49 protein-coding genes and 2 pseudogenes (2 of these 51 running past the window's edge) are annotated in these 55782 nt (G+C 74.2%); 23 read left to right on the top strand and 28 right to left on the bottom strand.

The window, feature by feature from the left end:
* Both ABEB06_RS21925 and ABEB06_RS21920 read left to right on the top strand, forming a co-directional pair.
* Positions 1-133, top strand: partial view of a DUF4231 domain-containing protein gene (locus ABEB06_RS21925; protein ID WP_345698578.1) — the 3' end only. Its footprint begins 824 nt before the window's first position; 133 of the gene's 957 nt are visible here — the last part of the coding sequence; the start codon falls outside the window, past its left edge; its stop codon occupies positions 131-133.
* 22 nt (positions 134-155) lie between these two features.
* Positions 156-1025 (top strand): alpha/beta fold hydrolase, encoded by an 870-nt coding sequence (locus tag ABEB06_RS21920; RefSeq protein WP_345698577.1) that lies wholly within the window; start codon positions 156-158, stop codon positions 1023-1025.
* A gap of 7 nt (positions 1026-1032) precedes the next feature.
* Here the strand turns inward: ABEB06_RS21920 and ABEB06_RS21915 are convergent, their stop codons facing one another.
* The 7 genes from ABEB06_RS21915 to pdxH form a co-directional block, all read right to left on the bottom strand.
* On the bottom strand, positions 1033-1980 hold the full coding sequence (locus ABEB06_RS21915; protein ID WP_345698576.1) for a 2-hydroxyacid dehydrogenase: 948 nt from the start codon (positions 1978-1980) through the stop codon (positions 1033-1035).
* A 30-nt stretch (positions 1981-2010) separates the two neighbouring features.
* Positions 2011-6015: an FxSxx-COOH system tetratricopeptide repeat protein gene (gene fxsT / locus ABEB06_RS21910; RefSeq protein ID WP_345698575.1), complete on the bottom strand. Its 4005-nt coding sequence runs from the start codon at positions 6013-6015 to the stop codon at positions 2011-2013.
* Between the two features lie 40 nt (positions 6016-6055).
* Positions 6056-7300 (bottom strand): TIR-like protein FxsC, encoded by a 1245-nt coding sequence (locus ABEB06_RS21905; RefSeq protein WP_345698574.1) that lies wholly within the window; start codon positions 7298-7300, stop codon positions 6056-6058.
* Between the two features lie 96 nt (positions 7301-7396).
* Complete coding sequence (locus ABEB06_RS21900) at positions 7397-8203, bottom strand: AAC(3) family N-acetyltransferase (RefSeq protein WP_345698573.1); 807 nt, start codon at positions 8201-8203, stop codon at positions 7397-7399.
* Entirely contained in the window at positions 8203-10599 is a 2397-nt protein-coding gene (locus tag ABEB06_RS21895) for an FxsB family cyclophane-forming radical SAM/SPASM peptide maturase (RefSeq protein ID WP_345698572.1), read from the bottom strand. Before ABEB06_RS21895 ends, ABEB06_RS21900 begins: the two co-directional genes overlap by 1 nt.
* Positions 10600-10634: 35 nt before the next feature.
* Positions 10635-10817 carry an FxSxx-COOH cyclophane-containing RiPP peptide gene (gene fxsA, locus ABEB06_RS21890; RefSeq protein ID WP_345698571.1) on the bottom strand — a complete coding sequence of 61 codons (183 nt, stop codon included), beginning with the start codon at positions 10815-10817 and terminating at the stop codon, positions 10635-10637.
* A 204-nt stretch (positions 10818-11021) separates the two neighbouring features.
* A complete protein-coding gene (gene pdxH / locus ABEB06_RS21885; RefSeq protein ID WP_345701937.1) occupies positions 11022-11645 on the bottom strand; it encodes a pyridoxamine 5'-phosphate oxidase in 624 nt (207 codons plus the stop codon).
* A 396-nt stretch (positions 11646-12041) separates the two neighbouring features.
* On the opposite strand from pdxH, the gene ABEB06_RS21880 reads away from it, so the two are divergent.
* A complete protein-coding gene (locus ABEB06_RS21880; RefSeq protein ID WP_345698570.1) occupies positions 12042-13142 on the top strand; it encodes a citrate synthase 2 in 1101 nt (366 codons plus the stop codon).
* Positions 13143-13296: 154 nt separating this feature from the next.
* Positions 13297-14415 carry a phosphoserine transaminase gene (gene serC / locus ABEB06_RS21875; protein ID WP_345698569.1) on the top strand — a complete coding sequence of 373 codons (1119 nt, stop codon included), beginning with the start codon at positions 13297-13299 and terminating at the stop codon, positions 14413-14415.
* A 142-nt stretch (positions 14416-14557) separates the two neighbouring features.
* On the opposite strand, the gene ABEB06_RS21870 is transcribed toward serC, so the two are convergent.
* On the bottom strand, positions 14558-15469 hold the full coding sequence (locus tag ABEB06_RS21870; RefSeq protein WP_345698568.1) for an AraC family transcriptional regulator: 912 nt from the start codon (positions 15467-15469) through the stop codon (positions 14558-14560).
* Positions 15470-15567: 98 nt separating this feature from the next.
* On the opposite strand from ABEB06_RS21870, the gene ABEB06_RS21865 reads away from it, so the two are divergent.
* Positions 15568-17337, top strand: a complete 1770-nt coding sequence (locus ABEB06_RS21865) for a glycoside hydrolase family 35 protein (protein ID WP_345698567.1) — start codon at positions 15568-15570, stop codon at positions 17335-17337.
* A gap of 18 nt (positions 17338-17355) precedes the next feature.
* Here ABEB06_RS21865 and thpR read toward each other — a convergent pair whose 3' ends face one another.
* On the bottom strand, positions 17356-17946 hold the full coding sequence (gene thpR / locus ABEB06_RS21860; RefSeq protein WP_345698566.1) for an RNA 2',3'-cyclic phosphodiesterase: 591 nt from the start codon (positions 17944-17946) through the stop codon (positions 17356-17358).
* An 81-nt stretch (positions 17947-18027) separates the two neighbouring features.
* Between thpR and ABEB06_RS21855 the strand changes: the two genes are divergently transcribed.
* Entirely contained in the window at positions 18028-18537 is a 510-nt protein-coding gene (locus tag ABEB06_RS21855; RefSeq protein ID WP_345698565.1) for a GNAT family N-acetyltransferase, read from the top strand.
* 66 nt (positions 18538-18603) lie between these two features.
* Here ABEB06_RS21855 and ABEB06_RS21850 read toward each other — a convergent pair whose 3' ends face one another.
* From ABEB06_RS21850 to ABEB06_RS21840, 3 genes are all read right to left on the bottom strand, one after another.
* Complete coding sequence (locus ABEB06_RS21850; protein WP_425559793.1) at positions 18604-19977, bottom strand: MFS transporter; 1374 nt, start codon at positions 19975-19977, stop codon at positions 18604-18606.
* 179 nt (positions 19978-20156) lie between these two features.
* Positions 20157-20591 (bottom strand): MarR family winged helix-turn-helix transcriptional regulator, encoded by a 435-nt coding sequence (locus ABEB06_RS21845; RefSeq protein ID WP_345698563.1) that lies wholly within the window; start codon positions 20589-20591, stop codon positions 20157-20159.
* Between the two features lie 75 nt (positions 20592-20666).
* On the bottom strand, positions 20667-21212 hold the full coding sequence (locus ABEB06_RS21840; RefSeq protein ID WP_345698562.1) for an FHA domain-containing protein: 546 nt from the start codon (positions 21210-21212) through the stop codon (positions 20667-20669).
* Positions 21213-21388: 176 nt separating this feature from the next.
* On the opposite strand from ABEB06_RS21840, the gene ABEB06_RS21835 reads away from it, so the two are divergent.
* Positions 21389-21871, top strand: coding sequence for a hypothetical protein (locus ABEB06_RS21835; RefSeq protein WP_345698561.1), 483 nt, complete (start codon positions 21389-21391; stop codon positions 21869-21871).
* Between the two features lie 185 nt (positions 21872-22056).
* On the opposite strand, the gene ABEB06_RS21830 is transcribed toward ABEB06_RS21835, so the two are convergent.
* Complete coding sequence (locus tag ABEB06_RS21830; RefSeq protein ID WP_345701936.1) at positions 22057-23493, bottom strand: NCS2 family permease; 1437 nt, start codon at positions 23491-23493, stop codon at positions 22057-22059.
* 265 nt (positions 23494-23758) lie between these two features.
* Between ABEB06_RS21830 and ABEB06_RS21825 the strand changes: the two genes are divergently transcribed.
* A complete protein-coding gene (locus tag ABEB06_RS21825) occupies positions 23759-24034 on the top strand; it encodes a DUF2530 domain-containing protein (RefSeq protein ID WP_345698560.1) in 276 nt (91 codons plus the stop codon).
* Positions 24035-24094: 60 nt separating this feature from the next.
* A complete protein-coding gene (locus ABEB06_RS21820) occupies positions 24095-26632 on the top strand; it encodes an HAD-IC family P-type ATPase (RefSeq protein WP_345698559.1) in 2538 nt (845 codons plus the stop codon).
* 43 nt (positions 26633-26675) lie between these two features.
* Here the strand turns inward: ABEB06_RS21820 and ABEB06_RS21815 are convergent, their stop codons facing one another.
* Both ABEB06_RS21815 and ABEB06_RS21810 read right to left on the bottom strand, forming a co-directional pair.
* Positions 26676-29984 carry a sacsin N-terminal ATP-binding-like domain-containing protein gene (locus ABEB06_RS21815; protein WP_345698558.1) on the bottom strand — a complete coding sequence of 1103 codons (3309 nt, stop codon included), beginning with the start codon at positions 29982-29984 and terminating at the stop codon, positions 26676-26678.
* 198 nt (positions 29985-30182) lie between these two features.
* Positions 30183-31064, bottom strand: coding sequence for a DUF3027 domain-containing protein (locus ABEB06_RS21810; protein WP_345698557.1), 882 nt, complete (start codon positions 31062-31064; stop codon positions 30183-30185).
* 526 nt (positions 31065-31590) lie between these two features.
* Here ABEB06_RS21810 and ABEB06_RS21805 point away from each other — a divergent pair.
* The 4 genes from ABEB06_RS21805 to ABEB06_RS21790 are packed head-to-tail and all read left to right on the top strand — an operon-like array spanning position 31591 to position 35112.
* Positions 31591-32940, top strand: coding sequence for an MFS transporter (locus tag ABEB06_RS21805; RefSeq protein ID WP_425559792.1), 1350 nt, complete (start codon positions 31591-31593; stop codon positions 32938-32940).
* A gap of 60 nt (positions 32941-33000) precedes the next feature.
* Positions 33001-33519 (top strand): hypothetical protein, encoded by a 519-nt coding sequence (locus tag ABEB06_RS21800; RefSeq protein ID WP_345698556.1) that lies wholly within the window; start codon positions 33001-33003, stop codon positions 33517-33519.
* An 11-nt stretch (positions 33520-33530) separates the two neighbouring features.
* The gene (locus ABEB06_RS21795; RefSeq protein WP_345698555.1) at positions 33531-34274 is read left to right on the top strand and encodes a futalosine hydrolase; all 744 of its coding nucleotides are present in this window, start codon (positions 33531-33533) and stop codon (positions 34272-34274) included.
* Positions 34267-35112 (top strand): 1,4-dihydroxy-6-naphtoate synthase, encoded by an 846-nt coding sequence (locus tag ABEB06_RS21790; protein ID WP_345698554.1) that lies wholly within the window; start codon positions 34267-34269, stop codon positions 35110-35112. The genes ABEB06_RS21795 and ABEB06_RS21790 overlap by 8 nt, the downstream gene beginning before the upstream one ends.
* A gap of 7 nt (positions 35113-35119) precedes the next feature.
* Here ABEB06_RS21790 and ABEB06_RS21785 read toward each other — a convergent pair whose 3' ends face one another.
* Together ABEB06_RS21785 and ABEB06_RS21780 are read right to left on the bottom strand one after the other, a co-directional pair.
* Positions 35120-35503: a cold-shock protein gene (locus ABEB06_RS21785; RefSeq protein ID WP_345698553.1), complete on the bottom strand. Its 384-nt coding sequence runs from the start codon at positions 35501-35503 to the stop codon at positions 35120-35122.
* Between the two features lie 200 nt (positions 35504-35703).
* Entirely contained in the window at positions 35704-36822 is a 1119-nt protein-coding gene (locus ABEB06_RS21780; RefSeq protein WP_345698552.1) for an alpha/beta hydrolase, read from the bottom strand.
* Between the two features lie 137 nt (positions 36823-36959).
* Here ABEB06_RS21780 and ABEB06_RS21775 point away from each other — a divergent pair, with 137 nt between their 5' ends.
* Positions 36960-37199 carry a hypothetical protein gene (locus tag ABEB06_RS21775; RefSeq protein WP_345698551.1) on the top strand — a complete coding sequence of 80 codons (240 nt, stop codon included), beginning with the start codon at positions 36960-36962 and terminating at the stop codon, positions 37197-37199.
* Here the strand turns inward: ABEB06_RS21775 and ABEB06_RS21770 are convergent.
* A complete protein-coding gene (locus tag ABEB06_RS21770; protein ID WP_345698550.1) occupies positions 37187-37792 on the bottom strand; it encodes an HAD family hydrolase in 606 nt (201 codons plus the stop codon). The two genes, ABEB06_RS21775 and ABEB06_RS21770, sit on opposite strands and share 13 nt — an antisense overlap.
* Positions 37793-37883: 91 nt before the next feature.
* Here ABEB06_RS21770 and ABEB06_RS21765 point away from each other — a divergent pair, with 91 nt between their 5' ends.
* A complete protein-coding gene (locus tag ABEB06_RS21765) occupies positions 37884-38915 on the top strand; it encodes an ABC transporter substrate-binding protein (RefSeq protein WP_345698549.1) in 1032 nt (343 codons plus the stop codon).
* 34 nt (positions 38916-38949) lie between these two features.
* Here ABEB06_RS21765 and ABEB06_RS21760 read toward each other — a convergent pair whose 3' ends face one another.
* Together ABEB06_RS21760 and ABEB06_RS21755 are read right to left on the bottom strand one after the other, a co-directional pair.
* Positions 38950-39615, bottom strand: coding sequence for a DUF4097 family beta strand repeat-containing protein (locus ABEB06_RS21760; protein WP_345698548.1), 666 nt, complete (start codon positions 39613-39615; stop codon positions 38950-38952).
* A 182-nt stretch (positions 39616-39797) separates the two neighbouring features.
* Positions 39798-40541, bottom strand: coding sequence for a hypothetical protein (locus ABEB06_RS21755; protein WP_345698547.1), 744 nt, complete (start codon positions 40539-40541; stop codon positions 39798-39800).
* 188 nt (positions 40542-40729) lie between these two features.
* On the opposite strand from ABEB06_RS21755, the gene ABEB06_RS21750 reads away from it, so the two are divergent.
* Positions 40730-43267: a helicase-associated domain-containing protein gene (locus tag ABEB06_RS21750; RefSeq protein WP_345698546.1), complete on the top strand. Its 2538-nt coding sequence runs from the start codon at positions 40730-40732 to the stop codon at positions 43265-43267.
* Between the two features lie 17 nt (positions 43268-43284).
* Here the strand turns inward: ABEB06_RS21750 and ABEB06_RS21745 are convergent, their stop codons facing one another.
* Positions 43285-43560: a hypothetical protein gene (locus ABEB06_RS21745; RefSeq protein ID WP_345698545.1), complete on the bottom strand. Its 276-nt coding sequence runs from the start codon at positions 43558-43560 to the stop codon at positions 43285-43287.
* 121 nt (positions 43561-43681) lie between these two features.
* On the opposite strand from ABEB06_RS21745, the pseudogene ABEB06_RS21740 reads away from it, so the two are divergent.
* The 3 genes and pseudogenes from ABEB06_RS21740 to ABEB06_RS21730 form a co-directional block, all read left to right on the top strand.
* Positions 43682-43957 (top strand): annotated as a pseudogene (locus tag ABEB06_RS21740) (transposase); the annotation flags it as partial.
* A 543-nt stretch (positions 43958-44500) separates the two neighbouring features.
* Positions 44501-45034 (top strand): hypothetical protein, encoded by a 534-nt coding sequence (locus ABEB06_RS21735; protein ID WP_345698544.1) that lies wholly within the window; start codon positions 44501-44503, stop codon positions 45032-45034.
* Positions 45035-45124: 90 nt separating this feature from the next.
* On the top strand, positions 45125-46405 hold the full coding sequence (locus tag ABEB06_RS21730) for a VanZ family protein (protein WP_345698543.1): 1281 nt from the start codon (positions 45125-45127) through the stop codon (positions 46403-46405).
* 136 nt (positions 46406-46541) lie between these two features.
* Here ABEB06_RS21730 and ABEB06_RS21725 read toward each other — a convergent pair whose 3' ends face one another.
* Positions 46542-47312 carry a recombinase family protein gene (locus ABEB06_RS21725; protein WP_345701934.1) on the bottom strand — a complete coding sequence of 257 codons (771 nt, stop codon included), beginning with the start codon at positions 47310-47312 and terminating at the stop codon, positions 46542-46544.
* An 81-nt stretch (positions 47313-47393) separates the two neighbouring features.
* Positions 47394-47729, bottom strand: a pseudogene (locus ABEB06_RS21720) (recombinase family protein); the annotation flags it as partial.
* Positions 47730-47936: 207 nt separating this feature from the next.
* Here ABEB06_RS21720 and ABEB06_RS21715 point away from each other — a divergent pair.
* Positions 47937-49565, top strand: a complete 1629-nt coding sequence (locus ABEB06_RS21715) for a DNA repair helicase XPB (RefSeq protein ID WP_345698542.1) — start codon at positions 47937-47939, stop codon at positions 49563-49565.
* Between the two features lie 9 nt (positions 49566-49574).
* On the opposite strand, the gene ABEB06_RS21710 is transcribed toward ABEB06_RS21715, so the two are convergent.
* Positions 49575-49730, bottom strand: a complete 156-nt coding sequence (locus ABEB06_RS21710; protein WP_345698541.1) for a hypothetical protein — start codon at positions 49728-49730, stop codon at positions 49575-49577.
* Positions 49731-50011: 281 nt separating this feature from the next.
* On the opposite strand from ABEB06_RS21710, the gene ABEB06_RS21705 reads away from it, so the two are divergent.
* Positions 50012-52111, top strand: a complete 2100-nt coding sequence (locus ABEB06_RS21705) for a HelD family protein (protein WP_425559672.1) — start codon at positions 50012-50014, stop codon at positions 52109-52111.
* A gap of 21 nt (positions 52112-52132) precedes the next feature.
* Complete coding sequence (locus ABEB06_RS21700; protein ID WP_345698540.1) at positions 52133-52858, top strand: Type 1 glutamine amidotransferase-like domain-containing protein; 726 nt, start codon at positions 52133-52135, stop codon at positions 52856-52858.
* Positions 52859-52928: 70 nt separating this feature from the next.
* On the opposite strand, the gene ABEB06_RS21695 is transcribed toward ABEB06_RS21700, so the two are convergent.
* The 3 genes from ABEB06_RS21695 to ABEB06_RS21685 form a co-directional block, all read right to left on the bottom strand.
* Positions 52929-53603 carry a copper homeostasis protein CutC gene (locus ABEB06_RS21695; protein WP_425559671.1) on the bottom strand — a complete coding sequence of 225 codons (675 nt, stop codon included), beginning with the start codon at positions 53601-53603 and terminating at the stop codon, positions 52929-52931.
* A gap of 123 nt (positions 53604-53726) precedes the next feature.
* Entirely contained in the window at positions 53727-54695 is a 969-nt protein-coding gene (locus ABEB06_RS21690) for a hypothetical protein (protein ID WP_345698538.1), read from the bottom strand.
* Positions 54692-55048: a PadR family transcriptional regulator gene (locus ABEB06_RS21685; RefSeq protein WP_345698537.1), complete on the bottom strand. Its 357-nt coding sequence runs from the start codon at positions 55046-55048 to the stop codon at positions 54692-54694. Before ABEB06_RS21685 ends, ABEB06_RS21690 begins: the two co-directional genes overlap by 4 nt.
* Positions 55049-55108: 60 nt before the next feature.
* On the opposite strand from ABEB06_RS21685, the gene ABEB06_RS21680 reads away from it, so the two are divergent.
* Entirely contained in the window at positions 55109-55738 is a 630-nt protein-coding gene (locus tag ABEB06_RS21680) for an HD domain-containing protein (protein ID WP_345698536.1), read from the top strand.
* On the opposite strand, the gene ABEB06_RS21675 is transcribed toward ABEB06_RS21680, so the two are convergent.
* Positions 55719-55782, bottom strand: partial view of a DUF4031 domain-containing protein gene (locus ABEB06_RS21675; protein ID WP_345698535.1) — the end only. The gene runs 206 nt beyond the window's last position; 64 of the gene's 270 nt are visible here — the last part of the coding sequence; its start codon lies beyond the right edge, outside the window; its stop codon occupies positions 55719-55721. The genes ABEB06_RS21680 and ABEB06_RS21675 overlap by 20 nt on opposite strands.

The raw sequence follows: 55782 nt of genomic DNA, 5'->3' as shown, positions 1-55782 counted from the left end.
CACGCTGGACCTGGAGTCGGCGGACGCCGAGGAGAGCTGGGCGCGGCTGGCCCGGGACGCGGAGGACGCCATCTCGCGGGAGCACACCACCTGGCAGGCCCGCCGCGAGGTGCGCAGCCTGGACATCACCTGATGACCGACGGGGGGTTCGCGTGGTGACGACGCGGCTGGTGGAGGCGCCCGGCGGGCGGGTCCTGGCGGTGGAGACCGCCGGGGATCCGGGCGGCCGTCCGGTGTTCCTGCTGCACGGGACGCCGGGCAGCCGCGGCGGGCCGGCGCCGCGCAGCAGCGTGCTGTCCCGGATGCGGGTCCGGCTGGTCTCCTTCGACCGGCCGGGGTACGGCGACTCCGCGCGGCTGGCGGGCCGGACGGTGGCGGCGGCGGCCGAGGACGTGGAGGTGATCGCGGACGCGCTGGGGCTGGGCCGGTTCGCGGTGCTCGGCCGCTCCGGCGGCGGGCCGCACGCGCTGGCGTGCGCGGCGCTGCTGCCGGAGCGGGTGACCCGGCTGGCGGTGCTGGTGAGCCTCGCGCCCCGGCACGCGGAGGGCCTGGACTGGTACGAGGGCATGACGCCGTCCAACGTGCACGCCTACCGGCAGGCCGAGCTGGGCCAGCCGCAGATCGCCGGGGCGTTCCAGGTCCGGTCGAACGTGATCCGCCGCGACCCGGCGCGGCTGATCCGCGACCTGGTGCCGGAGCTCCCGCCCACCGACCGCTCGGTGGTCTCCGACGCGGGCCTGCGCCGGATGCTGGTCTCCACCTACCGGCAGGCGTTCCGCTACGGCGCGGCCGGCTGGATCGACGACGTGCTGGCCTTCCTCGCCGACTGGGGCTTCGAGGTGGAGTCGATCCGCCGGCCGGTCCGGTTGTGGCACGGCGCGGACGACCAGTTCTCGCCGGTCGCGCACTCCCGGTGGCTGGCCGACCGCATCCCCGGCGCCGAGCTCTACCTGGAGCCGGGGGCGGCGCACTTCGGCGCGTTCCGGGAGATGGCCCGGGCGATCGGCTGGGCGGCCGACGGCTGACCGGCCGTCACTCCACCCGGGTGGGCGGCGGGCCTCCGTCGAGGACGGCGAGCACGTTGTCCACCGCGAGGTCGCCCATGGCGCGCCGGGCGGCCACGGTGGCGCTGCCGAGGTGCGGGGCGAGGACGGCGCGCTCCTGGGCCAGCAGGGCGGGCCCGACGGCGGGTTCGTGCTCGAAGTTGTCCACCGCGGCGGCGAACAGGTGACCGCTGTCCAGCGCGGCGGCCAGCGCCGCCTCGTCCACCACCCCGGCCGTCATCGACACCACGATCGCTCCGCGCGGGAGCCGGGCGATCCGCTCGGCGTCCAGCAGGTGCCGGGTGGTGTCGGTCAGCGGGCAGGTGACCACCAGAACGCGGGAGGCGGCCAGGAGCTCGTCGAGCGGGAGCCACCCGGCGCCCTGCTCGTCCTCCGCCGGCAGGCGGGTCCGGTTGTGGTAGCTCACCGGCATGTCGAAACCGGCCGCCCGGCGGGCCACCGCCCGGCCGATCCGGCCCATGCCGAGCACGCCCAGCGGCGTGCCGGCCAGCTCCACGCCCAGCATGAAGGTCGGCGCCCACGCCCAGGGCGCGCCCGAGCGCAGCAGCCGCTCGCCCTCGCCCAGCCGGCGGGCCGCCGCCAGCAGCAGCGCCCACGCCATGTCGGCGGTGGCGCCGGTCAGCACCCCGGGGGTGTTGGAGACCAGCACCCCGCGGGCGGCGCACGCCGCCCGGTCGATGTTGTGGGTGCCCACCGCGTGGTTGGCGACGATCCTCAGGCCCGGCCCGGCCGCGTCCAGGAACTCCTCGTCCACCCGCTCGTCCAGCGTGGTGACCACCGCGACCCGGCCGCGGACGGCCGCCAGCAGTTCGGCGCGCGGCAGCGGCGCCTCGCTGTCGTGCACGTCGGCGAGGCCGCCGAGCCGATCGACCACACCGGGAGCGAGTCGCCGAGCGACGAAGACTGGTGAACGCATCCGCCCACCGTAAGCCACGCCGGGGGCGCCCTACAGGGGCTGGGGCTCCAGGTCGCGGTTGATCCGCTGCCAGCCGCGGCTGGACATCACGCTGGGGTGGTCCTCGCCGAACAGCTCGACCAGCCCGGCGAGGGCTCTCATCCGCAGCGCCTCCGCCTCCGCCCGCCGTCCGGCGGCCCGGACGGTGATCGCCAGGTTGGCCTGGCAGACCAGTGCGTCGGGGTGCCCGGCGCCGTACCGGGCGGCCAGGCCGTCCAGGGCGACGCGGCCGATCCGCTCGGCGTCGGCGAGCTGCTGGTTGTCGCCGTAGGCGTTGGCGAGGTTGATGGTGGCGTTGAGCGTGAACGGGTGGTCGGGCCCGAGCACCCGGGAGAGCCCGGCGACCGCCTGCTCGCCGTGGTGGATGGCGCCCGCGACGTCCGCGCTGCCCCGCAGGTAGATGCCGAGGTTGTTCTCGCAGGCGTAGGTGAAGGGGTGGTCCTCGCCGAGCAGCCGGCGGTGGCCCTCGTACGCGTCGGCGGCGATGTCGCGGGCGGTCTCCTTGTCGCCGGCGGCGCTGAGGTCGGCGGCCAGGTTGAGCCGGCAGGCGAGCGAGTCGGCGTGGTCGGGGCCGTACCGGTCCATGTACCGCTGGTAGGTGCGCTCGGTGAGCTCGCGGGCCTCGGCGTACTCGCCGGCCCGGCGCAGCGAGACGGCGAGCGACTTGGAGTTGCGCAGGTCCTCGGGCAGGTCGGCCTGGACCAGCCCGGCGAAGGCCTCCAGCACCTCCCGGAGCAGTTCGACCGAGCCCTTGTAGTCGCCCATCTCGCGCAGGTCCCGGGCGAGGCAGGACTTGGAGGAGAGGGTGTACGGGTGCAGCGGGCCGAGGACGGCCGCACGGCGCTCGGCGGTGTCCTGGTCGAGGTCGCGGGCGGCGACGCTGTTGCCGACCAGCCGGTGGTCGATGGCCAGGTTGTTGGCGACCGAGAGGGTGCGCGGATCGTCCTCGCCGAACAGCTCGATGAACTGGTCGTAGGTGTCCAGGTCCATCGCGAGCGCTTCCTGGAAGCGGTTGAGGTAGCGCAGGTCGGCGGCGAGCGAGCTGGCGGTCATCAGGGTGTACGGGTTGTGCTCGCCGAGCAGGGCCCGCTGGGCCGCCAGGGTGGACTCGTTGAGGGCCAGCGCCTCGGTGTAGGAGCCCTGGGAGCGCAGCACGTTGGCGATCTGCAGGCGCAGCGAGAGGATCTGCCGCCGCCAGGTGCGCTGCTCCTCGGGGTCGGCCTCGGCGTCGGAGCGGGTGGTCCAGGTGGTGTCGAGTTGGCGGCCGAGCTGCAGGGCCTGGTCGAGGTCGACGCGCTTCCACAGGTAGCGGACGCGGTCGATGAGCAGCTCGCGGACCTCCTTCTCGTCGCAGTCCTGGGCCCGGGAGGGCGTCAGGTGCGGCCAGATCTTCTCCAGGGTGGGCCAGTTGGCCGGGTCGTCGGTGTCGCCGCGGGAGGGGCGGGCGCTGACCAGGATGCTGTGCACCTGGTGCATCGCGGTGTTGCGTTCGGGTTCGGTCATCCCGCTGCGCACGACGGCCTGGACGAGGCGGTGCACCTGGAAGGAGTCGCTGGCGGCGTCGGTCTTGGCGAGCGCGTAGCGGCTGACCGAGCGCAGCACCTTGCCGAGCAGGAAGGTGTCGGTGAGCTCGGCGTCGTAGGGGACGAGGGCGAGGCGCATCTGCTCGGAGAAGAAGAACTGCCGCAGCGAGATCGGCTCGGGGGCGAAGAACGCGCACAGCTCCAGCAGCCGGACGGCGGCGGGCGACTGCTCGCGCAGCCGGGCGATGGAGACGTTCCAGGTCAGCCCGACCGGGGTGGGGTAGTCGACCGGGGTCTCGCCGGCCGCGAGCACCCTGGTGGCCTCGGCCTTGAGCTGGTTGACGTACGCCTCGACGGGGGTGCGGGTGGTCTCCAGCCAGGCGGCGGCGACCTCGACGGCGAGCGGGAGGTCGCCGACGGCGTCGGCGACCCGGTCGGCGTCCTGCCGGGTGAGGTTGCGGACCCGGCGGGTGAGGTGGTCGACGGACTCGGCGCGGTCGAAGACGTCGACGTTGAGCACGCCGGCCTGGCCGGACCAGCCCTGGTTGCGGGAGGTGACCAGGATGTGGCCGGGCCCGTCGGGGAAGTAGCGGCGGATCTCGGCGGGTTCGTCGGCGTTGTCGAAGATCAGCAGCCAGTTGGGCGTGGGGATGCCCTGACGGAGGGCGTCGCGGGCGGCGTGGGCGGCCTCGTTGACGCTGTCGCCGACCCGCAGGCCGAGTCGGGAGGCGAGTTCGGCGAGGTCGACGACGACGTTCTCGGTCTGCTCGGCGTCGATCCACCAGACCAGGTCGTAGTGCGACATGTAGCGGTGCGCGTACTCGAGCGCGACCTGGGTCTTGCCGACGCCGCCGAGCCCGTAGAGGGTCTGCGGCGGCGGGAGGACGGCGGTGGTGCCGCCGGCCAGTTGGGCCCGCAGGTCGTCCAGCACCTTGATCCGGCCGGTGAAGGAGTGGTTGCGCTGCGGCACCTCCCAGTAGGTGGGCTTGGTGCCGGGGAAGCGCGGCGCGCCCGGGGTGCGCTCGGGCGGCTCGGTCTCGGTGCGGCCGAGGACGCGCAGCAGGATCTGGGCGGCCTGCGCCTCGTCGCGGCCCATCAGGTCGACCGGGTTGCGGCTGTTGTACGGGGCGTTGAGGCGCACGTCGCTGACCCGGACCGGGATCAGCTGGCGGCGGGCGCCGGCCGGGTCGGCGAGCACGGTGCGGTCCCACAGCGCCTGGGCCTGCGGGGACTGCAGGTAGCCGGCGGAGAGCAGGGCGATGGTGCGGTAGGCGGAGTCGATGCCGCGTTCGGTGGCGGAGCGCGGGTTGGCGCCGGCCGAGACGTCGCGCGGGACGACCCGGAAGCCGGCGTCGGTGAGCAGCGCGGTGATCCAGTCGGCCCAGGCGCGGTCCTCGGGGACGTAGCTGAGGTAGAGGTCGGCGGGCGCGGTGGGGCGGCGGCGGACGAAGCCGTCGAGGTAGCGCAGCCGCAGGTCCTCGGGCATCACCGGGAGTCCGGCGACCCGGCCCTGGGTGATCTCGCGGGTGAGGCGCTCGCAGGCGGCGAGCATCGAGCCGGGCAGGCCGGGCTGGTCGCCGAACGGGGCGAGGATCTCCTCGTAGGCGTAGAACGGGCGGTAGGGGATCTCCACGCCGGTCCAGTACCGGGAGAGCTCGGGTTCGCCGAGCCCGGCGGGCAGGCCGGAGAACTTGATCCGGGCGAGCGCCCGGCCGGCGTCGGCCTTCTCCTTCTCGCCCTCGTCGATCCGCATCGGGACGGGCAGGATCCGGATCTCGCGGTCCCCGTAGCGGTCCTCGATCACCCGCGCTATCCGCGAGGCGCCGTCGATCGACTGGTCGCTGAGGGTGAAGCAGACCACCAGGTCGTCGGGCATCTCGACGGTGCAGATGTCGGCGGTGTCGGTGAGGCCGGTGCGGCTGTCGATCAGGACGTAGTCGTAGCGGCGCTTCATGTCGGCGCGCAGGCTCTGGATGAAGTCCTGGCCGTCGTAGCGTTCGTAGAGCACGTCCCAGTCGACCCGGGAGCCGCCGGAGTAGTCGCGGTTCTGCTGCCCGGCGGGGACGAAGTCGATCCGTCCGGCGCCGGGGAACTGGTTCCAGGCCAGCGAGATGGCGTGCCGGTGGATCCGGGTGAAGTCCTCGTACCAGTCCGGGTCCCGCTCGACCGGGCGGCGGGCCTCCTCCAGGTAGTCGGCGAACAGGTCCATGATGCCGGTGGTGGCGGCGACCACGTCCGGGTTGAGGAACGGCCGGAAGAACTGGCCGAGGCCGGGTGCCTCCAGGTCCCAGTCGACGGCGAGCACCCGGTGGCCGTTGGCGGCCAGGATCCAGGCGGTGTTGGCCAGCGCCATGGTGCGCCCGGTGCCGCCCTTGTAGGAGTAGAAGGTGATGATGCGGCCCTGCCGGTCCTCGGACGCCGCGTCGCGGCGGCGGCCGTAGGTCTGCGGGCTCCTGGCGTTACGGTCGGTCATGACGGGTCCCTCCCCCAAGTCCGATGGTCGCTGCCCGAACTCACGTCCCCAGACGCGGTCTTCGGGTTCCCGTCCCGACGGTCCGGCTGGTGGTCTGCTGCTCGTACGCGGTGCTGGCCCGCATCACCGCTCGTTCCATCTCGCCGCGGAACTCGTCCAGGCTGCCGGGCACGCCGGTGGAGCCCTCCTCGCGCAGGCTGGGCTTCTGCCGGCCGGCCCGGGTGGCGGGCAGGACGCCGTCGCCCAGCTCGTTGAGCATCCGCTCGTGGTCCCGGCACTGCTGGTCGTCCCGGTTCCAGGGTTCCAGCACGCTCAGCCAGGACAGGTTGCGCCGGTCCAACTGCCGTACGGTATCCGAGCGCTGGGTGTCGAGGAAGGCCCAGCGGTCGACCAGCAGCACGCTCGGCGCGACCGGTCGTTCGGCCGTCATCAGCGCCTCGGCCTCGTCCTCGAACTCGTGGACGCTCGGCTGGAACCCCATGCTGCGGGCGACGTCCGCCGCGTCGTCCACCAGCGGGCGGCGGGACGGCGGGCGGAAGGGCTGCCAGTCGGTGCGCTGCTGGCCGTAGCAGGACGGGCTGCGGTGCGGCGGCAGCTCCGGCTCCCGGTAGGAGTACACCGAGATCCGGACCCGGTCGTTGGGCTCCGGCGGCTCGAACGCCGAGGGCTGTCCCTCGAAGTCCAGCTGCTGTCCGATCGGGATGACCGTCTGGTCGGCGACGTCCACGATGCGCTGGGCGAGCCGCAGCACGGCGGTGGCGTACTGCGAGCGGTAGTCGTCGATCTTCATCAGCGCGTACAGGCCCTCGGCGGCGTAGTCGGCGCCGAAACTGTCGTGGCTGAACTGGAGTTCACTGGCCACCCGGGGCAGCCGGTAGTGGTCCATCGACACCCACAGCGCCGGGACGATGCCGGTCGCCCGCTCGGCGGTCGGCCGCCGCTGGTAGACCGAGCGGCGGGTGAAGGCGTGCCACTCCTTGCCGCAGGCCTCGCTCTTGAAGTAGCGCGGCGAGTAGAGCGGCACGAACACCCGGCAGTTGGCCAGCTCCCAGGAGAGCCGCTCGGCCCATTTCTGGCCCTGGTGCATCGAGCGGTCCATGAAGCCGATCGGGTCGCCCGCCGGGGCGTCGGTGATCTGCAGGATCGCCTCGCACAGGTCGCCGAACAGCCGGCCGACCCAGTGGTTCGGGTCCACTCCCCGGGCGTTGACCCTGGGCGTGTGCGCGTAGCTGAGGAAGAAGTACGGCCTGGCCGCGCCCTTGCCCCTGCCCGTCGGGCTGTTCACTCGCGCCTCCCCCGAGACCACGCCCGCCATCCGCCCCGCAGGTAGCGGGAGTTCAGTGTAGGAACGCCGCCTTCCCGAATGGAATACCGCCTGACCTCAAACGACACCGTTCCGGAGAAAGTCGAAAGCAGAATCGACCGTTTCCCGGATCGGCAGCACAAAACAGTGTGCCTTGCCGAGCGGTCCCTCGGTGCGTTCCCGCAACTTCCGGTCCAACCAGACACCGAGCGATTCCAGGTGGCCGTCGCGCAGTTCGACCGCCTGGAAGTGCCGCCAGTGCCGCCCCCACTTGTCCTCCATCACGCAGCCGTACAGCTGCACCGGCGGATCGGGCAGCCAGTACTCGGCCAGGTGCACGGGAGTGCAGCACCAGATCGGCAGGCCGATCAGGAGCGCCCGCGCACGCCGGTCGTACAACTGCTGCACCGGGGAGTGCGGGCCCAGGTGGCTGTGCAACCGGTGGTCGGCGGTCAGCCGCGCCGCGTCCCGGCCGATCGCGGTGAAGGAGGTCTGCGGGTGCTCGCTGCGCACCGCGCGCGGGTCGGCCCTGACCTCCTCGGAGAACCAGCCGAGCAGCGGTGTGGACGGGGTGGTCGCCCGGTCGTAGGCGGGCATCGCGGCCTGGTGGTCGGACCTCTTCTGCGGGTCGAGGTGGTCGGTCAGCGCCCTGGCCATCCGGGAGGTGTCGGAGTTCTCCGGGCAGGCCGTGTAGACCACCAGCGTGCCTTCGGGGCCGAGCACCTCCAGCAGCGCCTCCAGGAGGGTGCGCGGTCCGCCGTCGATCGGGCCGACCGTCCGCAGCGCGGAGTGCACCAGCAGGATCTCCCCCGGCAGGATGCCGAGCGCCCGCAGGTCGCGGACCAGCTCGGCACGGCCCGGTCCCGGGGTGCGCGGGGACTCCATCAGCCGGCGCCCACCCCGGAGGCGGCCCGGACCCGGAACGCGGCCAGGTTCCGCTCGGACTCCGCCCGCGCCGCCGCCTCGGCGGCCGGGCCGACCGGCACCGCCAGCCACGGCTCGACCGCGGCCGCCATGCCTTCGGCGAAGCGCGTCCCGAGCGCGGTGAGCGCCCCCGAGCCGGCCAGCACCTCCACCGCCCGCGCGGTGTGCCCGCGCCAGGTCGCCAGCTGCACCCGGGCGTGCTCGGCCGGACCGCCCGCCAGCCCGTCGTACGCCAGCACCCGGGTGGCCCAGAACTCGGTGACCGCCAGGTGCGCGTACGTGCCCTGGAACAGGCCCTCCAGCGGCCGCGGGTCGGGCCGCCAGGGCGCGTGGAAGAGCCGCGCCTCGGCCCGGTCGAACAGGTCGTGGAAGTCCAGCACCGCGCCCAGCTTCACGTGCTGGAACTCGTGCACCAGCAGCAGCGCCAGGATCGGCGCGGTGCCGGGCCGGGCGATGCCGACCGCGCCGAACGCCTGCCGGGCGGCGGCGGAGACGTCCCGGCCCTCGGGTCCGGGCCGCAGCGGGGTGATGGTGGACAGGCCCGCCCGCAGGCCGGGCGCGTACCCGGGCAGGTCCCGGCCGATCAGCTCCCAGGCCTCGCGCAGCGCGCCCGCCCAGGCCGGCCACTCCTCGTCGTCCAGCCGCCCGGTCACCGGCCACTGGTGGCTGTCGCGCTGCGGGTCGGTGTCCTCCAGCGCGGGCGTCCAGCCGCCGGCCAGCGCCACCCGCCGGACCGGCTGCCAGCGCGCGTCGCCCGGCGCGTCCGGGCCGACCCGCACCCCGGCGACGGTGAACCCCTCGGCGTCGCCGGTCAGCACCGCCTCCTCGGCGTCCGCCACCAGCACCCGGCCCAGCGTGGGCAGGTGGACGGCGCCGTCGCGGACCGGCAGCGGCAGCTCGAAGGCGCGTCCGGCCCGCAGCGCGGCCGCCGCGGCCAGCCCCGCCAGGGCGCCCGGGTCGGCGCCCGGCTCCTCCCGCAGGCGGCGCACGGCCCAGGCCCGCGCGTACGGGTGGGCGAGCACCGCGTCCAGGGCCGCGCCGTCCCGCTCGTCCAGCGACCCGAGCAGCTCCCAGCCCGGGGAGCCGGCCCCGACCGCCGCCACCAGCTTCCTGGTGAGCCCGAGTTGGGCCGCGGCCAGGGCCCGGACGGTCGACTCCGCGCCGTACCCCTCGGCCAGCTCCTCCCACTGCGTTTCGGTCAGTTCGCGCGCCTGCTGGGCGGGCACGGCCGTCGCGGGCGCCGTCCGGTCGCGGACGGTGGTGATGAGTCTCAACAGGTCACCGCAGTACACCGAGGGGTTGAGGAAGCCGGTGCCGTCGCCGCGGTACCGGTGGGCGTAGAGGCCGCCGCCGCAGGAGCGCACCACCGGGCAGGCGCGGCACTGCTCGGCCAGCCCGGCCAGGCCCGACTGCCGGGCGACCATGCCCGGGTGCCGGGCCACCTCGTCCAGCGTGTGCGCGAAGACGTCGAACCCGGTGGCGGGCGCGCCGTCGTAGGCGGTCTTCAGGCTGTCGGCCTGCTCGAAGGAGCCGTCCGTGTCGACCACCACCAGGTCGGAGGGGTCGAGCCCGAGCGACTCGGTGAGGCTGGAGCGGCCGCGCAGCGTCCGGTGGATCGAGTCGAAGGTCCGCACCGGCACCGGCCGGCCGAGCTCCGTCCACCGGCCGTGGGCCGCCAGCAGCCAGTCCGCGTACGGGGTCTCGCCCATGCCGGCCGGGCGCTTCGGCGGCTGGTCCCAGGTGGCGTGCGGGAGGAGGAAGTCGATCCGCGGCGGCTCCAGCGCGACCAGCGCGTCCACCACCGCGACGGGGTCGTTCTCCACGTCGACCGTGCACAGCAGGCCCGCGTAGAGGTCCCGGTACTCCGGGCGGCGGAGCAGCGCCACGGCGGCCAGCACCCGGCCGTGGCTGGAGCGGCCGTCGGCGAACCGGCGGTGCCGGTCGTTGGCGGCCCGGTCGCCGTCCAGGGAGATCCCGACCCGGATCCCGTGCAAGGCGAAGAGCTCGCACCAGCTCTCGTCCAGTCGGACGCCGTTGGTGTGGATCCGCAGGTCCAGCGCGCAGCCCTCCGGGAGGGCGGCCCGGAGGAGTTCGGCGGCCCGGCCGACGGCCGCCCGGCCCGCCAGCAGCGGCTCCCCGCCGTGCAGCACCACGTGGACGGCGGTCAGCCCGTGCGCCCCGGCGTGCTCGGCGATCCGCTCGGCGGTCCGCGCCAGGACCGCCTCGGTGGCGGCCCTGGGTTTGCCGCGCCAGCTGGTGTCGGCGTGCTCGTACACGTAGCAGTGGTCGCACGCGAGGTCGCAACGGCTGTGCAGTTTCAGGACGTACTGCGAGAACGGCACCAACGGGCGCGGCATGGCGGGATCCTGCTGACGGTCGGCCTGCTCGCCCGTCAGATCGAGGAGTTGAACGCGGCGACGGCCACCGGGCCGCCGGTCTCGCCGGGCAGCGCGCGGAACAGGTCGGCGGTGAGCTCCTCGGCACCCAGGGCGGCCAGGGCGGTGAGCGAAGGCCTCGCCTCCGTCCCCTCGACGCGCGCGCTGTCGGCGGGCTTGGTGGCGAGTGCGGCGACCATGATGACTCGTTTCTGCGCCCGCGGGCGCGAGACGGGCCCCGGCATCCAAAGACGGGACCAACCGCACCGCACCCTACGCTCCGAGCCCGCCCCCCAGGGCGGAATCGGCCGATCGCCTACCCCATTCGAGTCATACTTCGTCCGGTCGGCCGACGGACGGGGGCCCGAGTTGACCGTACGTCAGCTCCGCTCCCGCGGGGCCCGTCACGGGCAGAGCCGCTCGACCCGCCAGCCCTCGCCGTCGGCGACGAAGCGGAGCCGGTCGTGCAGGCGGTTCTCCCGGCCCTGCCAGAACTCGACCGTCCGCGGGACGACCCGGTAGCCGCCCCAGAACGGCGGGACGGGGACGCCCTCGCCCTCGGGGTAGCGGGCGGCGAGGTCGGCGTAGCGCTGCTCCAGCACCTCGCGGCCGTCCACCGGGCTGGACTGCTCGCTCGCCCAGGCGCCGAGCTGCGAGCCGTGCGGCCGGGTCCGGAAGTACGCGGCGGTCTCGTCCCGGCCGACCTTCTCCACCCGGCCGCCGATCACCACCTGGCGGGCCAGGTCGATCCACGGGAAGAGCAGCGAGGCGCGCGGGTTGGCGGCCAGGTCGGCCCCCTTGCGGGAGCCGTAGTTCGTGTAGAACACGAACCCGCGCCGGTCGTAGCCCTTGAGCAGGACCGTCCGGGAGCTGGGCGTGCCGTCCGCGTCGGCGGTGGAGAGCACCATCGCGTTCGGCTCGGCCACCCCGGCCTCGTCCGCGTCGTGGAACCAGCGGGTGAACTGGGCGATCGGGTCGACGGCCAGGTCGGCCTCCGCCAGGCCCTCGTGCTGGTAATGCTTGCGCATCACGGACAGGTCCGGGCCGGGCCGGCCCTCGGTGGGCTGGGACAGGGCAGTCGGGTGGCGATCCGCGGTAGGCACGCCGACATCATCCCGTACGACAAGCTCCGGACGCCGCTACGTCCCGGCAAACACCTGGGGATATGGTGGCTCGCCACCGCTTCACCACCCGCCGTACGGGGAATCGTCCGGTTCGCACCGGTAGTCCCCGGAATATCCGCCGATGATGTCGGATCCCACAGAGGATTGAGCGGGCCATGGGGGAAACATCACCGTCGTGGTGTATGGCGCAATGCACTCCGTGCCTGACACTCTGACACCGAGTGCCAACCCACCATCGGTCACCGGCGCCCGGCCCCACCACGGCCGCGCGCCGCGTCGGATCACTGAAGGAGCCGTCTGATGTCCGATTTCGTACCCGGGCTCGAAGGGGTAGTCGCCTTCGAGAGCGAGATCGCCGAACCCGACCGTGAAGGCGGCGCACTGCGCTACCGCGGTGTGGACATCGAGGATCTGGTCGGGAACGTCTCCTTCGGGCACGTCTGGGGCCTGCTGGTCGACGGGAAGTTCGCCCCCGGTCTGCCCGCCGCCGAGCCGTTCCCGATCCCGGTCCACTCCGGTGACATCCGGGTCGACGTGCAGTCCGCCCTGGCCATGCTCGCCCCGGTCTGGGGCCTGAAGCCGCTGCTCGACATCTCCGAGGAGGAGGCCCGCGACAACCTCGCGCGCGCCGCCGTCATGGCGCTGTCGTACGTGGCCCAGTCCGCCCGCGGCCAGGGTCTGCCGATGGTCCCGCAGAGCGAGATCGACAAGGCCGAGACCATCGTCGAGCGGTTCATGATCCGCTGGCGCGGCGAGCCGGACCCGAAGCACGTCAAGGCCGTCGACGCCTACTGGACGTCCGCCGCCGAGCACGGCATGAACGCCTCGACCTTCACCGCCCGCGTCATCGCCTCCACCGGCGCCGACGTGGCGGCGGCGCTCTCCGGCGCCGTCGGCGCGATGTCCGGCCCGCTGCACGGCGGCGCGCCGTCCCGCGTGCTGGGCATGATCGAGGAGATCGAGCGCACCGGCGACGCCGCCGGCTACGTGAAGAAGGCCCTCGACAAGGGCGAGCGCCTGATGGGCTTCGGCCACCGCGTCTACCGCGCCGAGGACCCGCGCGCCCGCGTGCTGCGCCGCACCGCCAAGGAGCTCGGCGCGCCGCGCTTCGAGATCGCCGAGGCGCTGGAGAAGGCCGCGCTGGAGGAGCTGCACAACCGCCGCCCCGACCGCGTGCTCGCCACCAACGTGGAGTTCTGGGCCGCGATCATGCTGGACTTCGCCGAGGTCCCGGCGCACATGTTCACCTCGATGTTCACCTGCGCCCGCACCGCCGGCTGGTCGGCGCACATCCTGGAGCAGAAGCGCACCGGCCGCCTGGTCCGCCCGGCCGCCCGCTACATCGGCCCGGGCCCGCGCAGCCCGCAGGACGTCGACGGCTGGGACCAGCTCGCCCACTGACCGGGCGACATGGACGGCTGGTGCCGCCCGCTGATTCGGTTCACTCGTTCGGGCGGTGGTCCCTGCACGGATCACCGCCCGGCGACCGAAAGATCACATCTCAGCGGGCGGACGACCGTCCCGCTGCCCCTTCTCGAAACAGTAGGCTGCGTCCGTGGCTCAGATTCAGATCCCCGCCGACAATCTGCCCAACGACGGCCGCTTCGGCTGCGGCCCCTCCAAGGTGCGCCCCGAGGCCCTGAGTGCCCTCGCCGCCACCGGAACCTCGCTGCTGGGCACCTCCCACCGTCAGGCCCCGGTCAAGAACATCGTCAAGCGCGTCCGCGAGGGCGTCGCCGAGCTGTTCTCGCTGCCGGAGGGCTACGAGGTCGTCCTCGGCAACGGCGGCTCCACCGCGTTCTGGGACATCGCCGCCTTCGGCCTCGTCCGCGAGAAGTCCCAGCACCTCAACTTCGGTGAGTTCTCCTCGAAGTTCGCGTCCTCGGTGAAGGCCGCCCCGTGGCTGGCCGAGCCGACCGTGATCAAGAGCGAGCCGGGCACCCACCCGCTGCCGGTCGCCGAGGCGGGCGTGGACGTCTACGCCCTCACCCACAACGAGACCTCCACCGGTGTCGCCATGCCGATCCGCCGCCCCGAGGGCGCGGACGCCGGCTCGCTGGTCCTGGTCGACGCCACCTCCGGCGCCGGCGGCCTGCCGGTGGACATCCGCGAGACGGACGTCTACTACTTCGCCCCGCAGAAGTCCTTCGCCTCCGAGGGCGGCCTGTGGCTGGCCGCCTTCTCCCCGGCCGCCCTGGAGCGCGCCGCCGAGATCGCCGCCTCCGGCCGGTACGTCCCGCCGTTCTTCGACCTGCCGACCGCGATCGACAACTCGTCGAAGGACCAGACCTACAACACCCCGGCGATCGCCACGCTCTTCCTGCTGGCCGACCAGCTGGAGTGGCTGAACGGCCAGGGCGGTCTGGACTGGGCCGTGGCGCGGACCGCCGAGTCCTCCTCGATCCTGTACTCCTGGGCCGAGAAGTCCTCCTTCGCGCAGCCGTTCGTGGCCAAGCCGGAGGAGCGCTCGCAGGTCGTCGGCACCATCGACTTCGACGACTCGGTCGACGCCGCGGCGGTCGCCAAGGCACTGCGTGCCAACGGCATCGTCGACACCGAGCCGTACCGCAAGCTCGGCCGCAACCAGCTGCGCATCGCGATGTTCCCGGCGGTCGACCCGGCGGACGTCGAGAAGCTCACCGGCTGCATCGACTACGTGGTCGAGCAGCTCTGACCCCGGCACGTGCAGAAGCCCCCGCCACCGGCGGGGGCTTCGCTCATTTCCGGGCCAGCGAGCTGATGATCACCACGACGAGCAGCAGCACCAGGGCGCCGGTCACGATCCGCATGCGAGTCTTCGGGTCCACGCTCCGAGGTTAGTCGGTCGCCCGGCGGGCCTCGGCACTGGCCCGTTCCGGGCCGTACAGCTCGGTGAGCTCCTCGGCGAGCTCGTCCCGGCCGACCGGGCGCAGCTGGCCGTCGCCCCGGTACTGCTGGGCCCGGAAGACCGAGGGCGCGACGCCGACCCGGCGGGTGAAGATCCGGGTGAAGTACGCGGCGTCCTCGTAGCCGACCCGGCGGGCGACCGAGGCGACCGGCAGCTCGCTGGCGGCGAGCAGCTGCTTGGCCTCGGTGAGGCGGACGGTCAGCAGGTACTCCTTGGGCCCGACCGCGCCGACCGCCTGCACGGCCCGGCGCAGCTCGGCCACGGTCATCCCGGCCCGGCGGGCGTGCTCGGTGACCGGGATCGGCAGGAAGGCGTCCCGGCGCAGCACCTCCAGCACCGGTGCGCCCTCCGGGTCGAGGTCGGCCCGGTGGCGGCGCAGCTCGACCAGCAGCTCGTGCACCCCGGCGGCGGCCTCCACGCCGGTCAGCGGGCCGCCGCGGCGGCAGGCGGCGGCGACCTTGGCGATCACCCGCTGGGCGGGCTCGGCGGCGGTCAGCGGCACCACCTCGGCCTCCGGCAGCAGGCCGAGCTCGGCGTACGCGGCGGTGGCGGTGCCGGTGAAGTCCACGAACCCCTCGGACCAGCCCCCCGCGTCCGGCGCGTAGTGGTGCGGCACGCCGGGCCGCAGCCAGATCGCGGCGGGCGCGGTGACCGGCTGCCGGACGCCGTCCGGGGTGGCGTACCAGCCGCGGCCGGTGCTGACCACCACGGCCACCCAGTGGTCGAGGGTGCGCGGGCCGACGGTGGGCAGCCGGCCGCGCTGCAGGCCCACGCCGAGGCACGCCAGCCCGGTGCCCAGCTGGAGCGGGCCCGGTGTCAGGTAATGCCACCAACGCTCCACGTCACGTCCTTCCCGAGGTTCGGCGCCCCACGACAATCCAACACGCCGCAGGGCTTTGTCCATGGCTCCGGCCTGCACCTTCCCGCAGGCTAGGAGGCATGCTCACCTACGACTCCACCGGTTTCCGACTCGACGGGCGGGGCTTGCGGATCCTGTCCGGGGCCATGCACTACTTCCGCACCCGCCCCGAGCAGTGGCCGCAGCGGCTGGCGGCGCTGCGCGCGATGGGCCTGAACACGGTCGAGACGTACGTGCCGTGGAACCTGCACGAGCCGGCCGAGGGCCGCTTCGAGCGGATCGAGGAGCTGGGCGCCTTCCTGGACGAGGCCGCCCGGCAGGGCCTGTGGGCGATCGTCCGGCCCGGCCCGTACATCTGCGCGGAGTGGGACAACGGCGGGCTGCCCGGCTGGCTGACCGCCCGCGCGGGCCGGCGCGCCCGCACCTCGGATCCGGCGTACCTGGCCGCCGTGGACGCCTTCTTCGACGTGCTGCTGCCGCAGGTCGTGGAGCGCCAGCACGGACGGCCGGGCGGCAACGTGCTGATGGTGCAGGTGGAGAACGAGTACGGCTCGTTCGGCAGCGACGCCGCGTACCTGGCGCACCTGGCCCGGGGGCTGCGCGAGCGCGGCGTCACCGTCCCGCTGTTCACCTCGGACGGGCCGGAGGACCACATGCTGGCCGCCGGCGCGGTGCCCGGGGTGCTCGCCACGGTGAACTTCGGCTCCAACCCGGAGGAGGCGTTCGCGCTGCTGCGCCGGCACCGGCCGGAGGACCCGCTGTTCTGCATGGAGTACTGGAACGGCTGGTTCGACCACTGGGGCAAGCCGCACCACGGCCGGGACGCCGCCGACGCCGCCGACACGCTGCGCCGGATCCTGGCCGCCGGCGGCTCGTTCAACATCTACATGGCGCACGGCGGCACCAACTTCGGCACCACCGCCGGCGCCAACCACGCGGACGAGCCGTTCAACTCCACCGACTGGACGCGCTCGCCGTACCAGCCGGTGACCACCTCGTACGACTACGACGCCCCGCTCGACGAACGCGGCCTGCCCGCGGGCAAGTTCGAGCCGTTCCGGCAGGTGATCGCCGACTTCGCCGCCGAGCACCCGGACGAGGCGCGCTACTTCGACGACCGGGCGGCCAAACTCCCCGCGCCGGCGCCGGTGCTGGACGCCACCTCGATCGAGCTGACCGAGTTCGCGGCGCTGCCGTTCGAGCCGGCGGTGGACTCCCCGGTGCCGCCCACCTTCGAGGAGCTCGGGCTGGAGCACGGCCTGGTCCGCTACACCGCGCGGGTCCCCGCGCTCAGCTCCGAGCAGCCGCTGGCCGTCGAGGGGCTGCGCGACCGCGCCACCCTCTGGCTGGACGGCAAGCGCACCGCCGCACTGGAGCGCGGCGTCCCCGCCCCGCCGGTCACCGCCCCCGGCGGCACCGAGGTCCGGCTGCTGGTCGAGTCACTCGGCCGGGTCAACTACGGGCCGCAGGTCGGCGAGACCAAGGGCATCACCGGCGGCGTCCGGCACGAGCGCCAGTACCTGCACGGCTGGCGCGCCGAGGCCTGCCGGCTGGAGCCGCTGCCCGCCGCGGAGTGGACCGACGGCGCGCCCGCGTCCGAGACCCTGGCCCGCGGCGTCCTCGACCTGACCGCGACCGGCGACACCTTCCTCGCCGTCCCCGGCGGCGGGCACGGCTACCTGTGGGTCAACGGTTTCCTGCTCGGCCGGTACGACGCGATCGGCCCGCAGACCACCCTGTACTGCCCGCAGCCGCTGCTCCGCGCGGGCCGCAACGAGATCACCGTCCTGGAACTGGGCGACGCGGCCCCGGGCACGGTCGAACTGCGCGCCGCCCCCGAACTCGGCTGAGGCCCGCGGCCCGGCCCGTCACGCCTCCCACCTGGCCAGCGGCCAGGACCTGAGCGAGGTGTACCGGGCCGGGCCGTAGCCGAACTCGCTGCGCATCAGGTGCAGCGCGCCCGCCTCCCACTCTCGGCCCTGCCAGCCCTCCAGCGCCGCCGCCATCAGCCGCAGCTCCCCCGCGGCCAGGCGGCGCACCGCGCGACGCGTGCCGTGCGAGGAGCCCGCCCGGGCGAGCGTCAGGTGCGGATGGAAGCCGTGCCGGTCCGACTCGGCCCCGGCCTCCTCCACCGCCTCCCGCACCCCCTCCGCGAGCCGTCGCAGCGCCCACGTCTCGCCGTCCACGCCGACCCACAGCACCCGGTCGCCGAAGCAGCCCGCGCCCGCCAGCCGCAACCGGTGCGCCCCGTGCTCGGACGCCACCCGCTCCAGCCGGTCGGCCATCGCCTCGACGTCCGCGGCCGGCACCTCGCCCAGGAACGCCAGCGTCAGGTGCCAGCCGTCCGGCTCGCTCCAGCGCAGCCGGTCCGCTCCGGACAGCCCGTGCAGCGGCGCCGCCGCGTCGGAGAGCTCCTGCAACGCCTCGACCGGCGGGTTGACCGCCACGAACAGCCTCATGGCCCCATCCTGCCCGGCCCGCGGGGGACCGGCCCGGGTCGACCTGGCCCGTGGGGGACCGGCCCGGGTAGAACTGACCGCATGAAGATCCGCACGGGTGGCCCCGACAGCGCCGACGACGTCCTCGCCCTGCTCGACGCCGCCGTCCGCTGGCTCGCCGCCCGGGGCCGCACCGGCCAGTGGGGCGAGCAGCCCTGGAGCACTCGGCCGGGGGCCGCCGAACGGATCCGCGGGTACGCCCGCGACCACCTGCTGCGCATCGCCGAGGACGAGCACGGCCGCACCGTCGGCGCCTGCGTCCTCACCACGGACGCCCCCGACGGCATCCCGCCCGCGGACGGGCCGGAGCTCTACGTCCGCTGGCTGGTCACCGACCGCGGGCACCGCGGTCTCGGCGCCGTCCTGGTCGCCGACGCCCTCGACCGGGCCCGGGAGCGCGGCCGCCGTCTGCTGCGCGTCGACTGCTACGCCGGTGACGACGGCGCCCTGGTCGCCCAGTACGAACGCCTCGGCTTCACCCGCACGATCTCCTTCACCGAGGACAGACCAGCGGGCCCCTGGCCCTGCCAGGTCCTGGAACTCCCGCTCTGAGCCCGCTCCCCGAGCCCCGACCGGGGCGCGGGGAGCTGCCCGAGCGACCACCGACCTGCCGTCGGCTCACCGCAGCGCGAAGACCCGGCCCGCGTGCAGGTCGACCCGCAGCTTCAGCCCCGCCGCGCGGGCCAGCACCACGCCGACCGCACCCGCCGCCAGCGCCGACACCAGGCCGCACGCCAGCAGGCCGAACCGGGGCCCGTACACGTCCGTCACCCAGCCGACCACCGGCGCGCCGATCGGCGTCCCGCCGGTGAAGACCAGCACCAGCAGGCCCATCACCCGGCCCCGCATCGCCGGGTCGGTCCCCAGCTGCAGCGCCGCGTTGACCGAGGTGTTGAAGGTCAGCCCGAACACGCCGATCAGCGTGAGCAGCACCGCGAACGTCCAGTACCCGGGCGCGAAGGCGGCCAGCACCTCCAGCGCGCCGAACGCCAGCGCCGCGGCCACCAGCCGCCGCAGTCGCGGCGCCCCGCGCCGCGCGGCGAGCAGCGCCCCGGCCAGCGACCCCACCGCCATCGCGGTGTTGAGCAGCCCGTACTCGCCGGCGCCGACGTGGAAGGTGTCGTACGCGAACCCGGAGAGCAGGGTCGGGAAGTTGAAGCCGAACGTCCCGATGAACCCGGCCAGCACCATCGGCCAGAGCAGTTCCGGGCGCTCCTTCACGTAGCGCAGGCCCTCGCGGAGCTGGCCCCCGGCGCGGGCCACCGGCTCGGTCGGGCGCAGTTCGCCCTCCCGCATCGCCAGCAGGCCGCCGATCACCGCCGCGAACGACAGCGCGTTCACGGCGAACGCCCAGCCGCTGCCGACCGCGGCGATCAGCAGACCGGCGACCGCCGGTCCGATCAGCCGCGCCGTCTGGAAGTTGGCGGCGTTCAGGCTGACCGCGTTGGACAGGTCCTTCGGCGGCACCATCTCGCTGACGAACGCCTGCCGCGTCGGGTTGTCGACCACCGTGACCAGGCCCAGCAGCAGCGCGAACACGTACACGTAGCCGGCGGTGACCACGCCGGTGACGGTCAGCACGGCCAGCCCGGCCGCGAGCAGGCCCATCGCGCCCTGGGTGGCGACCAGCAGGCGCCGCTTGGGCAGCCGGTCGGCGAGCACGCCGCCCCACAGGCCGAGCAGCAGCATCGGGAGGAACTGCATCGCGGTGGTCACACCGACCGCGAAGGGGCTGCCGGTCAGGCTCAGCACCAGCCAGTCCTGGGCGATGCGCTGCATCCAGGTGCCGGTGTTGGAGACCACCTGGCCGGCGAAGTAGTAGCGGTAGTTGCGGATCCGGAGGGAGGAGAACATCCCTCCGGGGCGGGTGAACCTTCCACCCGTCGGAGCGGCGGGGACCGCCGCGGTGCGTTCGTCGGGGTCGTCGTCGCCGGCGCCGGGCAGGCCCACGGGTGCGGGTGCGCGGTCCTCGGCGGCAGCGGAGGGGTCCACTGCGGGTTCGGTGGCGGAGTCGTCGGTGCGGATGGCGGCGGCAATCGTTGCGGCCGGTGTCACGGTGGTCTCCCCTCGGCGCGCGGCGGCCCGTTGTCCGGCCGTCGCGCCACGTTCGTTCGCTGTCGGTCCTGCGGTGATGCGGTGCTCCTTCTTCCGTGCCGGTGCGATGTCCGTGCCTACAGGTGCGCGAGCTTGTACAGCACCGGCGCCGCCTCCTTGAGCTGGGCCCACTCCTCGTCGGTGAGGCCCTGCGCCAGCTCCGCCAGCCAGGCGTTGCGGCGCCGTCGGCTCTCGTTGAGGATCTCCTCGGCCTGCTCGGTGCTGCTGACGACCACCTGCCGGCGGTCCTCGGGGTGCGGCTCGCGCCGCACCAGCCCCTTCTCCTCCAGCATCGCGATGATCCTCGTCATCGACGGCGGCTGGACGTGTTCCTTGCGGGCGAGCTCGCCGGGTGTGGCCTTGCCGCACCGGGCGAGCGTGCCGAGCACCCCGATCTCGGTGGGGCTCAGCGACTCCTCGACCCGCTGGTGTCTCAACCGGCGGGCCAGGCGCATCGCGGACGACCTCAGCTGGCTGATCGCCGCCAGGTCGTCCTCGGACATCTCGGGCATGTCCTTAGCCTACGTCATTACCCAGGCTAAAGAAAACCGATTAACGATCACCCGGGCCGCCGGGGCGCCGGACGGTCAGTCCGTGGTCAGCTGGAACGCCAGGCGGCCGAACCGCACCCGGTCACCGGCCCGGACCACGACCGCGCCGGCGACCCGGCGCTCGTTCACGAAGGTGCCGTTGCTGGAACCGAGGTCGTACAGCACCCAGTCGCCGAACTCGCGCCGCAGCTCCGCGTGCAGCCGGGAGACGGTCGCGTCGCCGAGCCGCAGGTCGGAGCCGGTCATCCGGCCGATCCGCAGCACCGTCACAGCCGGGCCGGGCAGCCGGAGGCCGGGTGCCTGCTCGGCCTCCCAGGTGTGCCGCAGCCGCACGTTGAGCGCCGACACCTTGGCCACCGTCCGCAGCAGCAGCCGCGAGAACGGGCCGTAGGTGTCCAGGTCGCCGACCACGTCGGCGAGCTCGGCCCGGCTGCGGGCGGCGAGGACGAGTTCCATCCGGCGGACGAAGGTGTCGTGGGAGAGCCGCCCGCTGCCGACGCCTTCGCGCAGCGCGTCCAGGGCGCGGTCCCGCTCGGCCTCGGAGGGTCGGGCCAGCTGGGTGCGGAACTCGATTGACGCCATGACAGGGATTGTCCGCGCCCCAGGTCAGCCCTGTCCAGAAGAACGCCGCGAGCCGACCCCGCCGGGACTGAACTCCCCTCCCGGCGGGCAGATCCCGGGGGTCCGGCCCGGCACCGGCGCCGGGTCCGCGCCGGGCCGCTCCGGGCCGCGCCCGGCCGGCGGGAGCAGGAGGCAGCATGACCGTGGTCGCCGTCACCGGCCACCTCGACCTGCGCGGGGAGACCGTCCGGCTGGTCCGGGACGCCCTGCTCGAACTGCTCGCCGGGCACCGCGCCGACGGGCTCACCGGGGTGTCCTGCCTGGCGCCGGGCGCGGATGCGCTGTTCGCCGACGCGGTCCTCACTCTCGGCGGCCGGCTGGAAGTGGTGCTGCCCTCCCCCGCGTACCGCGCGACCGCCGTGCCCGAGGACTACGCCCCCGAGTTCGACCGGCTCTGCGACCGTGCCGCCGACGTGCTCGTCCTGCCCGAACCCGCCCCCGGTCCCGCCGCGTACGTCGCCGCCAACGCCGAACTGCTCCGCCGCGCCGACCGTCTGGTCGCCGTCTGGGACGGCCTGCCGGGCGCCGGCCCGGGCGGCACCGCCGACATGGTCGCCGCCGCCCGCGCCGCCGGCCTCCCCGTCGACCGGATCTGGCCCCCGGGCGCCGGCCGCGGCTGACCCCGCCGCCCACCGCGTCAGGCGACCGCGCGGCCGTCCGCGACCAGCAGGTGCGCCACCGCCGGGGCGACCGCTCGGGCTCAGGCCTCCTCGTCGGCGTGGGACCGGGGGCGCTGGGCCGGCCCGCCGCGGGAACGCCGAACGGCCCTCCCCGCAGCGCGGGAAGGGCCGTGGTGCGGGGGCCGTCAGAGCAGGCCGAGGGCCGGCATCAGGTAGTAGAAGAGGAAGACGCCGGCGACGGCGTACATCGCGACCGGGACCTCGCGGCCGCGGCCGGCGGCGACCCGCAGGATGCAGAAGGCGATGAAGCCGATGCCCAGGCCGTTGGTGATGGAGTAGGTGAACGGCATCATCACGATGGTCAGGAAGGCCGGGATCGCGATGGTGTAGTCCGCCCAGTCGATCTCCGTGACGGAGTTCGCCAGGATCAGGAAGCCGACGGTGACCAGGGCCGGGGTGGCGGCCTGGGCCGGGACCATGGTGGCGAGCGGGGTGAGGAAGAGCGCCACCAGGAAGAGCGCGCCGGTGACCAGGGAGGCGAAGCCGGTGCGGGCGCCCTCACCGACACCGGCGGTGGACTCGACGAAGCAGGTGTTGGCGGAGGCCGAGGTCGCGCCGCCGGCCGCGGTGGCGATGCCGTCCACCATCAGGATCTTGTTGATGCCGGGCAGGTCGCCCTTCTCGTCGAGCAGGTGCGCCTCGTCGGCGACGCCGAGGATGGTGCCCATCGCGTCGAAGAAGCAGGACATCAGCACGGTGAAGACGAAGAGGACGCCGGTGAGGACGCCGACCTTGCCGAAGCCGCCGAACAGGCTGACCTGGCCGACCAGGCCGAAGTCCGGGGCGGCGACCGGGTTGCCGGGCCAGGCCGGGACGGTCAGGCCCCAGGCGGAGGCGTCGAGGTGGACGACCTGCTGGATGACGACGGCGACGACGGTCATCGCGGCGATCGAGATCAGGATGGCGCCCGGGACCTTGCGGATCAGCAGCACCAGGGTGAGCACCAGGCCGAGCACGAAGACCAGCACCGGCCAGCCGAGCAGGTGTCCGCCGGTGCCGAGCTGCAGCGGCACGGTGGTGTGGGCGGCGTCCGGGATGCGGCTGACGAAGCCGGCGTCGACCAGGCCGACCAGGGTGATGAACAGGCCGATGCCGATGGCGATGGCCTTGCGCAGGCCGAGCGGCACCGCGTTCATGACGCGCTCGCGCAGTCCGGTGGCGACCAGCAGCATGATCGCGAAGCCGGCCAGGACGACCATGCCCATCGCGTCCGGCCAGGTCATCCGGGGCGCGAGCTGGAGCGCCACGATGGTGTTGACGCCGAGTCCGGCGGCCAGGCCGATCGGGACGTTGCCGATGACGCCCATCAGCAGCGTGGTCAGGCCGGCGGTCAGCGCGGTCGCGGTGACCAGCTGGGCGCTGTCCAGGTGCACGCCGTTCATGTCCGTGGCGGAGGCCAGGATGATCGGGTTGAGCACCAGGATGTACGCCATCGTGAAGAAGGTGGCGACACCGCCGCGGAGCTCGCGGGGCAGCGAGGAGCCGCGCTCGGAGATGCGGAAGAAACGGTCCAGGGCGCCGGCGGGGGGCTTCGGGGAGTCCTGGGACGGCTCGGGCGACATGGAGGTCGACTGGGCCTGCGGAGACATTCGGGTGTCCTCGTCGAGTGGGGGCGAAGAGAGGAGACTCGGTGCCCGAGCAGCGGTGGCCGGGACCGCCGGGGCCCAGGGGGATGGTCGCGGAGCCAACCGGACTCCCCAGTATGAGTTTCCGGTCGTGCACGCGCCATCTTCGCGCGTAGATGAAACCCCTTACGGTCAACCCCGATCGCAGTTCGACTCCGCCGCCTCTGCCGGGCCGCCCGGCGCGCCCCGTACGCTAGGCCCCATGCCGAAGACCGCCCTGCGCCCCGCTCCCCCGCCGCTCGAGGTGAACGACGTCGCCATCGTCGCGGGCGGCACGGTGCTGTGGTTCGTCGGCTTCCTGGCGCTGCTGCCGTTCCAGAGCGCGCTGTCGGAGCACGGGCACGGCACCTGGCCGTGGATCTGCCTGTCCGGGGGGCTGCTCGGCCTGATCGGCGTCTGGTACTGCCGCGCCCGCCGGGACGCGATCCGCCGGGACCGGGCGGCCCAGGCGCAGACCGCGGAGCAGCAGGCCGACTGACCCACCCGGAAGGCCTCAAATCGGGGCGTAGCGGACAGTCGCGCCCCTAGAGTCGGTGCCATGACGCTCCCTGCGGACGGCCCCGACGCGGACGGCACCGACCACACCCGCTCCGGCGCGCACGCGACCGGGCTCGGCACCGGGCACTCCACCGGTCTGAGCGCCGCGGAGGTCGCCGAGCGGGTGGAACGCGGGCAGGTGAACGACGTCCCGGTGCGCTCCAGCCGCTCGGCCCGGGAGATCGTCCGGGCCAACGTCTTCACCCGGTTCAACGCGATCATCGGCGTGATGTTCGGGATCATCCTGGTGGTCGGCCCGATCCAGGACGGCCTGTTCGGCCTGGTGATCGTCGCCAACACGGCGATCGGCATCGTCCAGGAGCTGCGCGCCAAGCGGACCCTGGACAGCCTGGCGCTGATCGGTGAGGCCCGGCCGCAGGTCCGCCGGGACGGGCGGGCGGTGCAGGTGCCGAACTCCGAGATCGTGCTGGACGACACCGTGCTGCTCGGCACCGGCGACAAGGTGGTGGTGGACGGCCTGGTCAGCGAGGCGGACGGCCTGGAGATCGACGAGTCGCTGCTGACCGGCGAGCCGGACCCGGTGCTCAAACGGCCGGGCGACGAGGTGATGTCCGGCTCCTTCGTGGTCGCCGGGGCCGGCGCGTTCACCGCGACCAAGGTCGGCCGGGAGGCGTACGCGGCGCAGCTGGCCGAGGAGGCCAGCCGGTTCACCCTGGTCAGGTCGGAGCTGCGCAGCGGCATCAACGACATCCTGCGGATCATCACCTACCTGCTGGTCCCGACCGCGATCGGCCTGATCATCAGCCAGCTCGCGGTGCAGGGCAACGACTGGCGCGAGGCGGTGCGCCGGATGGTCGCCGGCATCGTGCCGATGGTGCCGGAGGGGCTGGTGCTGCTGACCTCGGTGGCGTTCGCGATCGGGGTGATCCGGTTGGGCCGCAGGAAGTGCCTGGTGCAGGAGCTGCCCGCGATCGAGGGCCTGGCCCGGGTGGACACCGTCTGCCTGGACAAGACCGGCACGCTGACCGAGGGCGGCATGGACCTGGTGGAACTGCGGCCGCTGGAGCCCGGCCGCCGGGGGCTGCCGGCCGCCGACGGCCGGCTGCGGCCGGGTGCGCCGTCGGCCGACCGGATCTTCGCCGACCGCGCGGTGCTCCAGCAGGCCCTGGGCGCCATGGGCGGCGCGGACGCCCGCCCGAACGCCTCCATGCAGGCGGTGATCGACGCGTACGGGGCGCCCGAGGGCAGTGGCACGGGCAACGGCGCGGGCGGCGGCGAGGAGGGCGGTTGGCGGGTGCTGGAGGCGATGCCGTTCTCCTCGGCCCGCAAGTGGAGCGGGGTGCAGCTGCTGGAGCCGCAGGGCGGCGAGGCGAGCTGGCTGCTGGGCGCGCCGGACGTGCTGCTGCCGGCCGGCGACCCGGTGCTCGCCGACGTGGACGAGCTGGGCGCCAAGGGCCTGCGGGTGCTGCTGCTGGGCCGCAGCCCGGTGCCGCTGGACGCGCCGGACCCGGCCGCGGACCTGGAGCCGCTGGCCCTGGTGGTGCTGCAGCAGCGGCTGCGTGACGACGCGGCCGACACCCTGCGCTACTTCGAGGGCCAGAACGTCCGGGCCAAGGTGATCTCCGGTGACGCGGCGGTGTCGGTGGGCGCGGTGGCCGCGCACCTGGAGCTGCCCGGCGCGGAGACCGCGCTGGACGCCCGGACGCTGCCCGAGGACGCCGAGGAGCTGGCCGAGGCCGCTGACCGGACGGCGGTGTTCGGCCGGGTGACGCCGCAGCAGAAGCGGCTGCTGGTGGGCGCGCTGCAGTCGCGCGGGCACACGGTGGCGATGACCGGCGACGGCGTCAACGACGTGCTGGCGCTGAAGGACGCCGACATCGGCGTGGCGATGGGCACCGGTTCGGACGCCACCAAGGCGGTGGCGCAGATCGTGCTGCTGGACGACCGCTTCGCGACCCTGCCCTCGGTGGTGGCCGAGGGCCGCCGGGTGATCGGCAACATCGAGCGGGTGGCCAACCTGTTCCTGGTGAAGACGGTCTACTCGGTGCTGCTGGCCCTGCTGGTGGTGATCACCCAGGTGCCGTACCCGTTCCTGCCGCGGCACTCCACGGTGCTGTCCACGCTGACCATCGGCGTGCCGGCGTTCTTCCTGGCGCTGGCGCCCAACAACGAGCGGGCCAGGACCGGCTTCGTGCGACGGGTGCTGCGGCTCGCCGTGCCGGGCGGGATCATCGCCGGCACCGCGACCTTCACCGCGTACATGCTGGCCCGGGCCAACCACGACACCGACCTGGAGGCGGACACCAGCGTGGCGACGCTGACCCTGTTCCTGGTGGCGATCTGGGTGCTGGCGATCGTGGCCCGGCCGTACACCTGGTGGCGGCTGCTGCTGATCGGGACGATGTGCTTCGCCTTCGCCCTGGTGCTGTGGGTGCCGTGGCTGTCGGACTTCTTCCAGCTCTCGCTGGCAGGGGTGCGCGACCCGTGGCTGGGCGTGGCGATCGCGGCGGTCGCGGGCGTCCTGCTGGAGGTGGTCTGGCGGGTGGTGGTGCTGCGCACGAACGGCGAGGAGCGGTAGCCGGGAGCGCCCTGCAGGCGGAGGGGGCGCTCCCGGCGGACGGCTACTCGTAGTCGCGGGCGGCGAGGAGCTCGTACGCGCGCTCGGGTTCGCTGAGCGCGGCGAGGACCTCGAAGCGGCGGTGCCACTGGCCGACCGACCAGGCCAGGCCGGCGGCGAGGCCTTCGGGGGTGGCGGCGTGGAGGAGCCCGGGGACCGGCGGGACCTCGAACTCGTCGTCCTCGTCGCCGGCCTCGGCGTGCTCGGGCTCGTAGGGCAGTTCGGGGGCGGTGGCGGCGGTGTCCCAGCGCCAGCCGACGTGCGCCTCCTCGCCGTCCGGGCCGACCACCAGGAGTTCGTCGTGCTCCTCGTAGACGGCGGGGCAGCCGGGCAGCAGTTCCCGCACGACGGCGGGGACGCGGTGCAGGGCGCCCTCGGAGAGGACCCGGCCGCCGGCGACCTCGCTGGCCAGCGAGACGTGCAGCCGTTCGGCCAGGTCGGCCGCCAGGGAGGGCTCGACGGGCAGCACGGGGTGGCCGTGCAGCAGCTCGACCAGGTCGGGCGCGTCGGCCACCACGGCCCGGGAGGCGTCCACGACGACGGTCACGTCGTCGCGGCGGCCGGTCGCCTCGTCCAGCGGGGCGAGGGCCCGGACCACGTCCAGGGCCTCCACCCGGTCGAGCGGCAGCCGGGCCAGCGCGGTGTAGATGCCGTGGAGCTGGCGGTGGGTCACCTCGGCATCGGCGTCGACCAGCCGGTCGACCACCTCCTCGGGGCCGTGCGGCTCGTCGAGCAGGGCGGCGAGCGTGGTGCGCACGCCGAGGGCGTGCAGGAACTGCGGGTCGAGCGTGGTGCGCGCCTCGTCGTAGAGGCCGCGCAGCAGCGGGTCGGCGCCGGCGGCGCGCAGCCCGGCGGGTTCGCGGCCGTCCAGCACCGGGTGGTCGCGCAGCCACCAGGCGGTGTACGAGGGCAGGTCGACGTAGCGGCCGTCGGGCAGCAGGGTGCGGACGGGGGCGACCACCGCGTCCCGGTAGGGCGGCCGGGAGAGCAGGGCGAGCGCCTCGGGCCAGGCGGCGTCGTGGACCAGGTCGAGGTCGCGGACGGCGAGCAGTTCGGCCGCGACCGGGGGGACGCCCAGCTCTCCGGCATCGTCGGCGTGCAGGGCCTCCAGGGCGTCCTCGCACCAGTCCGCGAGGCCGTCCGGCGCCTCGTCGATCAGGCCGGTGGGGGCGCCGCCGGCGGCCCGGTCGGCGGGGACGGTCGGGTCCAGGCGCTCCAGGTCGTCGGGGTCGAGCACCACGTCCTCGGCGCGGACCAGCACGAAGGAGGCCAGCGCGCCGGCGGCGGCCAGCACCTCGGGGCCCCAGCGGTCGTACAGGTCCTCGTCGACGTAGGCGGCGTCGTCCTCGCGGGCGAGGGCGGCGAGCGGGCTGTCGGGGAGGATCAGCTCGCCGGCCCGGGTGAGTTCGCCCTCGTCGTCGGGCAGGGCGAGCCGGGCCAGCCAGGGGTGCTCGCCGACCGCCGGGGCGGCCGCCCTGACCAGGGAGAGCACGGCGTCCGCGAGGTCCACGGCGGCGTCGAAGTCGTCCTCGCCGAGTTCCAGCGAGCGGGCGACGGCGGCGCGCACCTCGGGGGTGTCCAGCACCCCGGCGGGGGTGGCGGTGCCGGCGCCGAGCTTGGCCAGCAGCGGGTGCGCCGCCTCGGGGTGGGCCAGGCGCAGGTCCAGCAGGGCGAGCGCGTCGGACAGGGACTGCGGGTAGCCCTCGAAGCCCTCCCAGTCGGCGGCGTCCGAGGGCAGCAGCACCCGGCGCGGGCCGGTGACCGTGCGGCCGTCGGCGAGCGGGACGGGCAGCGCGCCGAGCGCCTCCGGGTCGGCGCCGGCCAGGCCCGCGTACAGGTTGCGCCACCAGGCCGGCTCGCGCTCCAGGCCGCCGAGCTGGTCGACCACCTCGGCGAGCGGGACGCGCCGCACGTCCAGCGCGCGCAGTTCGGCCCGGCGCTCCAGGCCGGCCGGCAGCAGCCCGGGGAAGATCGGCGCCAGCGCCTCCACCACGGCGTGGTCGGCGCCCTCCAGCAGCGTCGCGTCGCGCGGCTGCAGCGCCGGGGCGCCCTCCTCGACGCCCTTGGGGTGCGGCAGGAACGGGGTGGCCGGCAGCCGGTGCAGGATCGCGGTGCGCAGCGCGTTGTCGAGGGCGCCCCGGCCGAGCGGGGCGGGCACCAGCGAGAGCGAGTGGACATCGGCGCCGCGGGCGCGCAGCAGCCCGGCGTAGGCGTCGGCGGCTCGCTCGGTGAGGAAGTCGGTCAGCGGGCCGGGTGCGACGTGCCGGCGGGTGGAGTCCAGCGGGTACCCGGCGATCAGCAGTGCGGGCACGCCGAGCGGCTCGTCGCTGGGCGTCGGGGCGTGCACCACCGGGGTGGTGCGCGGCGTCTGCGGGTGGCCGGCGTGGTTGACCGGGACGGCCCAGGTGATGCTCCAGTACGGGCGGGCCCGCTCCTCGGTGGGGCGGTCGGCGAGCAGCGCCGGGTCGATCGCGCCGGCGGCGCTGACCGTCTGCCAGACCGTCCGGGTGTCGCCGTCGGTGACGGTGACCGTGGTGATGCCGTCCGGGTGCTGCGGGTCGGTGGCCCGGGTGAGGGTGCGCGTCCCCTCGGGCGTCTCGACGGTGATCTCCGCCAGGCCCGGGAGGGTGAGCAGCAGCGCGTCGTCGATCTCGGCGAGCAGCCGCCTGGTCAGGTCGGTGGCGGCCGCGTCGCGCAGCGGCAGCACCACCACCGTGTCGTAGCCCGCCGGGGCGGCGCCCTCGGCGGGGAACGGCAGGCGCAGCAGCGGGACGTGGCCCTCGCGGCGGCGCAGCTCCTCGGCGAGCTCCGGGCGGGCCCCGGTCAGCTCGTACGCCTCCGCGAGGGACCAGCGGACGCCGCCGTGCGAGGACAGCACGGCGGGCTCGTCGGTCACCGCGAGCACGGAGGAGAAGCCGACGCCGAAGCGGCCGACCGTGCCGCGGCCCCCGTCCCGGTCGTCCGCGGCGTCGCGCTTGGCGGAGGCGCGCAGGGTGGACAGCGACTCGACCGCGGCGGCGTCCAGCGGGGCGCCGGTGTTGGCGGCGGCCAGCACGCCGTCGTGCAGGGTCAGCCGGAGCCGACCGGGGAGGGTGCCGGCGCGGGCGGCCGCGTCGGCGGCGTTCTGCGCCAGTTCGACGACCAGCCGGTCGCGGTAGCCGCCGAGGGCCAGCTCCTCCTCGGCGTTGGCGTCCTCCCGGAACCGGGCCGGCGCGGCGCTCCACGCCTCCAGCACCCGCCGGCGCAGCCCGGCGGTGTCGAAGACGTCCGCCACCTGCTCGTCCGTCCCACTGCCGATGATCCGAGGCTCCACTGACCCGCCCTTCGCCAACCCGCACGCTGCGTACGGCCGCATTGTCGCAAACAGCGGGTGCGCCGGGGGCCGGGGAGCTGCGGGGCCGACCGCGCGGTGGGCCGGACGCGTGCTCCCGGCCGGTCACGGAGCGGGCCCCGCGGGTCTCCCCCGGCCTCCGGCCGGGGGTGCCCCCGCGAGCTCCTGGAAGCGGATCCGCTAGGCGTGGCCCAGCTCTTCGGCCGGGGCGTCGGGCTCGACGGAGCCGCTGGTGCGGTCGGGGTGGATCTGCAGCGGCTCGACCACGGTCTCGTCGAGGATCAGCTCGGACGGGACCGGCGGGGCCGGGAGGACGGCGGCCTCGGAGTGCGCGCCGCAGCCGTACGCGAGCGAGACGACCTGCCCGTCGGCCGGGCCGAACTCGTTGCCGCAGACGCCGAACGCCTGCCCGAGCGAGCCGCCGATCGGCACCAGGAAGCCGCAGGTGGTGCAGGACGCCGGCGCGGACTGCGCCATCGGCGTCTGCGGCCCGTACGCGGACTCCCAGCGCTCGGCGGCGGCGTGCAGGCCGAGCCGGGAGAGCACCCGGGCGCGCCCGAGGCCGAGCTCCTCGGCGACGGCGCCGATCTCGGCCCGGGCCGGGACGGGCTGCACGGCGGGGTCGCTGACCACGACGTCCTCGTCGGCGGTCTCGGCGAGCGCCGAGTTCGGCGCGGGCTCGTCCTCGCCGCTCCAGCCGGGCTCCAGCCGGACGTCGTCGGCGCCGGTCGGCAGCAGGTCGCCGGGGCCGAGGTCACCCGGCCGCAGGCGCTCGCTCCAGGGCACCCACTGGGGGGCGAGGACCGCCTCGTTGCCGGGCAGCAGGGCGACCTCGTCGAGGGTCACGTTCTTGGCGCGCGGGGCACGGGCGACCGTGACGGCCCAGTGCCAGCCGCGGTAGGCGGCGTCCTCGCACGCGAAGGTGTGGGTGACGACGCGGTCGGCCTCCGCGGTCACACCGAGGTGGGCGCCGACACTGGCCGCTCCGACGGTGTCCACCGCTGCCTGGCGGGCGAGTTCGACGGCCTCCGCACAGAGCCGGTCAGGGGTTCGGCTTCGCATCGCAGCGCTCACGGCGTCGATTCTCTCCCAGTCCTGTCATTCCTGCGGTCGTTCTCCGGCGGCCCGCGTTGGGCGGTCCTTCGCCGGACGTCGCTGCCACGTCTCTATTCTGCTCGACCCGGGACCGCTCGGGGGACGGGCCGCGCCGCCCGGTCCCGCTACCCCCGGTGCACTCGGGTGCGCGCGTAGTGCAGGCTACCCGCCGGTCCGCCGTGCAGCACAGCCCGGGTACCGGCCGGGCTCACGGACCCGGGCACGCCGGAGACCCCAATCACTCGTATGCCACGGCAATGTCGGGCAGGATGGGGCTGTGGCGGATGAGACTCCGCCGCAGCACGGACTGCACTCCCCGCAGGCCGATGGCCGGCCGGAGCAGGCAGCCGTGGTGCGGCAGCAGCCGGTGGACTCCCCGGTCGGCGACGCCCCGCCGGGGGCGGACGGCGCTGCCGCGGAGCCGGAGGAGCAGCGACCGGACGGTCAGGAGCCGGACGGACAGCGACCGGACGGTCAGGAGCCGGCGACCAAGGTGGTCCGGGGCCGCGGGTTCCTCGCCCGGGGCGCGTCGGCCGCCGGGGTGCGGACCGGGCGGGTGGTGCACGGCACCGGCCGGCGGATCCGGAAGGCGACCTCGGCGGAGGGCGCCGGCGAGTCGGGCCTGGCGAAGCTGATCGAGCTGCACGCGATCAACTCCTTCGGCGACATGCTGATCACCGTCGCCCTGGCCTCCTCCATCTTCTTCTCGGTGCCGACCGGCGAGGCCCGCGACCGGGTCGCGCTCTACCTGCTGATCACGATGGCGCCGTTCGCGCTGCTCGCCCCGGTGATCGGCCCGCTGCTGGACCGGCTGCCGCACGGCCGCCGCACGGCCATGGCGATGTCGATGCTGGCCCGCGCGGTGCTGGCGTGGACGATGGCCGGGGTGGTGACCTCGGGCGGGCTGGCGCTGTACCCGGAGGCGCTGGGCGTGCTGGTCGCGTCGAAGGCGTACGGGGTGGTGCGCTCCGTGGTGGTGCCGCGGCTGCTGCCACCGCAGCTGTCACTGGTGAAGGCGAACTCGCGGGTCACCCTGGCCGGGCTGCTGGCCACGATGGTGGCGGCGGGGGTGGGCGGGCTGCTGCACCTGATCGGTCCGGGCTGGCCGCTGCGCGGCGCGTTCCTGGTCTTCGTGATCGGCATGCTGATGGCGTTTCACCTGCCGCACAAGGTGGACTCGGCCAAGGGCGAGGTCCGGGCCCAGCTGCACGCCGAGCCGCACGGGGCGAAGCCGGTGGCGCGCGGGGTGCTGCGGGCGGTCGGCCCGTCGGTGATCATGGCGCTGCGCGGGGTGGGGACGCTGCGCTGGCTGGTCGGCTTCCTGGTGATGTTCCTGGCGTTCCTGATCCGCAAGGACCCGCCGGGCGGGCTGCCCGAGACGGTGGCGCTGGGCGTGGTCGCCGTGGCGGCGGGCATCGGCAACGCGCTGGGCTCGGTGCTCGGGTCCTGGCTGCGCACCCGCGGCTCGGAGGCGACGGTGACGGTGATGCTGCTGGTGGCGACGCTGGCGACCGGCGCCGCGGCGCTCTGGTACGGGATCGCCACGGTCGCGATCGCGGCGGCGACCTCCGGGATGGCGGCCTCGCTGGGCAAGCTGGCGCTGGACGCGCTGATCCAGCGGGACGTCCCGGAGGCGGTGCGGACCTCCGCCTTCGCCCGGTCGGAGACGGCCCTGCAGCTGTGCTGGGTGGCCGGCGGCCTGGTGGGCATCGCGCTGCCGCTGAACGAGGCGCTCGGCCTCACGCTGGCCGCGGCGGTGCTGGCGGTGATGCTGCTGTGGAGCATCCGCTCGCTGCTCAGGACGGGCCTGCGCCGGCCCGCCGCTCGGCCGCGGGTGGCATGACCGCGCGCGTCGGCCCACCCCCGCGTCGCGCGACCGTCCGAGCCCGGTAGATTCTTGCCCATGAGCCTCAGCACCCGCGTGATCGTCGGCCTCGGCGCCGTCGTCCTGATCGGAGCCGGCACGGTCGCCGGTTCGGTCGCCGTCGCCAGCGACAAGGGCAAGCCCGACGAGCACCAGGCGACCCTGACGGTCGGCCGCTCCTCGATCACCGCCGCGCCGGCCTGCTACAACGACGGCAAGCCCCTCGAAAAGGCCCAGCTGGCCAAGTGCCAGGTCGACGCCAAGCAGGCCCGCGAGAGCAAGAGCAACCCGTCCTCCGACGTGGTCTCCAGCGACCGGATCGGCGTCGGCGTGCCGGTCGAGACCGGCGACCGCGGCTGGTTCGCGTTCACCGACGGCGGCGCCCAGGGCGAGGCCGTGCTGGCGCAGGACGTGAAGGGCTCGACCTGGTCCGGTTCGGTCGCCGCCTCCACCGTCCTGAACTCCAGCGGCACCACCACGGTGACCGTCGTCGAGGCCAGCCAGAAGACCAACGAGGTCTACGCGGTCTGGTACTTCGAGCTGCACCAGAAGGGCTGACCGGTCACCCGATGACCGAGCGGTCCCCGCACAAGCAGCCCGGCCGGGAGGCCGGGCTGCTGGTCGTCGTCGCCGTGCCCGCCGAGGCGGACGCGGTGCTGCGCGGCCTGCCCGCGGGTGCCCCGGCCGAGCCGCTGCCCGGCGGGCTGCTGCACCGTGCGGTGGCCGCCGACGGGACCGCCGTGGACGTGCTGGCCGGCGGGGTCGGCCCGGCCGCCGCCGCCGCGGCCACCGCGACCGCGCTGGCCGGCGGCCGCTACGCGCTGGTGCTCTCGGCCGGGATCGCCGGCGGCTTCGCGCCGCGCGCCCCGATCGGCTCCCTGGTGGTCGCGGACGCGATCGTCGTCGCCGACCTGGGCGCCGAGACCCCGGAGGGCTTCGCCGACGTCACCGAGCTGGGTTTCGGGACGGTCCGGCACGTCCCGCCCCCCGGCCTGGTCGCGGCCGCCGCCGGGGCGCTGGGCGCCGCCGCGGGCCCGGTGCTGACGGTGTCCACGGTGACCGGCAGCGCCGAGCGGGCCGCCGCGCTGGCCGACCGCCACCCCGGTGTGCTGGCCGAGGCGATGGAGGGCTTCGGGGTGGCCGAGGCGGCCGCCCGGTTCGGCGTGCCGGCGGGCGAACTGCGGGCCGTCTCCAACCCCGTCGGCCCGCGCGACCGCGCGGCCTGGCGGATCGGCGAGGCACTGGGGGCCCTGGAGCGGGCCTTCGCCGCGCTGCCGTACCAGCGCCTGCTCAAGGAGGTCACCCATGGCTGAGCCGCTGCGGATCGCGTACTCGCCGTGCCCCAACGACACCTTCGTCTTCCACGCCTGGGCGCACGGACTGGTGCCCGGCGCGGACGCGCCCGAGGTCGAGTTCGCGGACATCGACATCACCAACGGCCTGGCCGAGCGCGGCGAGCTGGACGTGCTGAAGATCTCCTACGGCCAGCTGCCGTGGGTGCTGGAGGAGTACGCGCTGCTGCCCTGCGGCGGCGCGCTGGGCCGAGGCTGCGGGCCGCTGGTGCTCACCCGCGAGCCGGTCGACCCGGCCGCGCTGGCGGGCCGGACGGTCGCGGTGCCGAGCGAGCGGTCCACCGCGTACCTGCTGTTCCGGCTGTGGGCGGCGAAGGCGGTGCCCGGCGGCTTCGGCGAGATCGTGGTGCTGCCGTTCCACGAGATCATGCCCGCCGTGCGGGACGGGCGGGTGGACGCCGGCCTGGTGATCCACGAGGCCCGGTTCACCTTCCAGCGGTACGGGCTGCACCGGCTCGCCGACATGGGCGAGGCCTGGGAGGCGGAGACCGGCCTGCCGATCCCGCTCGGCGCAATCGTCGCCCGGCGCTCGCTCGGCGCCGAGCGGCTGCGGGAGCTCGCCGACAGCATCCGCGCCTCGGTGCGGCACGCCTGGGACGACCCGTCGGCCTCCCGCGACTACGTGCTGGCGCACGCCCAGGAGATGGACCCGGACGTCGCGGACGCGCACATCGCGCTGTACGTCAACGAGTTCACCGCCGACCTCGGCACCGAGGGGTACGCCGCGGTCCGCGCGCTGCTGACCCGGGCCGCCGGCGAGGGACTCGTCCCCGCGGTCGACCCGGGCCTGCTCGACTGACCGGCCGTCAGGCGTCGAACTGGTCGGCCACCGCGCGCAGCACCAGGGCGATCTTCGCCCCGTCCGTCTTGGCCGGGTAGCGACCGCGCTGCAGGCTCGGCAGGATCTGGTCCAGCCTGGTGATCAGGTCCTGGACGATCGGCGCCATGTCGTCGGCGCTCTTGCGCTGGTTGACCACGACCGACGGCAGGGCGTCCAGCAGGGTCACGCCCATCGCCTGGTCGCCCCGGTGCCCGGCCGCGATGCCGAACTCGACGCGCTGCCCCGGCCTCAGGGTGGTGACGCCGGTGGGCAGCGCCTTGGTGTGGACGAAGACCTCGCCGCCGTCGTCGCGCGACAGGAAGCCGTAACCCTTCGTCTCGTTGAACCACTTGACCTGGCCGGTGGGCATCTCGAAACAGTCCTCGGTGTCTGGTGGGCGACCCTCCGTTGGACCGCGCCGTGGCTCCATGATCCCTCAGCGCGCCGCCCGGCGCCGCCGAGATTGCGGGCGGCCCGGATGCGGCGCCCGTGTGAAGGCTGCATACCCGGCCCGGACGCGGACCGAAACTCCCCGTCCCCGGAGAACTGCGCGCAGTGACCGACGCCTGGTCAGGCGGGCGGCGCCAGCCGGTCGCCGAGCCAGCCGAGCGAGGCGGGCAGCATCCGCGACCAGGTGTTGAAGTTGTGCCCGCCGGTCTGCACGGTGATCGAGGAGACCCGGGTCGGGCCGGCCTTCGCCGCCGCCAGGAAGCCCTGGGTCTGGCCCCAGTAGTCGCCGTCGCCCTCCTTGCTGCCGCCGACCAGCAGCGCCACCCGGGGCTGCGGAAGGTGGGTCAGCCGCCAGGTCAGGTCGGCCTCGTCGCGGCGCCGGCCGTCGCCGCCGAACAGGTCGCCGGTGGTCGGGTCCTCGGCCGCGCGGTAGTAGCCGGACAGCGACGCCCCGGCTGCGAACACGTCCGGGTGACGCATCGCCAGCTTCAGCGCGCAGTAGCCACCGGTGGAGTTGCCGATCACCCCGAGGCTGCCGGGACCGGACGCCACCCGGTAGCCGGCCCGGACCGCGGCCGGCACGTCCCGGCTGAAGTAGCCGTCGGACTGCGGGCCGCCGGGCACGTCCTCGCACTCGGTGTCCCGGGGCATCGCCGGGGAGGGGCGCATCAGCACCAGCACCGCGGGCTTCGCCTTCCCCTCGCGGACCAGGCGCAGCTGGGTGGCGGGGTAGTTGAGCTTGGTGACCAGGTTCCTGGCGTCGCCGGGGAAGCCGGTGATGGCGATCACCGCGGGGAAGCGCCGGTCCGCGTACTGCGGCTGGAAGTACTCCGGCGGCAGGTAGACGTACCCGTCAGTGGCCAGCCCGGTGGTGGCCCCGGGGATCCGGATCCGCTCCAGGCGCCCGATCCGCGCCGGGTCGCGGCCCGGTTCGCCGGTCACCCGGACGTCGTCCCCGCCCAGCCGCTGCACGCCGATGGCGTTCTGCACCGTCACCGGGCCGTTGTCGGCGGTGCCGAGCAGGTCGTCCCAGCTGCTGTAGAACGCGAAGTAGTTGTTGGCGAGCAGACCCAGGGTGCACATCACCGCCAGCTGCGTCGCCACGATCGTGCCGAGGCGGCCCAGCACCGCCGGCCAGCCGCGCCGGGCCAGCCGGGGCCACGACCACACGGTGGCCACCACCATCGCGACCGCCCACAGCGCGGACAGCGCGAGCACCTTGTGACTCGTCAGACCCATCCGTCCAGGATGCCCGCGCGATCCCGCCCGGCCCTGCGCGTCCAGGCTGAGCCCGAGGGCCCGCGCCCCCGCCGATCGGCGGGGGCGGGCGGCTCTGCGAGACTGGACCGGTCCCGAATGCCTGAGGAGCGCCAGCCGTGAACAGTGAGACCGACCGTGGTGATGTCCTGGTCCGCGCCGGGGGCCTGGTCTTCGGCTTCGGCGCCGTCGCCACCCTCGTCACCTTCGTGCCGATGTTCTTCGACTTCGACCGCTTCCCCAGCTTCGCGTACTGGCTGTGCATGCTGATGCCGGTCGGCTTCCTGGTCTCGCTCGCCGGGATGCTGGTCTCCGCCCGGGCCCAGCGCCGCCGGCTGCGCGGGCGTCAGGCCGCGTAGCCCGCCAGCCAGGCCGGGAACTCCGTCAGGTCGGCCAGCACCACGTCGGCGCCGGCCGCCGTGAGCTCCGCCGCCGAGTACGGGCCGGTGGCCACCCCGACCGCCACCGCGCCGGCCGCCCGCGCGCCGACGATGTCGCCCAGGTGGTCGCCGACGTAGACGTGCGCGCCGTGCTCGCGCAGCGCGTCGCCCTTGGTCTCCGCCCACAGGTCGCCGACCAGCACGTCCACCCCGAGCGCTTCGTGGTCCAGGTGCAGCCGGGCGTTCGGCTCGTACTTGCCGGTGATCACCAGGACCTTGCCGCCGCGGGCGCGGATCGCCTCGACCGCCTCGCGGGCCCCCGGCAGCAGCGCCGAGCCGGGCACCGCGTACTCGACGTACAGCTCGCGGTAGCGGTCGGTCGCGGCCGCCACCCGCTCCGGCGGGAACCAGTTGCCGATCTCCTGCACCAGCGGCGGCCCCAGCCGGCTGACCGCCAGCTCGCTGTCGATGAACGTGCCCGTCTCGGCGGACAGCACGTCGTAGGTCGCCTTGATGCCGGGGCGGGTGTCGAGCAGGGTCATATCGAGGTCGAAACCGACGGTGAGAGCCATGGGACACAGCCTAGTGATCCCATCTTGGGCGACATACGGCCCATATCGGACATAATCCGTAGGCAGTCCCACCGCCCCGGAGGTCTCCCCCGTGCCAGATCCGATGTCACGCCGGACCGCGCTCGCCGGGCTCGGCGCCCTGGGCGCCGCCCTGCTCGCGGGCTGCTCCGGCGGCTCGCCGGGCCCCGCCGGCGGCACGCTGCTGCCGGCCTCCGACTCCGGCACCGGGACGGCCGCCTCGGATCCGCCCTCCCCCACCCCCTCGCCGACCCCCGACGTGACCGTCACCACCGTCACCGGCCCGGTCACCGTGCCGGGCGGCGCGACCCGGGTGGTCACCCTGGACACCGCCGAGCTCGACTCCGCGATGACCCTCGGGATCACCCCTGTCGGCGCCGCCAAGGCCCCGCTCGACGCCGGCCTCCCGGACTACTGGCCGGCCTCCCGGCTGGCCCAGGTCGCCGTGGTCGGCGACATCGGCGCCGCCCCCGACGCCGCCCGGATCGCGGCCACCCGGCCGCAGCTGATCCTCTCCAACCAGACCCGGGACGGCGGCCATGACGGCACCCTGCGCGCGCTCGCCCCGACCGTCCTCACCCCGACCACCGGCTACCCGTGGAAGGACGGCTTCCAGCTGCACGCCGCCGCCCTGGACCGCCGGGAGCAGGCCGCCGCGGTCACCGGCGCGTACGCCCGCCACATCGACCAGGCCACCCGGGCGATCAACGGCGCCGGGGCCGGCGGCAAGCGGATCAGCATCGTGCGCTTCGTCGAGGGCGAGGCGCCGACCATCCGGCTCTACGGGCGCCAGAGCTTCATCGGCACCGTCCTCGCCGACCTCGGCCTCGGCCGGCCGGACTCCCAGAACGCCGACCGCCCCGACACCGGGATCACCCCCGACCAGCTCGCCCAGGCGGACGGCGACTACCTCTTCCACGCCACCTACGGCGACCCGGTCCGCTCGGGCGCGGCCGCCGTCCTGGCCAGCACCGCCTGGCAGGGCCTCGGGGCGGTCCGGGCCCACCGGGCCTTCCCGGTGGACGACCAGCTGTGGTTCCAGGGCATCGGCTACACCGGCGCCAACCTGCTCGTCGCCGAGCTCCAGCGCGCCCTCGGCGCCTGACACCGCGCGCCCGGCCCGGAGGGCTGCGGGCGCTTCAGAGGCTGCGGGCGCTGATGTCGCCGTGCGCGGTGGTGGCACGGATCTCCAGGTCGGCCGCGCCGTCGTTGCGCAGCGCGTTGCTGACCCGGCCGAGGCCGGTCCCGGCGTCCAGCGAGGCGGAGACCCCGGTGGCGGCGGCGACGCTGATGTCGCCGGACCGGGTGCTGAGCACGACCAGGCCGCGCGCCGCCGAGGCGATCCGGATGTCGCCCCGCGTCGTGCTGATCTCCGCCGGACCGGTCAGCCGGCCGACCTCGACGTCGCCGTCGACCGCGGCGAGGCGGACGCCCGCCGCCTCGTCGATCTTGATCCGCCGGTACGCACCGTCGAAGACGACCTCGCCGAGGCGGCCCACACCGCGCAGCTCGCTGGCGGCGGACCTGCCCTCGACCCGGGAGCCTGCGGGCAGCTGGACGGTGACCTCCAGCGAGCCGGTCGGGCCGAGGAGCCGGTTGCCGGCTTCGGGCGCCCTGACCCGCAGCACGCCGTCGGCCCAGTCGACGGTGGTCCGCTCGGCGGCCTGGACGTCGCGCTTCCGGCGGGGGTCGGCGGGGCGGACGTCGACGGTGGCGTCGGCCCGGTCGGCGGCGATCACCTGGACCCGCCCGGCGGGGATCTCGATGACGGCGGAGACGGGGGCGGAGGTGGCGAACTTCTGCATGGCGGGCTCCTTCGGTCTTTGTTTCTGACGATGGAAACGCTACGCACCGACCGGCAGCCCGGCAACACGATCGTTGCACCTTCAAGGAGTACTCGCAGGCCATGGACTTGAAATCATTGCAATGGGCGTGAATCCATTGCAACGTCCGCCACGTCCGGCGTTGCAATGGAAGGCGGTGAACGCTATGCCGCGCGCCGACGCAGGGTCAGCAGCACCACCACGACCGCCGACACCACGGCCGCCGCCCGCAGCACGCCGGGGGCCGATGCCCAGGTCGCCTGTCCGAAGTCCCCGCCGGTCTGCGCCAGCGGCTCGCCCCAGCGCCCCCGGCTGCGGCCCCACGCCCAGACCGCCGAGCCGGTCATGCAGGCCAGCGGCACCCCGAGCACCACGGCCTTCTTGGTGAAGTCCCCCAGGCCGCGCGACAGGTAGATCGCACCCCAGCCGCCCAGCATCGCCAGGACCGACCCGGTCACCGCACCGGCCAGCAGGGCCAGCGCGCCCACCACCAGCAGCGGCGCCGGCCGCCACCCCGCGACCGCACCGGCCGCGGCGGCGGCCGCGCCCGCCACCGGCTCGGCACCGCCCTCGGCCGCCCCGGCCCGCTCCTCCGCCGGGGGCCCGTCCGCCGGCACCACCGGGTCGAACGGCACCGGCGGCGGGCGCTCCTCGGCCCGGAAGTCGAAGTACACGGTGTCCCAGCCGGGGTACGCCCCGCTCACGTCGATCCGCCGCCCGGTCTGCGAGGCGCTCTCGATCGCCCGCCGCAGGTCCTCCGACGGCATCCGGTCGGCACCGGCCACGGGCTTGTCGAAGGCCACCGGCGGCTCGCCGTCCGGCTGCCGCGGCGGGGGCACGTACACCCCGTCCCCGTCGCCGCCCGGCCCGGCCCCGCCGTCCGCGTCGCTCCACCACGTGCCCGCCATCGCCCCGCCACCCCGCCTCGTCCGGCCCCGCCCAGCCCTACCCGCCCGCGCACCCGACGGTACCCACCACCGGAGCCCCACGCGAGCCCCGTACCCCCGCGCGCCCCGCACCGTCCCCGCGAGCCCCGGCGGCCCGTCCCGCCACAGCACTTGCCGCCCCCCGCGCCCCGGCGACTACTCTGGATCGGATGACCGCACCGCAGAGCGCCCAGCGCCCCTCCCGGGGCCCTGCCGCCGCCCCCCGCACGCTGGCCGAGGAGCTCCGCGTCCGCAGCGACGAGGCGCTGGCCGCGCTGCTCCGGGTGCGCCCCGACCTGCTCAACCCGGTGCCCACCGACCTGACCCAGCTCTCCGCCCGGCTCTCCAGCCGCGCGTCCGCCCTGCGCGCCCTGGAACGCCTGGACCGCTTCACCCTGCAGGTCGCCGAGGCCCTCGCCGCCGCCCCCGTCACCGGCAGCGCCGAGGGCGTCCCGGAGAGCGCGCTGCGCAACCTGCTCGCCGGCCCCGCCCGGGTCAAGGCCCACCCCGCCGCCGAACCGGTCGACCGCGCCGCCGTCACCGCCGCGCTGCCCGCCGCGATCGAGCGGCTGCGCGAACAGGCCCTGCTCTGGGGGCCGGACAGCAGCCTGCGCCTGGTGATCGCCGTCCGCGAGGCCCTCGCGCCGAGCGCCGCCAACCCCGGCCGCACCGGCCTCGGGCCGACCCTCTCCGAGGCCACCACCGGGATGTCCCCGGCCCGCCTCCAGCAGCTGCTGGCCGGCGCCGGGCTGCCGCCCACCGCCGACCCGGTCACCGCCGTCGCCGCACTCACCGCCCTGCTGAGCGATCGCAAGGCGTGCGCCGCACTGCTCGCCGACGCCCCACCGCCCGCCCTCGCCCTGCTCGACAAGCTGGTCTGGGGCCCGCCCACCGGCACCGTCCCGGACGCCACCCGCCAGGTGACCGCCGATCAGGCGCAGAGCCCGGTCGAGTGGCTGCTGGCCCGCGGCCTGCTGCTCCCCTCCAGCCCCACCTCCGTGGTGCTGCCCCGCGAGCTCGCCCTGCACCTGCGCGGCGGCCGCACCCACCGCGCCGTCGACCCGGCCCCGCCCGCCCTCGAACCGGCCGCGCACCGCGACCCGCGGGCCGCCGACAGCGCCGCCGCCGGCCAGGCGTACACGGCGGTGCGCACCGTCGAGGAACTGCTCGACTCCTGGGGCCTGCAGCCACCCCCGGTGCTGCGCGCCGGCGGCCTGGGCGTCCGCGACCTCAAGCGGGCCGCGCTCACCCTGGAGTGCCCCGAGCCGGTCGCCGCGTTCTGGCTGGAACTCGCGTACGCCTCCGGCCTGCTGGCCCCCGACGGGGAGGCGGACGAGCGCTGGGCGCCGACCCCGGCGTACGACCTGTGGCTGCAGCAGACCGCCGCCGAGCGGTGGGCGGTGCTGGCGGAGAGCTGGCTGGCCTCGACCCGGGTGCCCGGACTGACCGGCACCCCGGACGGCAAGGGCAAGCAGCGCGCCGCGCTCGGCCCCGAACTGGACCGCACCCTCGCCCCGGCGGTCCGCCGGGCCGTCCTCGACCTGCTCGCCGAACTGCCGCCGGGCTCCACCGCGACCGCCGACGCGCTGCTGCCGGTGCTGCGCTGGCACCGCCCGCTGCGCGGCGGGCCGACCGCGCCGGACGGCCGCGAGCTGCGCGAGCAGCTCGCCGAATGGACCCTGCGGGAGGCCGAGTCGCTCGGCGTCACCGGCCGCGGCGCGCTCGCCTCCCCGGCCCGGGAGCTGCTCGCCGGCGAGGACCCGGTGGCGGCCCTGGAGCCGCTGCTGCCGCAGCCGCTGGACCACGTGATCCTGCAGCCCGACCTGACCGCGATCGCCCCCGGCCCGCTGCTCACCCCGCTCGCCCAGGCGCTGGCGCTGTGCGCGGACGTCGAGTCCAAGGGCGGCGCCACCGTGTACCGCTTCGCCCCGGAGTCGGTCCGCCGCGCGCTGGACGCCGGGCGGACCGCCGCCGACCTGAAGGCCTTCCTCGCCAAGCACTCGCGCACGCCCGTCCCGCAGCCGCTGGAGTACCTGATCGACGACGTGGCCCGCCGCCACGGCGTGCTGCGGGTCGGCGCCGCCTCCTCGTACCTGCGCTGCGACGACACCTCGCTGCTGAACGAGGTCATGGCCGACCGGCGGGCGGCCGAGCTGCGGCTGCGGATGCTCGCGCCGACCGTGCTGGCGGCGCAGGCCCCGCCCGACACGCTGCTGTCGGTGCTGCGCACCATGGGGTACGCGCCGGCCGCCGAATCGGCCGAGGGCGATCTGGTGATCACCCGTCCGGACAGCCACCGCACCCCGCCCCGCGCGGCGCCCGTGCCGGTGCCCGACGGCCCGTCGCGTCCGGACGCGGCCCTGCTCGGCGCCGCCGTGCGGGCGATCCGGGCGGGCGACCGGGCGGCGACCGCGGTCCGCAGGGAGACCGTGGCCGGGCCGGCCGCGCAGCCCGTCCGGGCCGCCGACGGACGGCTGCCGCGCACCGCGGCGGCCGACACCCTGGCGGCGCTGCAGACCGCGGTGCTGCTCGGCGAGCGGATGTGGATCGGCTACGTCAACGCCGAGGGCTTGGCCTCGCAGCGGGTGGTCGACCCGGTGAAGGTCGAGGGCGGCTTCGTCACCGCCTACGACCACCTCTCCGACGAGGTGCGGACCTTCGCCCTGCACCGGATCACCGGCGTCGCCGAGGTCGACGAGACCGCCTGAGCCGGGCCGAGCCGGGATCAGTGCTTGGCGGCGGCCTGGGCGTCCTGCTCGGCCTTCTGCTTCTTGGCCTCGTCGACGATCGACTGCGGGTCGGGCATCTTCGGCTCGACGCCGGTCAGCGTGCCGGTGACCAGGAAGGCGGCGCTGCCGAACAGTCCGCCCGGCTGCCCCAGGTCGGCGACCTGGTCCAGCCCGGGGGTGGCCGCGGCCTGGGCGGGCGCGGCGCCCATGGCGGTGGCGAGAGCGGCGCCCGAGAGCGCGAGGCCGGCGAGAATGCGGTTCCGCTTGTTCATGCCCTGCCCAACGATCCCCCGCCGAACCGGTCACCCCTTTCCACCCGAGTGCGGGACACTGGAAAGTCTGCGACCGCACCCCGGGGAGGGCTCCCCGCGTGAACGACGGACCGCTCATCGCCCGATCGTTCTGATCCGGAACAACCTGAAGTCCCATCTGGCCGCCGGGACGGAGGAGTTCGTCGCCGCCCAGAACTGGCCCACCCTCTACCAGTTGCCCCCGTACGCGCCTGGCCTCAACCCGGTCGAGGGCATCTGGCCGCTGCTGCGACGCGGCTCCCTGGCCAACGTCGCCTTCGCCGAGCCGGACCACCCCGTGCGGACGGTCAGGCGCGGCTTACGGAAGATCCAGTACTGGCCTCAGCTCGTCGACGGCTGTCCGGCCGCGACCGGCCTGATCACCGACATCGCGAGTTCAACCTCGGATTGTTCCAACTCCGCTCAGCACCATGGGAGACAGCAGAAGCAACCTGCCCGCAGACATTCCCCAGGGATCGGATGCACCTCTCGGCCATCCAGCAGGGGCCGACCCAATTGAGCATCAGAATCCGTGCGGATCCAGGGCCGGCCGTGGCAGCGAATTGACCTGGACCACTCCGCGACCCTGAAGCCCTGGCGCGTTCCAGGCGGATCTTGCGCCCGTTGCACAATCGTGACGTAACACTCCGGAGTTATTGATCATCGGAGAGTGGTGCGACGTTGGCCCATGGACCACAGTTCGGTCACACTCCGTGGTGACCTAGCGCGTGGGATTACGGGCGAAAGCGGGACGAAGATCGCCCAGCAATGCGCTTGTCCGGATCGGCCGCATGCGGAAGGCTTCAGCTCAGCCGGGCGGCACCGCGCAAGCGCTGTTCGGTCTCAATCTGTGGGCTGGGGGGTCCGCGCTGCAACGCGGAGCCCCCCTCCCCGCCATTTCGATGCGCTTTGGGAGGACATCATGGCGAAGACCGCGACCCGGATGAGCGGGGCGCGTACGACGATGGTACGGCTCGGTATCGCCGCAGCGTTGGCGGCCGTGCCGCTCGCAGCCACCGTCGACGCCCAGGCCGCTCCGGCCGAGAAGGGCAACCACCAGCTCAAGCTGCCCACGACGGGTGGGGCGTCCGCCGAAGTCAACGACGGCACCGCTACCTCCACCACCGGTGGCATCCAGCCTCTGGTCAGCACCTCGCTGAGCAGCGGCACCCTGTATTTCTGGTCCGAGAACGGTGCGGGGTACGGCCAGTCCTACTACTCGGCGCTCACGGCCATCCAGTACAAGAAGAACTCGGGCGGCCAGATCCTCGCCAGGTTCGCGTACGAGGAGGGCGGCAACACCCACTGGGACCAGGGCGCGTTCTACCAGAACGCGGGTGAGACCAAGAGCTTCAGTTGGGGCTTCGCCCCGCTGCCGGCGAACTGCAGCGCGATCGGCAAGATGTGGGTCTCCGGGCAGCAGACCTTCCAGACCCCGCCGGACCACCCCTGCTGAGCCTGACAGGCTGAACCGAATCCGGGGAGGGCACGGGCTGAGCCTGCGCCCTCCCCGGGTCACATTGCCCGACCGCCTCCCGGAAGACCAATGATCGAAGCGATTTTCTCCTCGGCTCCCGCGCTTCTCCCCGTCTTCGCCGTCCTCGGCCTGGCCTTTGGGACGGCGGCTCTGCGGCAGGCCCGGGCCAGACAGTGGCCGCAGGCCGCCGCAGTGCTGTGGGGGCTGTCTCTGGCTGGCGAGGTCGCGGCGACACTGACGCCGACCACCACCGGGTCGTCCGGGCGGACGTGCTCGATCGGCAGCGGAGTGTGGGCCACCGCCACTACCCAGCAAGGGCTGATGAACATCGCCCTGTTCGTGCCTCTCGCCTTCTCCGCCACGCTGGTCCTGCGCCGGCCGCTCACCGTCCTCGCGGCGTGCACAGTGCTCTCCGCCGTGACCGAGCTCTGCCAGACCCTGCTGGGCACCGGCCGCTCCTGCGACGGAGCGGATTTCGTCGACAACGCACTCGGCGCGCTCATCGGCACGGTTGCCGCTGTCGTCTGGTTGTGGCTCCGCCGCCGCAAGGTGCTGTTCGGGCTCCGGGACGGCTTTCACGGCCTCACCACGGCAGGCGTCGGCCTCGTCGCCGTCACGACCGTCGTCCTGCTGTACGTGCCGCTTCATCACGACGCAGCGGGCTTCGGCTCGAACTCCTCGGCCGACGAGACCGAGATGCCCCAACGCATCGCCAGCCGACTCTTCGGACCCGACACCCTGCTGCAGACCACCCGCCTGACCGCCACCCCCGACAATCCTCCCCAGCAGGTCCTCGAGGCCGTCACCGACCGCGGCCAGTTCCGGATCGAGTGGCCCACCGGGCGCCTCCTCATCAGCGCCTCGGCCAACAGTCAAATCGACCCGGGGCCCCTCACCCGGGACCAGGTCCTCAAGGTCGGCACCGACTTCGCGGCGACCTGGTTCTCCGAACTCACACAGGCCGTGACTCCCACTCTGACCTCTACCGACAGTGCGGGTGGTGCCTACATGCTCACCTACCGTCGGTACAACGCCGACAACGTCCTGATGCCGATGCGCCTGGACATCACGGTCTCCACCTCCGGCCGGGTCATGGCGTCCTCCGCGCGCTGGGACGCCGACCCCCAGCTGCCGCATCCCACCGTCACCGCCGACACCGCCAAGCAGCAAGCCATCTCCACCCACACCGGCTCTCGCGCCGACACCACGTTCCTCCTGGCGAAGAAGATCCAGGGACAGTGGCGGCCGTGTTGGGCGGTCAACATCGTCAAACCCGGCGAATCCCAGGCGTCAGGAACTGTGGAATTCATCGACGCCGTCACCGGCCAATTCGTGGCAAATCAGGGCTGACCATTTCCACGCGCGGGCAGCTCGCTCCTCCGCAGCGGTCCTGTGGTCCTCGCCCTGAACCCTGAAGAGGCTGCCAAGCGCAGCCCGCCATCGAGATTCGCGCTCTCGTTGGCGGGCTGCTGCGTTGTCCGTGGCCCTACGGAGCTTCGTCGCGGGTGACCACCTCCGAGAGCACAGCTTGGCCGTCTTTGCCGTCTGCGCTGTCGCGGCGCGCCTGGCCCTCTCGTCCGAAGTGAACCGAGAGCCTCGACGTGTCCGGGTAGCGGCCCTGCTTCGTCGCTGGGGCGACTTCCACGTACGCGCCGGCGCTGAGCAGCAGATCGCGCTTCCCGGCGGTGTCGGCATCCCGCCAGACCTCGGCGTGCGTCCTGCCCGTCGGCACGGCCCCAGCCCCGGCGATCCTCACGCCGTAGCAGTCGCTGCTCTCGCCGCCCTGTCTCTTCTTCAGCCGCCCGATGCAGTGGTACCGAATCCGCCCGGCGGCGGCACAGGTGTACATCCGGTGCCGCACAACGAGCAGTGGCAGGATGCCCCGCAGCAGCGACGTCCCCTCCCACCTGCGGTCGCCGGGGTCTGCGCGGCTTCCAAGCTCGTCCTGGAGTGCCTGCCAGGCGTCCATGTCGAGGATCGGCGCTCGGTTGACCAGCGGTAGGCCGTCGGTGCGCAGGATGGGCCTCCCGTCCTCGATGACCTGTCCGAGCAACTGCGGGTTGGGGAGCAGGCTCCGGAGCGTGGTCGTGTACCACCGCTTCGAGTCGTTGCGCTTGCCCGTGGTCTGCCGTGAGGTGTGCCCCGGGGACGGGATGCCGGCCGCGCTCAGGTCCGTTGTGATCTGCATGAGCGAGTCCTTCTTGAGGACCCGCTCAACGATCATGTGGACGGTCTTGGCTTCGTCGGGGTTGGCCACGAGCACCTTGCCCGCGCCGTCCGGGTTCGGAGCCCCTTGGTACCCGTACGGAACCCGCCCGCCGGTGCAGCGGCCTTCTCGCCGCAGGTGCTCGTGGGCGCCGGAGACTCGCATGCCGATGGTGTCGGACTCCAGCTCGGCGAAGACGGCGATCACCTCGGCCGTGGCCCGGCCCACCGACGACGTGAGGTCCAGCGGCTCCGTGGCCGACGCGAGCGCAACGCTCTCGGCCTCCGTGATGCGCATGATCTCGGTGAAGTCCACCGTGGAGCGCGCAAGACGGTCGATCTCGAAGAACACGATCACGTCGAACTCGGCGAGCGTAGCCAGGATCTTCCGGAGCCCCGGCCGGTCCAGCCCGCGCGAGAAGCCGGAGACGTCGATGTCCTCCTCGACGGCCACGACGGTCCAGGCACGGGCCGCACAGAGCTGTTAACAGGCCGGGCGCTGGCGCTCTGGCGAAGTCGTTTCTTCTGTTTCGCGCGATAGGCGAACATAGACAGCGGCGCGCATACCGGGCGTGCTGGCCGGGACGCCCTTGCGGCGTCGGGCACGGGGCATAGCCCGAGCGGTGGCAGGCAGTGAGCTGCCTGTCGCGCGACGATCCTATCTGCGGAGGTATGTGTGTCCTGCCTAATCGTCCAGAGCGACAAGACGCTGCTCCTGGAGATCGACCACCCCGCGGCCGCCGAGTGCCGGCGGGCCATCGCGCCGTTCGCCGAACTGGAGCGCGCCCCGGAGCACATCCACACCTACCGGGTGACCCCGCTGGGGCTGTGGAACGCCCGCGCGGCGGGGCACGACGCCGAGCAGGTGGTGGACGCCCTGGTGAAGTACTCGCGCTACCCGGTGCCGCACGCGCTGCTGGTCGACGTGGCCGACACGATGGCCCGCTACGGACGGCTGCAGCTGCAGAAGCACCCGGTGCACGGCCTGGTGCTGTCCACCACGGACCGGCCGGTGCTGGAGGAGGTGCTGCGCTCGAAGAAGATCGCCCCGCTGGTCGGCGTCCGGATCGACCCGGACACCGTGGTGGTGCACCCGTCCGAGCGCGGCCAGATCAAGCAGGTGCTGCTGAAGCTCGGCTGGCCCGCCGAGGACTACGCGGGGTACGTGGACGGCGAGGCGCACCCGATCCACCTGGAGGAGGACGGGTGGCAGCTGCGCCCGTACCAGAAGCAGGCCGTCGAGGGCTTCTGGCACGGCGGCTCCGGCGTCGTGGTGCTGCCCTGCGGGGCGGGCAAGACGCTGGTCGGCGCGGCGGCGATGGCGGAGTCCAAGACCACCACGCTGATCCTGGTGACCAACACCGTCTCGGCCCGGCAGTGGAAGCACGAGCTGGTCAAGCGGACCACGCTGACCGAGGAGGAGATCGGCGAGTACAGCGGCACCCGCAAGGAGATCCGCCCGGTCACCATCGCCACGTACCAGGTGATGACCACCAGGCGGAAGGGCGTCTACCCGCACCTGGAGCTGTTCGACGCCCGCAACTGGGGCCTGGTGGTCTACGACGAGGTGCACCTGCTGCCCGCGCCGGTGTTCAAGTTCACCGCCGACCTGCAGGCCCGCCGGCGGCTCGGCCTGACCGCGACGCTGGTCCGCGAGGACGGCCGCGAGGGCGACGTGTTCTCGCTGATCGGCCCCAAGCGCTTCGACGCGCCGTGGAAGGAGATCGAGGCGCAGGGCTACATCGCACCGGCCGACTGCTGCGAGGTGCGGGTGACGCTCAGCGACAGCGAGCGGCTGATGTACGCGACCGCCGAGCCGGAGGAGAAGTACCGCTTCTGCTCGACCACCGCCACCAAGCGGCGGGTGGTGGAGGCGCTGGTCAAGAAGCACCAGGGCGACCAGACGCTGGTCATCGGGCAGTACATCGACCAGCTGGACGAGCTGGGCGAGGCGCTGAACGCCCCGGTGATCAAGGGCGAGACCAGCAACGCGCAGCGGGAGAAGCTCTTCGACGCGTTCCGCTCGAAGGAGATCGGCGTGCTGGTGGTGTCGAAGGTGGCCAACTTCTCGATCGACCTGCCGGAGGCGACCGTCGCCATCCAGGTCTCCGGGACCTTCGGCTCGCGCCAGGAGGAGGCCCAGCGGCTCGGCCGCGTGCTGCGGCCCAAGGCGGACGGGCACGCCGCCCACTTCTACTCGGTGGTCGCCCGCGACACCGTCGACCAGGACTTCGCGGCGCACCGGCAGCGCTTCCTGGCCGAGCAGGGCTACGCGTACCGGATCGTCGACGCGGACGACATCTGATCCCGCCGGTTACAGCTTGACGCCGTCGCGCCCGAGGAAGACCACGCGCGCGGCGGTGTCGAGCACGATCCCGAGGTTGCGGACGGCCTTGGCCATCGGGTGGCGGCGGCCGTCGGCAGCTCGGCCGCCGGTGGCCCGGTTGGTGGTGGTTCGCTCCGTGTCCATACCTCCACGGTAGATATCCGCACGTCAGCGGGGCATCAGTCCGAAGTCCGCGATCGTCGGGCCGAAAGTCGTCCCTGAGGCGTACCGACCCCTGGGGGTCGATTGATTGGCACCCCGAGAGATTCCGGGTCTAGGATCTCCGGTCTGCCCCCTCCCGAACCGTGGTGCCTGTCGTCGGCAGCCGTGGGAGGTACCGGCCGCTCGGTAACCGGCCGGTGTCCTTCACCGTGAGCTAAGACGAGTCCGCTGCCCCCGATGCCGGGCAGCCGGGAAGGTTCGCCGTGCACTCCCCCACCGACGCCACCACCGCCACCGACGCCGCCGCCACCGACGCCGCCGCCGCCGCCATCACCGACCCGCTGCAGCGCGAGCGCGCGCACCTCGCCGCCTCCCGCGCCGCGCTCCGGGCGATGCGCGAGGACGTCGAGTCGCTCGACCTGCGCGACGTCACCGGCACCTGGGTGTCCGCCGCCGTGCTGCACCACCAGATCGAGCAGCGGATCGCCGCGCTCGCCGACCTCGCCCACACCCCGCTGTTCTTCGGCCGCCTGGACTACCTGCACGCGATCAGCGAGGACCTCTCCGAGGGCGGCGGCGGCGAGCGCTTCTACATCGGCCGCCGGCACGTCCACGACGCCGACGGCGACCCGATGGTGATCGACTGGCGCGCGCCGGTCTCCCAGCCGTTCTACCGGGCCAGCCGCAAGGAGCCGATGGACGTCGGCAAGCGCCGCCGCTTCGGCTACACCGGCGGCGAGTTGACCGCGTACGAGGACGAGAACCTGTCCGACCCGGCGGAGGCCGACACCCGCTCCGCGCTGCTCGCCGCGGAGATCGAGAAGCCCCGCGTCGGCCCGATGCGCGACATCGTCGCCACCATCCAGCCCGAGCAGGACGAGATCGTCCGCGCCGACATCTCCGGCACCGTCTGCGTCCAGGGCGCCCCCGGCACCGGGAAGACCGCCGTCGGCCTGCACCGCGTCGCCTACCTGCTGTACGCGCACCGCGAGCGCCTCGCCCGCACCGGCACCCTGGTGATCGGCCCGAACCGCTCCTTCCTCCACTACATCGAGCAGGTGCTGCCCGCCCTGGGCGAGCTGGACGTCGCCCAGGCCACCGTCCAGGAGCTGGTCGGCCACGTCGAGGTGCGCGGCACCGACACCGCCGAGGCCGCCCGGATCAAGGGCGACGCCCGGATGGCCGAGGTGCTGCGCCGGGCGGTCCGCTCCGGGATCGCGCTGCCCACCGAGCCGTGCGTGGTGGTCCGCGGCTCCCGCCGCTGGCGGGTGCCGGCGTACGAACTCGAAGAGATCATCCAGGAGTTGAAGGGCCGCGAGATCCGCTACGGCGCCGCAGCCGAGGCGCTGCCGCAGCGGATCGCGCACGCCGTGCTGGTCAAGATGGAGCAGGGCGGCGAGGCCCCCGACGACCGGGTGCAGGACGCCGTCGCCCGCAACACCGCCGTCAAGGCCGTGGCCAAGGCCTGCTGGCCGCCGGTCGACCCGGTGAAGCTGGTCCACCGGCTGCTCACCGACGCCGAGTTCCTCGCCGCCTCCGCGGACGGCATCCTCACCCCCGAGGAGCAGGACGCCGTCCGCTGGACCAAGGCCGCCCGCTCGCCGAAGACCGCGCCGTGGACCGCCGCCGACGCCGTCCTGGTCGACGAGGCCAACGACCTGGTGCAGCGCACCGCCTCGCTCGGCCACGTGGTCGTCGACGAGGCCCAGGACCTCTCCCCGATGCAGTACCGGGCGGTCGGCCGCCGCTGCTCCACCGGCTCGGCGACCGTCCTCGGCGACCTCGCCCAGGGCACCACCCCGTGGGCAACCGCCAGTTGGCCCGAGGCCCTGCACCACCTCGGCAAGCCGGCCGCGCACATCGAGGAGCTCACCCAGGGCTTCCGGGTGCCCGAGGAGGTCATCGCGTACGCCTCCCGGCTGCTGCCCTCGATCGCCCCCGGCCTGGCACCGGCCTCCTCGGTCCGCGAGGCGCCCGGTTCGCTGACCGTCACCCGGGTCGAGGACGGGCTGGTCGACGAGGTGGTCTCCGCCTGCCGGGACGCGCTCGCCCGGGAGGGCTCCACCGGCCTGATCGCGGCCGACGCCCGGATCCCGCTGCTCGCCGAGGCCCTGGACGCCGCCGGGCTGCCCTTCCTCGACCCCGGCACCGAGACCACGGCGGAGGCCCGCCTGACCCTGGTGCCAGCCTCGCTCGCCAAGGGCCTGGAGTACGACTACGTGGTGCTCGACGAACCGGCCGCGATCGTCGCCGGCGAGCCCGACGAGCGCACCGGCCTGCGCCGCCTGTACGTCGCCCTCACCCGGGCGGTCTCCGGACTCGCCGTCCTGCACCGGGAGCCGCTGCCGTCCCAACTGGGCTGAGACGCCGTAGGATCGCGAACCATGCCCGCCTCTGAGCCCACCGTCCTCGCCACCTCGGGCGGCCACCGCACCGGCACCCGGACGACGATCGAGTTCGACGCCCTGGTCCACCACGCCGTCGAGCTGTCCGGCGTCCACGGGCGCCGGCCCCGGGTGATGTACGTCGGCACGGCGATCGGCGACGCCGAGTACGTCACCGCGCGGATGGCGGAGGCGGCCCGGGTCGCCGGCTTCGACCTGACGCCGCTGCAGCTCTTCCCGATGCCCAACCTGGACGACGTCGAGGGCACCGTGCTGGAGCAGGACGTGGTGTGGGTGATGGGCGGTTCGGTGGCCAACCTGCTGGCGGTGTGGCGGGTCCACGGGGTGGACGCGGTGATGCGGCGGGCCTGGGAGGCGGGTGTGGTGCTCAGCGGGGTCAGCGCCGGGTCCATCTGCTGGTTCCGCGGCGGGACGACCGACTCCTTCGGCCGTGAGCTGCGGCCGGTCACCGACGCGCTCGGGCTGCTCCCGTACGGGAACGGCGTGCACTACGACGTCGACCCGGGCCGCCGCCCGCTGGTCCACCGCCTGGTCGCCGACGGGACGCTGCCCACCACCCACTGCACCGACGACGGGGTGGGCCTCCACTACAAGGGCACCACCCTGGTCGAGGCCCTCACCGAACGCCGCGGCAAGGCCGCGTACATCGTCACCCGCGACGGCGACCGGGCGGTGGAGGAGCGCGTCGAGCCACGGCTGCTCTGACGCTTTCGGGGGCTCGTGGGGGCGCCTCCCGGCCGAAGGCCGGGGGGAGGACTGCGAGCCCCTGATCGCGCTACTCGCCGATGAGCGTGCGCCATTCGGCGACCTTCGCGGGCGACACCGCGCCCGTCCAGCCGCCGTCGCGGACCGCGCCGCCGATGTGGAAGGCGTCGAAGCCGGCCGCCCGCAGGCCCGGTACGTGCTCGGCCCGCAGGCCGCCGCCGACCAGGATCCGCTGCCGGTAGCCGGGGTCGCCGGCCTTGGCGAGCTCGCCGGCCAGCACCTCCTGCCCGGCGTCCACGCCCGCCGCGGCGCCGGAGGTGAGGAAGGTGTCCAGGCCGGGCAGCTCCGCGACGGCGGCGCGGACGTCGCCGCGGTCCGCGGAGTGGTCGATCGCGCGGTGGAAGGTCCACGCGCAGCCCTCGACCGCCGAGGCGACGGCGGTGGTGGCCGCCAGGTCGACGGACCCGTCCGGGTCGAGGAAGCCGAGGACGAACTCGTCCGCGCCCTCGGCCCGCAGCGCGGCCGTCCGGGCCAGCAGCTCGTCCAGGTCACCGGGCGTGAAGCCGTCCCGGATCCGCAGCATGACCCGCAGCGGGATGCCGACGGCGGCGCGGATCGCGGCGAAGTCGGCGACGGACGGGGTGAGGCCGTCGGCGGCCATGTCGGTGACCAGTTCGAGCCGATCGGCGCCGCCGGTCTCGGCGGCCTGGGCGTCCTGCACGGTCAGCGCGATGACTTCGAACATTGGTCTAGACATATCGCTACCTTGCCACATCCGGAGCCCGCTCGGCGAGCCCCCTGATCCCCCGAAAGCTGCGGCCCTCCCGGCCCCGCCACCAGCGGCGACAGTGGCGGGGCCGGGTGCCGTTCAGACCCGGGGCGCCCCGCGCCGCGGCACGACCGGGTGCCAGTACCGCCCCAGCAGCACCGCTCCCGCCGCCACCATGAGCAGCAGCACCAGCGCACCGGCGGGGCCGAGCCCGCTGCGCACCACGTGCGGCAGCACTCCCGGCAGCATCATCGGCGCGGTCGCCACCAGCGCGGCCGCCGGCAGCAGCCGTCCGCGCAGCAGCGCCGGCCCGGCCGCGACCAGCAGGACCAGCTCAATGGCGACGAACGCCGGGCCGAGCAGCATCATCCAGTCCGCGGCGAACAGCGTGCCCCAGCCGAGCAGGCCGTAGAAGGCGCCGTACAGCACCGGGCCGGCCATCAGCGCGCCCGCGCACACCGCGGCCACCGACCGGCCGGTCACCGGCGGCAGCAGGTCTCGCGGCGCGGCGAGCAGCATCAGCGCCCACAGCAGCTGCGGCCCGCCGTCGACCAGCACGCCGAGCAGCGCCTCGGTGCCGCCGACCCGATGGGCCTCGGCGAGGAACAGGCCCGCCCCGGAGACCACGGCCAGCGCCATGCCGACCAGGGCCGCCGCGCGGGCGACCGCCCAGCCGCCGAACAGTGCCGCGACGGCGGCCAGCAGGAGGACCAGCGAGCCGGCCCGGTCGAGCAGCATCGCCAGGCTGCCGTCACCGAACAACGCGTAACGCCGGTACGCACGGTCGGCGACGACCACGTCCTCGGCCGTGAACAGCGCCTGTCCGGCCAGCGCGCCGGCGATCAGCGGCGCCGCGACGGCGAGCAGTCGGGCGGGCAGGCCGGCCGCGCCGAGGCCGAGGCGCAGCCGCAGCCCGTACCCGGCGAGGTCGCCGAGCTCCCGCAGGCGCTCCAGCCGCCCGGCGTCGGCGGTGACCTCCTCGTGCACCCCGACGAGTTCCGCCCCGCGCTCCCCGCGGTACGCGGCCGGATACAGCCGCAGCGCCGCGCGCACCCCCCAGCCGCTCATGCGAACGCCCCCTTCACCGCCGGGCGGACGGCCGGGCCGCCCGCGAGTCGTCGTTCCGCCTCGGCCGCGACCGAGCGCAGCCTGGCGGCCTCCGCCGCCAGCACCTCGCGGCCGGCGTCGGTGAGCGCGTACGTGCGCCTGGCCCGCCCGTCGACCACGTCTTCGCCCTCCACCTCGATCACCTGCTGCTGCAGCAGCCGGTCGAGCGCCCCGTAGAGCGTGCCGGTCCGGAGCTTGACCCGGCCGCCGGAGATCTGGGCGACCTCCTGGATCAGCGCGTAGCCGTGCCGGGGCCGGTCCGCGAGCGCGGTCAACAGCAGCAGCGTGGGCTCCTGCATCGAACGATCAGTCATGTCGTCTACATATACCGGTCACCGACATATGACGCCAGGGGGCGCACCAGAATGTTCGACATGACTTCTGCGCTGCCGGACCGTTGGAACGAGCTGCTGCTGCGCTGCGGCGCCACCGTCGACCCCGCCCCCTACGCCCGTGACCTGCTGGAACGCTGGGCCGAGCCGCAGCGCCGGTACCACACCACCGAGCACCTGCGGGCCGTCCTGGACCACGTGGACGCGCTCGCCGGGTACGCCGACGACCCGGACGCCGTCCGGCTCGCCGCCTGGTTCCACGACGCCGTCTACAAGCCGGACCGCTCCGAGAACGAGGAGCGCAGCGCCCAGCTCGCCGTCCGCGCGCTGCGCGAGGCCGGGCTCGCCGAGGCCCTGGTCGAGGAGGTCGCCCGGCTGGTCCGGCTCACCGTCACCCACCACCCCGAGCCCGGCGACCGCAACGGCGAGGTGCTCTGCGACGCCGACCTGGCCGTCCTCGGCGGCCCGCCGGAGGGCTACGCGGCGTACGCGGCCGCCGTGCGCGCCGAGTACGCGTTCGTCCCCGAGGAGGCCTTCCGCACCGGCCGGGCGGCGATCCTGCGCCAGCTCCTCGACCTGCCCGCGCTCTACCGCACCCCCGCCGCCCGGGACCGCTTCGACGCCCCCGCCCGGGCCAACCTGGCCGCCGAACTCACCGCCCTGGAGGGCTGACCTTCCGCCGCCGCAGCCCGGCGGCGGTCAGCCGGGCGACCAGC

Origin of the sequence: Kitasatospora terrestris, from assembly GCF_039542905.1 — a bacterium.
Classification (GTDB): Bacteria; Actinomycetota; Actinomycetes; order Streptomycetales; family Streptomycetaceae; genus Kitasatospora; species Kitasatospora terrestris.
The sequence above is the reverse complement of the archived record's forward strand: the minus strand, read 5'-3'. Positions and strand labels throughout refer to the sequence as shown.

Bases quoted from the DNA above. Each gene is read 5' to 3' on its own strand.
- ABEB06_RS21915 (WP_345698576.1), bottom strand. From the start codon at position 1,980: ATGCGTTCACCAGTCTTCGTCGCTCGGCGACTCGCTCCCGGTGTGGTC.
- fxsT (WP_345698575.1), bottom strand. From the start codon at position 6,015: ATGACCGACCGTAACGCCAGGAGCCCGCAGACCTACGGCCGCCGCCGC.
- ABEB06_RS21900 (WP_345698573.1), bottom strand. From the start codon at position 8,203: ATGGAGTCCCCGCGCACCCCGGGACCGGGCCGTGCCGAGCTGGTCCGC.
- ABEB06_RS21895 (WP_345698572.1), bottom strand. From the start codon at position 10,599: ATGCCGCGCCCGTTGGTGCCGTTCTCGCAGTACGTCCTGAAACTGCAC.
- fxsA (WP_345698571.1), bottom strand. From the start codon at position 10,817: ATGGTCGCCGCACTCGCCACCAAGCCCGCCGACAGCGCGCGCGTCGAG.
- pdxH (WP_345701937.1), bottom strand. From the start codon at position 11,645: ATGCGCAAGCATTACCAGCACGAGGGCCTGGCGGAGGCCGACCTGGCC.
- ABEB06_RS21880 (WP_345698570.1), top strand. From the start codon at position 12,042: ATGTCCGATTTCGTACCCGGGCTCGAAGGGGTAGTCGCCTTCGAGAGC.
- ABEB06_RS21865 (WP_345698567.1), top strand. From the start codon at position 15,568: ATGCTCACCTACGACTCCACCGGTTTCCGACTCGACGGGCGGGGCTTG.
- thpR (WP_345698566.1), bottom strand. From the start codon at position 17,946: ATGAGGCTGTTCGTGGCGGTCAACCCGCCGGTCGAGGCGTTGCAGGAG.
- ABEB06_RS21855 (WP_345698565.1), top strand. From the start codon at position 18,028: ATGAAGATCCGCACGGGTGGCCCCGACAGCGCCGACGACGTCCTCGCC.
- ABEB06_RS21845 (WP_345698563.1), bottom strand. From the start codon at position 20,591: ATGCCCGAGATGTCCGAGGACGACCTGGCGGCGATCAGCCAGCTGAGG.
- ABEB06_RS21840 (WP_345698562.1), bottom strand. From the start codon at position 21,212: ATGGCGTCAATCGAGTTCCGCACCCAGCTGGCCCGACCCTCCGAGGCC.
- ABEB06_RS21835 (WP_345698561.1), top strand. From the start codon at position 21,389: ATGACCGTGGTCGCCGTCACCGGCCACCTCGACCTGCGCGGGGAGACC.
- ABEB06_RS21830 (WP_345701936.1), bottom strand. From the start codon at position 23,493: ATGTCGCCCGAGCCGTCCCAGGACTCCCCGAAGCCCCCCGCCGGCGCC.
- ABEB06_RS21825 (WP_345698560.1), top strand. From the start codon at position 23,759: ATGCCGAAGACCGCCCTGCGCCCCGCTCCCCCGCCGCTCGAGGTGAAC.
- ABEB06_RS21820 (WP_345698559.1), top strand. From the start codon at position 24,095: ATGACGCTCCCTGCGGACGGCCCCGACGCGGACGGCACCGACCACACC.
- ABEB06_RS21810 (WP_345698557.1), bottom strand. From the start codon at position 31,064: ATGCGAAGCCGAACCCCTGACCGGCTCTGTGCGGAGGCCGTCGAACTC.
- ABEB06_RS21800 (WP_345698556.1), top strand. From the start codon at position 33,001: ATGAGCCTCAGCACCCGCGTGATCGTCGGCCTCGGCGCCGTCGTCCTG.
- ABEB06_RS21795 (WP_345698555.1), top strand. From the start codon at position 33,531: ATGACCGAGCGGTCCCCGCACAAGCAGCCCGGCCGGGAGGCCGGGCTG.
- ABEB06_RS21790 (WP_345698554.1), top strand. From the start codon at position 34,267: ATGGCTGAGCCGCTGCGGATCGCGTACTCGCCGTGCCCCAACGACACC.
- ABEB06_RS21785 (WP_345698553.1), bottom strand. From the start codon at position 35,503: ATGCCCACCGGCCAGGTCAAGTGGTTCAACGAGACGAAGGGTTACGGC.
- ABEB06_RS21780 (WP_345698552.1), bottom strand. From the start codon at position 36,822: ATGGGTCTGACGAGTCACAAGGTGCTCGCGCTGTCCGCGCTGTGGGCG.
- ABEB06_RS21770 (WP_345698550.1), bottom strand. From the start codon at position 37,792: ATGGCTCTCACCGTCGGTTTCGACCTCGATATGACCCTGCTCGACACC.
- ABEB06_RS21760 (WP_345698548.1), bottom strand. From the start codon at position 39,615: ATGCAGAAGTTCGCCACCTCCGCCCCCGTCTCCGCCGTCATCGAGATC.
- ABEB06_RS21755 (WP_345698547.1), bottom strand. From the start codon at position 40,541: ATGGCGGGCACGTGGTGGAGCGACGCGGACGGCGGGGCCGGGCCGGGC.
- ABEB06_RS21750 (WP_345698546.1), top strand. From the start codon at position 40,730: ATGACCGCACCGCAGAGCGCCCAGCGCCCCTCCCGGGGCCCTGCCGCC.
- ABEB06_RS21745 (WP_345698545.1), bottom strand. From the start codon at position 43,560: ATGAACAAGCGGAACCGCATTCTCGCCGGCCTCGCGCTCTCGGGCGCC.
- ABEB06_RS21735 (WP_345698544.1), top strand. From the start codon at position 44,501: ATGGCGAAGACCGCGACCCGGATGAGCGGGGCGCGTACGACGATGGTA.
- ABEB06_RS21730 (WP_345698543.1), top strand. From the start codon at position 45,125: ATGATCGAAGCGATTTTCTCCTCGGCTCCCGCGCTTCTCCCCGTCTTC.
- ABEB06_RS21710 (WP_345698541.1), bottom strand. From the start codon at position 49,730: ATGGACACGGAGCGAACCACCACCAACCGGGCCACCGGCGGCCGAGCT.
- ABEB06_RS21700 (WP_345698540.1), top strand. From the start codon at position 52,133: ATGCCCGCCTCTGAGCCCACCGTCCTCGCCACCTCGGGCGGCCACCGC.
- ABEB06_RS21695 (WP_425559671.1), bottom strand. From the start codon at position 53,603: ATGTTCGAAGTCATCGCGCTGACCGTGCAGGACGCCCAGGCCGCCGAG.
- ABEB06_RS21690 (WP_345698538.1), bottom strand. From the start codon at position 54,695: ATGAGCGGCTGGGGGGTGCGCGCGGCGCTGCGGCTGTATCCGGCCGCG.
- ABEB06_RS21685 (WP_345698537.1), bottom strand. From the start codon at position 55,048: ATGACTGATCGTTCGATGCAGGAGCCCACGCTGCTGCTGTTGACCGCG.
- ABEB06_RS21680 (WP_345698536.1), top strand. From the start codon at position 55,109: ATGACTTCTGCGCTGCCGGACCGTTGGAACGAGCTGCTGCTGCGCTGC.